This is a genomic window from Labrys methylaminiphilus subsp. lupini (assembly GCF_051161885.1).
In the GTDB taxonomy this organism is placed as follows: Bacteria; Pseudomonadota; Alphaproteobacteria; order Rhizobiales; family Labraceae; genus Labrys.
In genome coordinates, this window is the sequence record NZ_JBMDIH010000001.1 from 4465170 (window position 1) to 4520792 (window position 55623).

Consider the following 55623-nt stretch of genomic DNA (forward strand, 5'->3'; position numbering starts at 1 on the left):
GAGCACCCCCAAGGACGACACCATTGCCATCCGCATCGCCAAGGTGCTGGCGGATCGCATCATCTCCGGGGTGATCGAGCCGGACGCCCGGCTGCGCCAGGACCATGTCGCCGAAGAGTTCGCCACCAGCCACGTGCCGGTGCGCGAGGCTTTCAGGCGCCTGGAGGCACAGGGCCTGGCGGTGAGCGAGCCACGGCGCGGCGTGCGTGTCGCCGCCTTCAACCTGGAAGAGGTGAAGGAGGTCGCGCAAATGCGTGCGGCTCTGGAAGTGCTGGCCCTGCGCCAGGCCGCACCGCACCTCACCGCCACCATCCTCGACGAGGCCGAGGAAGCAACCAAGGCTGGCGACCGGTCGCCCGACGTGCGGTCCTGGGAGGAGGCCAATCGCCGCTTCCACCGGCTCATCCTCGCGCCCTGCCGCATGCCGCGCCTGCTGGCGGCGATCGACGACCTCCATGCCGCCAGCGCCCGTTTCCTGTTCGCGGCCTGGCGCTCGGAGTGGGAAACCCCGACCGACCAGGATCACCGCGCCATCCTCTCGGCGCTGCGGGCGGGCAAGGTCGACGATGCCGCCGGCACCCTGACCCGGCATGTGCAGCGGGTCGGCCTGAAGCCGGTCCGGTCGGCCTCCGGTGCCACGCGGGAAGCCTTCGCCATCATCGGCTGAGCCCCCCGGGTGCGCGGGCATCTCGCCCGCTCTTCTCATCCGGCAGGTACAGCGGTTCCAAGGGCGGGCAAGATGCCCGCGCACCCGGATATTGCCAATCGTCCCATTTTGTGACCTCTATAGATCATCGAATTCAAGATTATCTATAATTTCTAGCGGAGCCCCCATGTCGCACAGCGCCACACCCTCCCTTATCCCGGCTTTCAGCCCTCTCGACATCTCCAGGCGCTCCCTCGGTTGGCAGGCGGCAGCCGTGGTCGCAGGCACGGCCGTACTGGCCCTGGCATCCCATATCCAGGTGCCCATGTTCCCAGTGCCGATGACCATGCAGACGCTGGCCGTCACCCTGATCGGTGCGCTCTATGGCTGGCGGCTCGGCGCCATCACGGTTCTGGCCTGGCTGGCTGAGGCCTGGATGGGCATGCCGGTCACCGCGACGGGAAGCATCGGCGCCTTGCTGTTCGTCGGTCCGACGGCTGGCTATCTGATCTCCTTCCCGCTCGTCGCTGCTCTCTGTGGCTTGCTGGCCGAGCGCGGCTGGAATGGCAACCGCCCGGTTCTCGCCTTCGTCAACATGACCTTGGGCAATGCCCTCTGCCTGGCGATCGGCGGTGCCTGGCTTGGCGCCCAGATCGGCGTGGAAAAGGCCCTCCTGCTCGGCGTGGTGCCCTTCCTGCTCGGCGGCCTCCTGAAGTCGGTCATCGGCGCCGTCACCCTGATGGCCCTGGTTCGCGGCAAGGCCGGCGCTGCCCGGTGACGGTGCGGCTTCGTGCCCACCATCTCCTCTGCATGCTGACCTATGTCGGCAAAGGCTATAGCCCCGGCTTCGTCGCCAATTACGACGCCATCGCAGTGCGATTGAGCCAGGGTGAAGACATCGTGATCGTGGCGGGGCCTGATGATATCTGCGCCCCGCTGCTGCAACAGGCCGATTCGCATTGCCACGAGCCGCGGATCGACCAGCGCGACGAACTCGCCATCCGCGACGTCGGCGCCCTGATGCGCCTGCCTATCCGCACCGGCACCCGCATCGCCCTGACTCCGACCTTGCTGGCACGCTTCCGTGGTGCCTTCGCCGCCAATCTGACGCGTTCAGCTTGTGTGGGCTGCGAATGGTCGGGCCTGTGCAGCGCCGTGGCTCGCGACCGCTACCAGGAGTCCCGCGTGAGGCGGGATTGAGGTAAGAGGGAAGCGCCAGCCGACCACCTCACACCGCAGCTCTGTCCGCCATGCGCATTCTCGATATCCGCGAACGCAGCGTTCCGATCTCCCGCTACGCCGGCCCGGCCCGGCAGGGCGCGCTGACGACCAGCGTTGTCGCCATCATCACGGATGTGGTGAAAGCCGGCCGGCCGATCGTCGGCTATGGCTATGCCTCGGTCGGCCGCTATGCCCAGAGCGGGTTGATCCGCGAACGCTTCGCCCCGCGGCTACTGCAGGCTCAGGCGGAAACCCTGATCGGCGATGACGGCAATCTCGATCCTTTCAAGGCCTGGCAGGCGATGATGACGGGCGAGAAACCCGGCGGGCATGGCGAGCGCTGCGTCGCGATCGGTGCCCTCGACATGGCGCTGTGGGACATCGCCGCCAAGGCGGCTGAACTGCCGCTTCATGCCCATCTCACCGGCCGTTTCGGCGCCGTTTCCACCGAAACGAACAAAGTCCGCGTCTATGCGAGCGGTGGCTATCGCCATCCCCGGGACGACCTCTCTTTGCTGGCCGACGAGATGCGCCGCTTCGCCGATCTCGGCTTTTTCAATGCCAAGATGAAGATCGGCAGCGCCGGCCTCGACCAGGATCTTCGCCGCATCGAGGTGGCCGTCGCCGCGCTGGGAGCACCCGGCCGCCTCGCCGTCGATGCCATGAACGCCTATGACCGTTCGGCCGGCCTGGAGGCAGCCACGAAGCTTTCGCCCCTTGGCCTGTGGTGGTTCGAGGACATCTGCGACCCGCTCGACTTCGAAACCCAATCCGCTTTGGCATCGGCCTATACGCCGCCGATCGGCGCGGGCGAGGCCCTGTTTTCGGCGGCGGAGGCCAGGCTCCTCGCCCGCCATGGCGGCCTGCGGCCGGATCGGGACGTGCTGCTGTTCGACCCCGTGCATTGCTACGGCCTGCCCGGCTATCTCCAGATCGTCGAGGCCGTGACCTTGGAAGGCTGGGCGAGACAGGCCTTCTGGCCGCATGGTGGGCACCTGTTCGGCCTTCATCTCGCTGCGGCCCTGGGCCTCGGCGGCGCCGAGGTCACCCCCTTCGCCTTCCAGCCCTTCTGCGGCCTTGCCGACGACAGTGTGATTGCCGATGGCTATGTAACACTGCCACAGGCCGAGGGCATCGGTTTCGAGACGAATACGGCGCTGAAGACGCTGTTCAGGGAGCTTGCAGGATAGGGCGCGCCTGGAGCGCTGACATCTTGTCCGCCTCTTTCTTGAAGCGTAGTGGTTCCAAGAGCGGGCTGGAAGTCCGCGCTCCAAGTCGTGCCCCCAGGGATTGACGTAGCCCCGAGCAACTGCCACTTGAGCCGGCATGATCCCCAAATCCCCTGAACCCGGCTTCGGCGTTTACGTGCATTGGCCGTTCTGCCTGGCCAAATGCCCGTATTGCGACTTCAACAGCCATGTCCGCCAGGGCGGCGTCGACCAGACCGGCTATGTCGGGGCCTATCTCCGCGAGATCGCCCATATGGCCGACATCGCGCCGGGGCGACAGGTCCAATCGATCTTCTTCGGCGGCGGCACGCCCTCGCTGATGGAGCCGAAGACGGTCGGGGCCATTCTCGATGCCATCGGCGGCGCCTGGACCATCGCGCCCGATGCCGAGATCTCGCTGGAAGCCAATCCGACCAGCGTCGACGCCACGCGCTTCGCCGGCTACCGCGCCGCCGGGGTCAACCGCGTCTCGCTCGGCGTGCAGGCCATGAACGATGCCGATCTCAAGCGCCTGGGCCGCATGCATTCGGTGGCCGAAGCCATGGCTGCCGTCGAGATCGCCGCCAAATCCTTCGAGCGCTATTCCTTCGATCTGATCTATGCCCGCCCGGACCAGCGGCCTGGGGATTGGCAGGCCGAGCTCGACGAGGCCATCGACCGGGCCGCCGAGCACCTCTCGCTCTACCAGCTCACCATCGAGCCGGACACCATGTATGAACGCCTGGTCGCCGCCGGCAAGCTTATCCCGATGCCGGACGAGGATGCGCGCGTGCTGTTCGACATCACCCGCGAAACCTGCGAGCGACGCGGCCTTCCGGCCTACGAAATCTCCAACCACGCCCGCCCCGGCGCCGAATGCCGGCATAATCTGGTCTATTGGCGCTATGGCGAATATGCCGGCATCGGCCCGGGTGCCCATGGACGCCTCATCGATGCCAATGGCATGCGCCGCGCCCTTTCGACCGAACGCAGCCCCGAGAAATGGCTCGCGGCGGTCCGCACGAACGGCCATGGCCTCGTCGACGATCAGGCCCTGACGGCGGACCAGCAGGGCGACGAAATGCTGCTGATGGGCCTGCGCCTCGCCGAGGGCATCGATCTTGCCCGCCTCGCCCGGTTGCGCGGCCGGCCCATGGCGGAGGCTACGTTGGCCGGCCTGCAGCAAAACGGCATGATCGAGCGCCGGGAAGACCGGGTTCGCGTTACCCGCGCGGGCTTTCCGCTGCTCGATGCGGTGGTGGCGGAGTTGGCAGCCTGAGCGCCAGATGTCGCAGGATCGCCTGCACCGCGGCGCCGGCATCGCCGTCGCGGTCGTGCCCGCCGGGCCGCGCGATGCGCTCGGCTCCCGCAAGTTGGGGCAAGGTGCAGGCGCTGCGTTCTTCCCGGCCATAGAGACAGACCACCTTGCGAACGGGAAGGCCGCGCAGCATTGGCGCGACCGGCGTATCGTCCGCCGCCGGCAAGTTCAGCATTTCCAGGAGCGAGATGCGGAAATTGGCCTCGGCCAAAAGGCTTATCAAGGCAATCAGCCTGGTTTCCCGTTGCGTTTTCGCCGAAAGCAACGGCCAGGCGAAAGGCAGCGCGTCGGCACCGAAGGAATAGCCAGCTAGGACGATGCGGCCGGCATGCCAACGCCGGCGATAGACGGTGAGGACACGCTCGATATCCCGTGCCAGCTCGACAGGCGAGCGTTTGGTGAAGAAATAACGGCGCGCATCGAGCCCGACGACACCAACGCCGGCCCGGGCGAGGCGGCGAGTCAGGCTTCGTTCCAGCCTTCCCCAACCGGTATCACCCGACAGGAAGAGTACGACCGCGCCGTGTCCGGCCGGCGGCGCCGAGATCTCGAGCGGCAGGTCCACGAGTCGGCTATCGGTTGCGGAGGCTTGGGCGGCAGCGATTTGTGCTGAGCCGAACAGCATCATGGCGGTTGCCAGCCCCGCGGCAACGGCACGCCAGCCCGATCGCCCGCGCAAACGGCTACCCAACCTGCCAGGGTTCGACCAATCCCTGGCGCAGGGTCTCGCTATAGGCCCCCTTGTCGATGGTGCCGACAATCTCCTTGTCGAAGGTGATTTCGACATCGAAGCGATGGCGGGCCGAGAGCTGGCGCAAATGCTCGATCAGCGCGATGGCGCCGGCAAAATCGGCTTTTTCGCCGGCGATGGTCTCTCCGGCAAGGCTGGCGCGCACCGGCAGCTCCACCGCGCAGCCCGTGTCCGGATCGGTCTCGCTAACCTTGTGCTTGAAGGCATCAGGCGCCTCGATCGGCCACTCCACGCCATCGGCGAACTCCTCGATCTCATCGATGATATCATCCATGGCATCCTCGCCGCTGATGCCGAGGAGATGGAAGGTCAAGGTGTGGATCTTGCGGGCAGCGCTCATCAGGCTCTCGTTTTAGCGGATCACTGCTGACAGGAAGATGTCAGCAGACAGGCTTTATCAAGAGCTACAGCGAAGATTGGAAAGGAACAAGCCATGGCTCTCAAAGGCAGCTGCCATTGCGGCGGCACGACATTCGAGTTGAGCGAGGCGCCGCAGGAGGTGACACGCTGCACCTGCAGCTTCTGTTCCAAGCGCGGCTCGCTCTGGGCCTATTACAAGCCCGAGCAGTTCCGGCTGACCTCGCCGCCCGAACAGGTCGCGACCTATCGTTGGGGGTCGAAGACCATCCAGCATCACTTTTGCGCAACCTGCGGCTGCGGCACCTATACGCAGACGCCGGACTGGTCGACCGGCGAGCCCGATTTCGACAATCCCAAGATCAGCATCAACGCCAGGCTCTTCGACGATTTCGACCTGGAGGCCGTGCCCGTCACCGTCATCGACGGCCGGAACCTGTGGTAGCCACGCCGGCGGTCAATCCTTCCGGTCGGCACGAAGCGGCTGCCACATCGATACGGAGCGAGGTTCCGCCAGCAATTCGGGCAGAGCCTTGTGCCAGGCCTGCCGATAGGGCCGGTTGAGCTGCACGTCGAGCACCTCCTGATGATCGACCCAGGTTTCGTGAAGCAGGAAACGGCAGGGATCGGCGGGATCGCCATGGAGCGTGGCGTTCACGAAGGTCGCTTCATGACGCATCGTGTCCAACAATGTGTTCAGCATGCCGAGGAAGCGCTCGCGCTGCCCGGGGTTGACGACAAAGCCGATCAGATAGGTCACGCTCATTTGACTGTCCTCCTGCGGCATTCCCGCCGCCAACGCCACCGAGGATAGTGAGCGGGTCGAGGAAGGCGATTACCTTGGGCGTAATCGCGTGCCACCTCGGCTCCCGGCACAATGGCGGCCTCTCAACCCGGAGGAACCGCCATGACCGCACCTTTCGTCGAGATCGCCGATGGCCACCGTCTTTTCGTTCGCGACTGGGGCCAGGGCGCTCCCGTGCTACTGCTTGCCGGCTGGGCAATGGATTCCGGCATCTGGGCGCAAACCATGATCGGGCTCAACGCCCAGGGACTGCGCACCATCGCCTATGATCGGCGCGGCCATGGTCACTCGAGCGATCCGGGCACCGTCGATTTCGACGCGCTAGCGGACGACCTCGACGCCGTGATCACTCAGCTCGGCCTCAGCGACCTCACCGTGGTCGCCCATTCCTGCGCCGTCGGCGAAGTGCTGCGCTATATCAGCCGCCACGGGGCAGGGCGGATCGGGCGCATCGTCCTGGTCGGGGCCCAGGGCCCCTGCCTCGTCGCCGGACCGGGCAACGATCAGGGGCGGCCGAGGGAAGCCATCGAGGCCCTGATGGAACAGCTTGCCGACAACCTGCCGGCCTGGCTCGAGGCCAATATCGAACCTTTCGCACCCGGGGCCAGCAAGCACACCCTGGACGGGCTTGTAGACATGGTGCTGGGCGGTTCGCGGCGCATCCTGATCGATCTGCAGCGCGCGATCGTGGAGACCGATTTGCGCCCCGAAGCCACCGCCCTCAGGGTGCCTGTCACGCTGATCCATGGCGACCGCGACGTCTCGGCACCGCTGGAAAGCACCGGCAAGCGCTTCGCCGCCCTGATCCCGGAAGCCGAGCTGCTGGTCTATGAAGGCATAGCCCACGGCGTGATGGTGACCCATGCCGCCAAGCTGGCGAGGGACATTGCCCGGATAGCCATCCGGCAGGCGGCCGCGGCAGCCTGACCTCGGTCGGGTTTGTTTCCAGGCCTATTTCCTGGGCTGCAGGCAATTCACTGGCAGGGCCGGATTACCGAACCAGATCTCGAAGGTGTTGGGGCGCGAATCCCGCGCCCCACTCCAGCTCGTCGACAGATCCTTGGTGGTGAGCTGCAGGCCGACGGAAGCGAAGAGTTCGGCGAGGCTTTCGGCGCGCTTGCGGTCGGATGCCTTGAAGTAGCGCAGTTCATGCGCTTCGCCCGACCATTTGGCTGATAGCACCGACGGGAATGTGATGGCCGCCTTGTCGCCGTCCTTCATCTCGTCGAGCAGGATATTGGCACAGGGGCGCTGCATGTCGTTGAGCGCGTGCACGAAGATGCGGCTCGGCAACCTTGCCGTCGCCTCCTCATAGGCCGACTTCACCGAGGTGTTGACGAGCGAGGCCTTCTGCACCGCGTTCTCCAGCAGGGGCAGCAAATCGCGGTCCGAAGACGAATTGGCATAATCGAGCTGCGCGGTGATGAACTCCACCGGCACCTTGTCGTTCTTGAGGAGATATTCGAACATGGCGACGCCATATTTGCGCTTCTCCGGCGCGGCATCGGTCATCAGGTCGATCATGGTGCGCAGATCGGCGAGATTCTGCTGCCACCGCGTGTAGTACCAGCCGATCCCGGCCACGGTGAGCGGGATCAGCGCCGTCGACAAAAGCTGCGGCAGGACTTCACGCCAGGGGCGAGGCAGTGACATAGGGGAACTCCGGGCAGAGTTCCCTGCTTAGCGCCGAATCACCATGCCAGCCATGCCCGGCACGGCCAGGCGCACGTCTCCCCACAGGATCCGCACGCCCGGTACCGAATGCCGGTCGCGAACGGCTTCAGACCACGCTGAGGCGGACGTCGAGATTCTTGCGGGTCGCCTCAGAATAGGGGCAAACGATGTGGGCCTTGGCGACGAGATCCTCGGCACGGGCATGGTCGATACCCGGCAGCGCGACGGCAAGAGCGACATCGAGGCCGAAGCCGGCACCATCGTCACGCGGTCCGATACCGACCGTGGCGGTGACGCTGGCATCCTCGGGAAGGGTAACCTTTTCCTTGCCGGCCACGAAACGCAGCGCGCCCATGAAGCAGGCGGCGTAGCCGGTGGCGAACAACTGTTCCGGATTGGTGCCGGGGCCACCGGCGCCGCCGAGTTCCTTGGGCAGATCCAGCTTGACCGAAAAATGGCCATCCACGGTACCGGAGCGACCGCCGTCGCGGCCATTGTGATCGGAACGGGCTGCGGTGGTGTAGAGAACCTTCATGACGAACTCCCTTCGGGTTGAATACACGCTCTATATCGCACACATTTATATCGTGCGCGATATTTATTTTGACAGGAGGAGCATTTTTTCGGAAAGGCGATTTTTGGCGGGAAAGTCTGCGAAAATGATTCTGCATCCCTGTCGTGTGCGATATGATTCGCGGCTGAAGCTCGCCGGCTAGGCTTGTGCAGCCGGCACCGAACGTTGCGCCAAAGGAGGCACCGATGGAATCGTCTTCCAACGAGTTCACGCCGCTGCTCTTGCAGAACCAGCTCTGCTTCGCGCTCTACGCCGCCAACAATGCCTTTGGCCGTTCCTACAAGCCTCTGCTTGATCCGCTCGGCCTGACCTATCCGCAATATCTGGTCATGCTCTGCCTGTGGGAGCGGGACGGACTCAAGGTCGGCGAGATCGGCGCCCGGCTCTTCCTGGAAACCAATACGTTGACCCCCTTGCTCAAGCGCCTGGAGGCAGCGGGGCTGCTGAAACGCCGGCGCGACAGCCATGACGAGCGCCAGGTTCGCATCTCCCTCACCGCCGAAGGCAAGGCCCTGCGCGAGAAGGCCCGCGTCGTGCCGTCCCAGATCACCACGAACACCGGTCTCGAAGCCGGCCAGGCGGGCGCCCTCAAGGACTGGCTGGAATGGCTGCGGGAAGCCCTGGACCTGCATCAGAAACAGGCAAGCGATGCGGCATAGCGGCAGCTTGGCCCTTATACGCAAGCGATACTAAATTCGTCATTGTGACCGTAGCGAAGCAATCCAGTCCGACCGGCATGCGAGAGTATGGATTGCTTCGCTGCGCTCGCAATGACGTGACATGAACCGATCTCTTCGGGACAGGTCGTCAGCCTTCGCCGCCGGCCTTGCGCCACACCAGGATCGCCGCGGCGAGGTCCTTCAACGCACTGCCGATCGACTTGAACAGCGTCGCTCGACGCACGGCCACAGACCCCACTCCCTGGCGGCCTCCCTGGGTTACCGTAACTACGCAAGGTACTGAAGCCGGATCTGCAGAAAGACCGCGAGTTGTAGGGTAAAAGTTAGAACCACGAAGCACGACACTGGAAGTCTAAAGAAATATTCGCTAGCTTCCTTCAAGTGGAAAGATCTTCCTCTTGCAGAATGAGGGACAGGTGCAGAAATTAATTCTGGCCTGCGTGGCAGGCGTCCTGGTGGTTGCGGTGGGAGGCTATTTTGCTTTCCAAACTTACAGACATACCTTTTCCGTCACCGTGAGTTGCCTGCAAGACAAAGACATCATGAGGAAAATCGATGGCTGCACTCAAATCATAGATGCCGCAGAAAGCTCTAAACGAAGCTTCATTACAATACAAAGCCTCAGCTTGCCTGCCGCTTATCTCAATCGTGGCTATGCTTATATAAAAATTTCAAAACATGATGAGGCTCGAAAAGATCTCAATAAAGCAATCGAGCTGCAACCGACACTTGCAATGGCCTACAACAATCTCGGCTGGCTCGACATGGTCGCAGGAAATCTGGAAAGTGCGAACAAAAATCTAAAACAGGCAATAAATATAGATAAAACATTGGGTTTTGCATGGAACAACCTCTGCGACTTGCAGGAATCAATCGGGAATCACACTGAAGCAGTGAGGATTTGTTCTCATGCAATCGAATTGAGTCCTAAGCACACGGACAATTTCATCTACCGCAGCGATGCCTATCTTTCTCTCGCTGAAAGCACCCAGACGACACAGAACGACTCTGCGCAGCGACAGAATTACAAGAACGCTCTATCCGATATCGACGTTGCCATAAGCCTTTCTCCGGCGGAGGCTCATGGGCATAATGAACGGTGCCGCGTCCTCATCGCGAAGCTGGACTATGCCGGAGCCATTGCCAGCTGTGAAACGGCCATAAAACTCAAGCCAGACTTTGCTGCTCCTTATGCCAATCGCGGTTTGGCAAGCCTGCGCCAAGGCGATGCCTCGCTCGCGCTGGCGGATTTCGACAAGGCCATCCAGCTCGATCCGAAACTGCTGCAGGTCTACGGTTTGCGCGCGGAGGCTTTTGAAATGGCCGGTGACGTCGACAAAGCCCTGAAAGCGTCACAAGACACGATCGCACAATTCCCCGATGAGGCATCTGCGTTCTCGGATAGAGCGATCATCAACTTTACGATTGGCAATTTTCATGCTGCGGCCGAGGATTTCTCAACAGCCTTGAACCGTAACGACTTCGTTTACAGTAAGCTTTGGCGTTATCTATCCCTGGCGAGGGCAGGAGAGGACGGAATGAGCAAGCTCACGCAAGATGCCGATAGCGTGAAGGACAAGAGCTGGCCTTATCCTGTTCTCGAGTTCTATCTCGGCCGACGCGATTCGAACGCCATGATGGCGGCGGCTGAGAACGATAACCAACGTTGCGAAGCAACATTCTATCAGGGTGAATGGCTGGTGCTTCAACACAATGTGGGTGATGCAACCGCCCTCCTGAAGAAGACCATAGACACCTGCCCTAAGACGTTCGTCGAATACAGGCTCGCGCAAGCCGAGTTGAAGCGTTTGGCACGATAAGGGGGCTTGCGGCGGAAGCTCGTTCGAGGCCGGCGGTCTCTCGCCGTCAGCGCTCGGCCTTCTTCCACACCAGGATCGCCGCGGCGAGGTCCTCCAACGCACTGCCGATCGACTTGAACAGCGTCACCGCCTCGCTCGAATCACGGCCGGGATGCCTCCCCCGGGTGAGGTCGGCCAGATCGGCCCGGATATCATCCTGACTGATCGTGCCGGCCTTGAGGGCCAGAGCGATGTCGCCGCCCTCGATCAGGGCACCCGGCGTGTCGACGAACAGATCGCTGGCACGTACGGCCTCGTCATCGGCCTCGCGCATCTGCAGATTGAAAGCGCCGACCAAGTCCAGATGCATGCCCGGCCGCAGCCAGGCTCCCTTGACCAAGGGCAGGTTGGACAGCGTGGCGCAGGAAATCACGTCGGCTGTGCGCACCGCGCGCTCGAGATCCGGCTCGTATCGAGCCGTAATCCCCTGCTGGCCCAGTTCCTCCACCAGCTTTTCGGCGCGTTCCGCCCGATGGTTCCAGATCGCCACATCGCTGATCGGTCGCTGGCTGGCATGGGCGCGGATGAGGAAGGGTGCCAGCGCGCCAGCGCCCACCATGGCAAGGCGGTTCGCATCAGGCCGGGCCAGATAGGAGGCGGCGAGCCCCGAAGCGGCGGCCGTGCGCCAATGGGTCAGCCGGGTGCCATCGATCGCCGCCAGGGGCGCCCCGGTTTCGCCCGACATCAAGACATAGGTGCCGAGCACGGCCGGCAGGCCGCGGGCGCCATTGGCCGGGAACACATTCACCAGTTTGGTACCGAGGAAGGCGCCCGGCCCCGGTGCATCGCCGGTCCAGGACGGCATGATCAGGGCAGTGGCCGCAGCGGCGCCGTGGCCGATTTCAAGATGCTGGCGTGGCGGCGTGACGAAATCGGCCGCAAAGGCCGAGCGCAATGCCTCGATCAGATCGGGAAAGGTCAGAAGGCCATCGATCTCATCGGCGGTGATGACGCGCATGGCTGTTTCGTCCGAGGCAACAAGAAGGTTTTGGCCGTATGGCCCGGAGCGGGAAGTATAACCGATCCGGTTGCAGGAAACAGATCGGCCTACAGCATCGTTTTTGCCGAAAACCGGTGCCCACTTTTCGGCACGATGTTCCGATCAGGGCGAAACGATCACACCGGGAGCGTCAGAACGGCACGCTCGAAGGCAGGACGGCATGGCTGTCGCGTGCTTCGGGTACGGGGCCAGCCTGGCTACGCAGGCGGTCGAGCTCATTGCGATTGCGCTCCACCTCGACCTGGGCGACCCGCGCGGCGCGGCGGAAACGGCTCTGCTTCAGCCAGACGGTGATCCCGCCGATCAACATGCCGACAAGCAGGACCCCGAACAGGATCAGGAACATCGGCAGATGCAATGTGGTCGCTTCGGCGCCCGGCGCTGTGGGATCGTAGGACAAAGCTACGCCTTCGGCGATCCATTGCTTGTTCGCGATGGCAAAGGCCGCCATCACGATCAGGGCCAGAATCAGGATGAAATAATAGAATATGCGCTTCATGACCTGCCCCGCTCCGGCACGATAACTGTGTCAGGCCGTCGACTTGTTCAGTCGCAGCCGCATGTCCTTGCCGGTCTTGAAGAAAGGCACGAATTTCTCGTCCACGGGCACATGCGCGCCGGTACGCGGATTGCGGCCGATGCGAGCGGGACGGGCCTTCACCGAAAAAGCCCCGAAGCCGCGCAGCTCGACCCGGTCGCCCTTGGCCATCGCATTGACGATCTCGTCGAGGATGGCATTGACGATGTTTTCGATGTCGCGCTGATAGAGGTGCGGATTGGCTTCCGCAATCTTCAGAACCAATTCGGATTTGATCATTTTCGTTCCCGTGAGTCGCCGGTCTTGTGAAATTTCGTTCGCTCGACGCGAATCGCGTCCAAGCTCCCTTACAGCATGATACGGATCGAGCCCAAGCGTACGCCCGCTCCAGGTCTTGTTGATGCTCTACAATGCCTTGTTTGACACGTTACTATGGTCCCGACAGACCGTGAGACACGAATGCCTCAAGGGTGCCAAACCGAAACAAGCCCGTCAAGCGCAGCCGGCGGCGTATCTGGTGCCGTCCGGATGGCATCGCCCAGGCTGGTGATGCCGAGGCTGTCGGCAAGCCAGGCCAGTCCCGTGCGCGCAAAGGGGAAGGAGGAGGTGGTGGAAGGCTTGTCCCAGTCTTCGACCGGCAGCGCCTTCATGCGCGGCTTGTCCTTGCTCAGCCAGGCGATCGCGGTGGTCTCGTCGCCCATCTCGTCGATGAGCTTGAGATCGAGTGCCTGCTTGCCGGTGAAGACGCGCCCGTCGGCGACGGCGGCAAGGCCGGCATCATCAAATTTGCGCCGATCCTTCACCAGGTCCTTGAACCAGCCATAGGTGTCGTTGACGATGGAGGCGAGTGCTGCCCGCGCCTCCGGGCTGGTCGGCGTGAACCCGTCCGGCGACGCCTTCAACGGGGAGGATTTCACCGCTTCGACGCTGACACCGAGGGTATCGAGCAGCTTGGAGACATTGGGATATTGCACCAGTACGCCGATCGAGCCGACCAGAGAGGACCGCCGGGCCACGATGTGATCTGTGCCGACGGCGGCCATATAGGCGGCGGACGCCCCGAGCCCGTCGATGAAGGCGATCGTCGGCTTGCTGGCCGAGAGCTTGCGCAGGCCGTCATAGAGCGCCTCGCCGCCGGAGGTCGTACCGCCGGGGGAGTTGATCCGCACGATCACCGCCTCGGCCTGGGACGCCGCAATCTGATCGAACAGCTTCAGATTGGCGGTCTGGTCCCCCACGAAGCCGTCGAGCTTGATGCGGGCGATATGCGGGCTGCGATGCTGCAGGGCGCCGGTGCCGACAATGGCGAGATAGGCCACCACCAAGGCGACAGCCAGAAACAGGAAGGCCAGCACGCGCCAGACGGAAAGCTTGCGGCGCAGAACGCGCCTGTCGACCAGGAGATCGGTCTCTAGGGACATGGGGGAATACCCTTGGGGAAATTGGCGCGAAACCTAGCCGAGCGACGAGGCCGCGGCAAGGCGGGCGATATGGGGGCGGTCTTCGGACCCGCCTGGAATCGCAGCGCTCGTTGGAGAGGCAGGGGTGTCCGAAGACCCGCCCCCAAAACCAGTCACACCAGCATGACGAATTTGAGATCCGGCCGCGTCGTCGGATTGAGGGTGATCTGCTGGAATTCGAGCGCGCCGCGCGCGGGATGATTGAAACGCCGCAGCCCGCCTTCGCGGCCGATCACGCTATGGATCGGCCAGGCCTGCGCGAAGAAGGGGCTCCGCGTCACAAGCCCGCCGACGAGTGCCTGCATCGCCTCCTCCTCGATGTGATGGCCGTAATCGATGCGGAACTCGGCGATCACCCGACGAGCCCGTCCCTCCCAGTCCTCGATCAGCTCCCGCGCGGCCGGGCTGAGGAAAATATAGGCGAGGAGGTTGCGGTCATTGTCGCCGTCGAGCCAGCCGCTGAAGAGTTCCGCCGCCTGGGCATTCCAGCCCAGTGCGTTCCAGAGGTGGTCGAGCAGATAGGCCGGGCCGGCGATGGTATCGAGGGCGGTGAGCAGGGCCGGCGGTGCTGCCGGCTCGGATTCGGTGCTGGCCTGCGGATCGCGCTTGCCGGCGAGATCGAACAGATAGGCGCGCTCGGCCTGCGAAAAGTTCAGGACATTGGCAAGCCGCCCCAGCGCATGGGCGGACAGGGATATGTCCCGCCCCTGCTCCAGCCAGGTGTACCAGGTGGTCGAAAGGCCGGCGAGCTGGGCCACTTCCTCGCGGCGCAGGCCCGGCGTTCGCCGCCGCGCCCCGCCCTGCAGGCCGAAAAGATCGGGCGTGAGCCGCGCCCGCTGAGACCGCAGGAATTCGCCGAGCTGCTGGCGGCGCGCCTGATCCGACTCCGCTGTCATGGCAACTTTCATACCAGGATAAAAAAGGATCTGGTACCAGTGTAAATCAGAAACTAGAGACGTTCCAGTCTGCTCTCGGGGGAGTGGGCGAGCCTCAATACAGGCACCGCCCGCCCTGTATCAGGCGATCGAATCACAAACGCTTCAGCCGCGTGTTCAGCCTTATGGAGTAAGAACCATGGCCCGATCGGCCACCCTGGAAAACCTGGTCACCAGCCAATTCGGCTCCCAGGCAGCCGCCTACGTCGCCAGCTCCGTCCATGCCAAGGGCGAGGATCTCGCTCTGGTGGCCGAAGCGATCGCGGCACGGCATCCCTCTCACGTGCTGGATCTGGGCTGCGGCGGCGGGCATGTCAGCTTTGCGGCCGCGCCGGTCGCGGCTCAGGTGGTCGCCTACGATCTCTCGTCGGAAATGCTGGCGGCCGTCGCCGAGGAAGCCGCCAGGCGCGGCCTTGCCAATATCGCCACCCGCCAGGGCTCGGTCGAGCAGTTGCCCTTTGCCGAAGCCAGCTTCGACATGGTGCTCAGCCGTTATTCGGCCCATCACTGGGGCGACGTGGCCGCAGCCTTGCAGGAAGCCTTCCGTGTCCTGCGCCCAGGCGGCACGCTGGTGATCGCCGATGCCATCGCCCCGGCGCGGGCCGTCTGTGACACCTTCCTGCAGGCCTTCGAGATGCTGCGCGACCCCTCGCATGTCCGCGATTATTCGATCCGCGAATGGCAGGCCATGCTCGCCGCCGCCGGCTTCACCTTGGGTACGACGACGCCGGGGCGACAGCCGCTCGAATTTACCTCCTGGATCACGCGCATGCGTACGCCGCCGGTCTTCGTCGAGGCCATCCGTGCCCTGCAGGCTGCGATGTCGGAGGAGGTGCGCCAGCACTTCGCAGTCGAGGCCGACGGGTCCTTCGTCCTCGACAATGCGGTCTTCGTGGCGCAGCGCTAGGTTTTCCGCCCTGTCAGCCGGCGCTCGCCCGTTCCTGCGGTATCGGCCTCATCGCCGATACCGCAGGTCTTTATTGAAACACCGTCGTATCAAAACCCACCTCCCCCTTTCCCATGCGAATCTGTAAGCTGGGAAGCTGGAAGGCCGAACACATCTGCGGCCTGACGGAGGGGATGCCATGGCCCTGCTGACCGGCGGCTGCGCATGCGGGGCGATCCGCTACGAAGCGCAGGCAGTGCCCTTCGATGCCGGCTGGTGCCATTGCCGCATCTGCCAGCGCATTTCGGGAGCGCCCGCCCAGCCCTGGGCGCTCTTTGCCGTCGAGACCTTTGGCTATGTGAAGGGCGAGCCGCGCGTCTATCACTCTTCCAGTTTCGGGGAGCGCCGCTTCTGCGGCGACTGCGGCGCCTCGATCGAATTCCGGCTGCGCGAGTCTGCGTCCGAGATCAGCATCAATATCGGCACGCTCGACGACCCCTCGCTGGTGCCGCCCCGCAAGCATATCTGGACCCGCAGCCAGGTTTCCTGGTTCGCGACGGCCGATGACCTGCCGACATTCTTGGAATATGAGCCGGAAAAGGACGGCTAGGAGCCGTTAGTTGGCTGCTGCGCCATTGCCGCGCCCCCCTCTCCTGTGATATTGCGGCGCAAAATCCGACAGACGATCCCCTTTTTGGCGCGGCCCGATGCCATCGGCTCAAGCATTTTTGCGATTTGGTGGAACGTCGGGAATCGCACAATCGCTCTCGCCAATCCATCGGATTGGCTTGGAAACAACGAGTTGGGGCAGAAGAGCGTTTCCGTCTGAACGCACTTCGCCTTAGCCAGGAACCCGGTTTAACCTATGCAACTTCGCAATATCGCCATCATCGCCCACGTCGACCATGGCAAGACCACGCTGGTCGACCAGCTGCTGCGGCAGTCCGGCGCCTTCCGCGACAATCAGCGCGTGGCCGAGCGCGTGATGGACTCGAACGATCTCGAGAAGGAGCGCGGCATCACCATCCTGGCCAAGGCTACCTCGGTGGTGTGGAAGGATACCCGCGTCAACATCGTCGACACCCCCGGCCACGCCGATTTCGGCGGCGAGGTCGAGCGCATCCTCAACATGGTCGATGGCGCCATCGTGCTGGTCGACGCCGCCGAAGGGCCGATGCCGCAGACCAAGTTCGTGGTGGCCAAGGCCCTCAAGATCGGCCTCAAGCCGATCGTCGCCATCAACAAGGTCGACAAGCCCGACGCCCGCACCACCGAGGTGATCAACGAGGTGTTCGACCTCTTCGCCGCCCTCGACGCCACCGATGAGCAGCTCGACTTCCCGATCCTCTACGGTTCGGGCAAGCAGGGCTGGATGGGGACCTCCCCCGAGGCTTCGCATGACGACGGCATGGCACCGCTGTTCGACCTCGTGCTCAAGCATGTCGCGCAGCCCACCGTCGAGCCCGGTCCCTTCCGCATGCTCGCCACCATCCTGGAAGCCAACCCCTATCTCGGCCGCGTCCTCACTGGCCGCATCTCCTCGGGCACGCTGAAGCCGAACATGGCGATCAAGGCGCTTTCGCATGACGGCAAGGTGATCGAGCAGGGCCGCGTCTCCAAGGTGCTTGCCTTCCGCGGCATCGAACGCCAGCCGGTCGAGGAAGCCGAGGCGGGCGACATCGTCGCCATCGCCGGCCTGACCCAGGGCACCGTCGCCGACACCTTCTGCGCGCTCGAAGTCACCGACCCGATCATCGCCCAGCCGATCGACCCGCCGACCGTGTCGATGACCTTCACCGTCAACGATTCCCCGCTCGCCGGCACCGAGGGCGACAAGGTGACCAGCCGCGTCATCCGCGACCGCCTGCTCAAGGAAGCTGAGGGCAATGTCGCGCTGAAGATCGAGGAATCGGTCGACAAGGACTCGTTCATCGTCTCCGGCCGCGGCGAACTCCAGCTCGCCATCCTGATCGAGGTGATGCGCCGCGAGGGCTTCGAACTCGGCGTCTCCCGCCCGCGCGTGGTCTTCCAGAAGGACGAGACCACCGGCGAAGTCCTGGAGCCGATCGAAGAAGTGGTGATCGACGTCGACGAGGAATTCTCCGGCGCCGTGGTGCAGAAGATGTCGGAGCGCAAGGCCGACATGATCGAAATGCGCCCCTCCGGCGGCAACCGCCAGCGCCTGGTCTTCCACGCCCCGACCCGGGGCCTGATCGGCTATCAGAACGAGTTGCTCACCGACACCCGCGGCACCGCCGTGCTGAACCGCCTGTTCCATGCCTATGCCCCCTTCAAGGGCGAGGTGGCCGGCCGCCGCAACGGCGTGCTGATCTCCACCGACGCCGGCGAGGCCGTGGCCTATGCGCTGTGGAACCTGGAAGACCGCGGCCCGATGATGATCGAGCCCGGCTGGAAGGTCTATCAGGGCATGATCGTGGGCGAGCATAATCGCGAGAACGATCTGGAAGTGAACGTGCTCAAGGGCAAGAAGCTCACCAACGTCCGGGCCTCCGGCAAGGACGAAGCCGTGCGCCTGACGCCACCGATCCGGATGACGCTGGAAAAGTCGATCGCCTGGATCCAGGACGACGAACTCCTGGAGGTCACGCCGAAGTCGATCCGCCTGCGCAAGGCCATCCTCGATCCCAACGAGCGCAAGAAAGCCGATCGCGCCCGCGACGCGGCTGCGTAAGAGCCGCCAAACGATCTCTGAAGAGGGCCGGTCTCAGCACCGGCCTTCTTGTTTTTGAAGACGGTGCGGCGTGGCAGCCGGCTGGGACCGCGGACGCTTCCTGCAGAAAAAACCGCCGACCCTAGGGCCGGCGGTGCAATGAGGTCTCTCGCGGATCAAGTTCGTGCCGCGTCAACGGCATGGGGTGAAAGCTCACAGGTCCTTTTGTCGAGATTGTGGCCTCTCACGCAACATATCCCCGCTATTCACAGCCTCACGCCACCGGGGTCCAGATTACCTGGTCGATGCGGCTTGCGCCCGTCGCCAGCATGGCAAGCCGGTCGAAGCCAAGGGCAATGCCGCTGGCCTCAGGCATGATGGCAAGCGCAGCGAGGAAATCCTCGTCGATCGGATAGCGCTCGCCATAGATACGCTCTTTCTCGTCCATCTCCGCCTGGAAGCGGCGGCGCTGCTCCTCGGCATCGGTCAGCTCGCCGAAGGCATTGGCGAGCTCGACGCCGCAGGCATAGAGCTCGAAGCGCTCGGCCACGCGCGGATCATCGGCGGTGCGGCGGGCCAGCGCCGCCTCCACGCTTGGATATTCGTGGAGGATGGTGGCGCGTCCCAGGCCGAGATAGGGCTCGATCTTCTGCACCAGCACGCCGGAATAGATGTCGGACCAGGTATCATCGGCGGCAACCCGCAGGCCGGCCCGAACAGTGGCGTCGGCCAAAGCGTCACGGTCGCTGCTGCCGTCCTTGTCGAGCGTCGCCAGGAGATCGATGCCGGCAAAGCGCTCGAAGGCCTCGGCGACGCTGAGCTTCTCGGGTTCGGCGAAGGGGTCCGTCTCCACGCCGCGATAGCTGAAGCGCTTGAGGCCGCCCGTTTCGGCGGCAAGGGCCAGCAGCCTGGCGCAATCGTCCATCAGCTTCCGATAGGGTTCGCCGCTGCGATACCATTCCAGCATGGTGAATTCGGGCGAATGGGTGCCGGTCCGCTCGCGGTTGCGGAAGACCTTGGCGAAGGTGAACAGGCGCTCCTCCCCCGCCGCCAGCAGCTTCTTGCAGGCGAATTCCGGCGAGGTGTGCAGATAAAGCCGGCGTACCGAAAGATCGGCATCGATCAGATCGGTGGCGAAGGCATGCAGATGCGCCTCGTTGCCGGGGGAGACCTGCAGGATTGAAGTGTCGACCTCGGTGAAGTCCTCCGCCGTGAAGAAACCGCGCAGCGCCGTCATCAGCCGGTTACGCCCGATCAGGAAGGACCGGCGATCCTGATGGGCCGATGGCTGCCACCAGGGGGTAGGATCGGAATACATGGCGGATCCTTTGAGATGAATTGCCTCGCCCCTACGCCAGCCGCGGCAAAACCGCAATCCGGGTTATGATGGCGGCTCAAACCTGATTCGAGCATGATATCGCTGTTTCGACGCAATCCGACGCCCCAACCCGAGCAGATCACCGTCAGGATCGGGGCGACAACCTATCCGGTTGCAGTCAGGCGGCTGGTTTCGGCGCGCCGCTACACGCTCCGGGTGCGTACGGCGCAGCGCGACATCGTGCTCTCCATGCCGGCGCGTGGCAGCCTGATCACCGCCAAGGCCTTCGCCGACAAGCATGCCGGCTGGATCGCCCTGAAGCTGGCCAAGCTCGCCCAGGATGTCAGCTTCGCCGACGGCGCCATGGTGCCCATCCGCGACGTGCCGCACCGCATCGAGCATCGCGAGGGCCGTGGTACCGCAAAGATCGAGGCAGGCACGCCGCCCCTCCTCGTCGTGCATGGCGATATCAAGCATTTGCCGCGCCGCCTCACCGACTGGCTGAAGAAACAGGCTCTGCGCGAGGTGCAGGCGGCCGTCGAGCGCCATACCGCGGCGCTCGGCGTCAAGCACGGCCCGATCAGCGTCAAGGACACCACCAGCCGTTGGGGTTCCTGCTCCTCGACCGGGGCGTTGGCCTTCTCCTGGCGCCTGATCCTGGCGCCGCCCTTCGTGCTCGACTATCTCGCTGCGCACGAGGTTTCGCATCTGAAGGAAATGAACCACTCGCCCCGCTTCTGGCGCCTGTGCCACCAGCTCTGTCCCCGTACCGAGGAAGCCCGGGCCTGGCTGAAGTCGCATGGTGCCGGGCTGCACCGCTACGGGTGAGCGGAGATGCCGGAGAAAGCGGAGGACGCCCAAAGAAACCGCTCGAACTTGCGCCGGCTCGTGCATGAGCAGGATCGCGTCTTCAAGCGAGATGGGACCAACAGACTGCCAATTGTCGCCATCGAAGATTTCTTTACAGCAGGAATCACACGTCACGCCGTCCCCAGTCGGGCCATTCTCACCTTCGGCATAGAGGCCTTTCGCGATCGCCTCATGGATGTCCGCGGTCGTGATGACGTGGCAGACGTTGCCATCCAGATCTGGGGATTTGGCGAAGAAGAAGACTGGCCGACTCTCGGCTATATTTTCATTGCAACGTCTCAGCCGCGTTCCACCGTGACAACCTGGTTGGAGGGCATCCAACCCGATGCGATCCTCAGGGCCGGCGGAGTGGATAAGCCTTTCGTCCGAGCGCAAATCATTCGCGCAGAGGCCATTCGGACCAGGCCCGGATATGAGGTCCATGCGCTGTTCTATGAAAGGGACAGCGAAGAAGACGTTTAGGTGCCGCCTGTCTCTCACCGGCTCTATGGCAAATAGAACACCCGCTTCAGCGGCACCTGCACCGGGGAACTGTCCGGATTGGTGGCCATGATGTCGCCCATGAACGCCCACCAGCGCTTCATCACCGCCTCGTCGGGCAATCGGTCGAGCTTGTGGTCGTCGCTGCGGGTGAGGATGGCGAAGAGATGATGGTCCTCCGGGTCAAGCCAGATCGTGTAGTCAGAGATGCCGACCTGCCTCAGTAGCATCACCAGCTCGGGAAAGATCTCGTCATGGCGCTTTTCATATTCGGCGGCCTGGCCGGGGTTCAGGTTCATGCGAAAAGCGATGCGGTCCGGCATGGAGCGTTTCCTTGCGACGTTTGCTTGCGACGTTTCCTTGGGGTGTTCTCTCGAAGGCAATTCCGGTTATGCCGGAGATCCGCGATCAGCGCTTGTCGGGCCGGCTAGCGGCGTCCCGAGCGGCCATCTCGCCGCCGATCACCTCCTGCGCCTGGCTGGAGGTGTCACGTACATGTTCGAGATGCCGGCGATAGGCAGCCACCGCCGCCGCGGCATCGCGGGCCATCACGGCCTCGGCGATCTCGACATGCTGGGCTACGCTGATCTCGATCACACCGGGCAGGGCGCTGGCGACGCGGCGCACGTCGAGCCCGACATCGTAGAGCCCTTCCGCCATCGCAGCGAGCAGGCGGCTGTGGCCGCCGCCATAGAGGGCCCGGTGCAACTCGATGTCGAGCAGGCGGAAGGCAACCGGATCCTCGTGGAAGGCGCGGCCGTCGACGGCCAATTCGAGGATGCGTGCCCGCGTCTCCTCATCAGCCCGTTCGGCGCAGAGACGCACCAGTTCGAGTTCGACCACCACCCGCGCCTCGAAATGCTCGCGCACGTCGTAGTCGGCGAAGGAGAGCATGGTCGAGAACGGCGCCACCAGGCGGCTCGGCGACAGGTCGGTGACGCTATAGCGTCCGCCCTGGCGGCTTTCGAGCACGCCCATCAGGGTCAGCGCCTTGAGTGCTTCTCGCAAGGGCGGGCGCGAAATGCCGAAGGCAATGCCCATCTGCTGCTCGGTCGGCAGGCGGTCGCCGGATCGAAGATTGCCCGACTTGATCATGCCCATGATGCGGGTGGCGACCTGCTCGGCGATCGGACGCCGCTCCAGCGCGCCGCCGCCGAATGGTTCGGAGACGGCCTCGCCGGCATCCAGGGCCGCCAGATCGCTGAAATCGGGGTCTTTGATCAGCTTGCTCACAGGACTGCCTTACTGCCTCACAGGCCCTGAGCAAAGCGCGTTTTGACGAAAACGCACTTTTGCTCCGGCTCTTCGTTTCCACGCGTCTTTGCGATTCTTGGTGAGTCCGTCAAATCGCAAAACGCTACAGGCGGTAGAAGGAATTCGCGTTATCCCGGTAGAACTTGCGCAGATCGACTTCAGAAAAACCCGCCGTGGCACGATCGAGCGTCTCGACCCAGCGCGTCATGCTGGTGGCCTGCAGGCAGATCGGCCAGTCCATGGCAAAGAGGGTGCGGTCGATGCCGAAGCTCTCGAAGGTGGCGTCGATGTAAGGCCTGAGGTCCGTATCGGTCCAGGTCGTGAGGTCAGCCTCCACCGGCAGGTCGGAGAGCTTGATGAAAAGGTTGGGGCAGCGCGCCAATTCCTTCACGTCGTCGCGAAACTGCGCGATGGCGCCTTCCTTGACGCCGGGTTTGCCGCAATGATCCAGGATCATCGGCACATGCGGGATGCGCTTCACGAAGTCCCGCACGATGTCCATCTGGTGGTGATGGACGTTGATCTCGAAATGGTAGCCGAATTTTTCGAGGAGATTGACGCCTTCGACGAAGTTGTCCGACAGGGTCAGGGCACGCGGATCGGCGTCGAACTCGACAATGCGGCGGATGCCTCGCACCATGGGGTGCTTGTCCTTCATCTCAGCCAGGATCGGCTCTGCCCGCCGGCCCCATTCCAGCGGCGCCATCGGCACGATCGCCCTGAGGCCGGGATCGCGCCGGGCCTCCTCCTCGACGAAGCGGATCTCGTCGAGATATTGGCCGCCGCCTTCCCAGAAATCGGCATAGCATTCAAGGAAGACCATGGCCTCGACTTCGACCGAGCCGAGATCGCGCCTGTAGTCCTCGACATGGTAGTTCCTGGAAAACAGCGGGCTGCCTTCGAAAGCCGAATATTTCAGCTTCGTATGATCCCAGACGTGAAGATGCGTGTCGATGATGGGAAAATCGGGCATGGCATCCTCAACGTGAGCGCGAAGTCGCATCCGGCATTTCTGCATCGATGCCGGCCTTGGCCAAACACAGCTTACTTAAGGAAGAAACACCCCGATTTGTCATAGCCGGGCTTGACCCGGCCATCCGGAAGCCCGCTCCCGTAACGGGCTTGGAGCTGGATTGCCGGATCAAGCCCGGCAATGACAAAGGTCGTGGAAACTCGAAGGCGCTTAAGTAAACCGCATTGGGTCTTACAGCCATTCTCCGTCAGTCAGTAAAAACTTGTCAAACTAATTTTTGTCTGACAACTTATTCGCAAACACGGCCGAACCGGCCGAAACCGCAAAACCAGAAATGCCCGGGAGAGCCTGCATGCCCAAGGAGTTCGAGCGCCGCCGCGTCGGCCAGACGGCGATGACCGTTCCAACCTTCGGCTATGGCGCGGCACATCTCGGCGAGCTCTACAGCCTAGTGACCGAAGCCGATGCCATCGCCACCATCGACGCCGCCTGGGATGCGGGCGTGCGCCTGTTCGATACCGCGCCCTGGTATGGCCTCGGTCTCTCCGAACATCGCCTCGGCTACGGCCTCAGGCATCGGCCGCGCCAGGAATACCAACTGATCACCAAGGTCGGGCGCATCCTAGAACGCCCCTTCGATCCCACCACCTTCAAATCGGAGATGTGGCTCGGCGGCCTGCCTTTCCAGCACCGCTACGACTACAGCTATGATGGCATCATGCGCTCCTACGAGCAGTCGATGATGCGGCTGGGCCTCAACACCATCGACGCCCTGGTCATCCACGACCTCGACGCCGCCTATCAGGGCCCCGATTTCGGCTATCGCAAGAAGGACCTGGTCTATTCCGGCATCAAGGCGCTGGAGGAATTGAAGAAGCGCGGCGAGATCAAGGCTATCGGCATGGGCATCAACACCGCCGACGCCCTGGAAACCGTAGCTCCGCTGGTCGATCTCGACTTCGTGCTGGTGGCGATGCCCTACACCCTGATCGACCAGGGCTGCCTGCATACCGGCATGGCCGAATGCGTGAAGCGCAAGGTCAGCGTCGTCATCGGCTCCCCCTTCGCCTCGGGTATCCTGGTCACCGGTTCCGGCGGCAGCGCCAACTACAACTACAGCAAGGCGCCAGAGGCCGTGCAGGCCAAGGTGCGTGGCATCGAGGCGGTCTGCAAGGCCCTTGGCGTCGCCCTGCCGGCGGCGGCGCTGCAATTCGTGCTGGCCCACCCTGCCGTTGTCTCGGAAATCCCGGGCGCCGTGAAGCCGAGCGAGATGGTGGAGAACGTCGCCTCGCATCACGCCCCGATCCCTCCCGGCTTCTGGTCGGACCTCAAGACGGAAGGCCTGATCGACAAGGACGCGCCCACGCCATGAACCATGCGGGCAAACCTGCAATGGAGCTGCCGATCCTGATCTCGGCCCGCGGCATCTCCAAGCAGTTTGCCGGCGTGGAAGTATTGCGCGACGTCGACCTCGACCTCCGTGCCGGCGAAATCCACGCCTTGCTCGGCGAGAACGGGGCGGGCAAATCGACCTTCGCCAAGATCATCGCCGGCGTCCATCGGCCCAGCCGCGGTTCGCTCACCCTGAACGGGACGCCCGTCGAGGTGTCGACGCCCCTGATCGCCCAGAAGCTCGGCATCACCCTGATCCATCAGGAGCCGATCTCCTTTCCCGATCTCTCCGTCGCCGAAAATCTCGTGCTCGGCCGCCATCAAGGCCCGGCACTCGGGCGGGTGCGCTGGAGCGAACTCCGGCGCGAAGCGGAGGGCCTGATGGCCCGGCTCGGCATCGCCATCGATGTCGCCAAGCCGATGCGCGGTCTTTCCATCGCCGACCAGCAGATGGTGGAGATCGCCCGCGCTCTCGCCAGCGACAGCCGCCTGATTATCATGGACGAGCCCACAGCCCCGCTGACGCCCAGGGAGGTCGAAACCCTGTTCGGCATCGCCCGCCAGCTCCGGCAGGAAGGCCGCACCATCATCTTCATCAGCCACCGGCTCGAGGAAGTGCGGGCGCTGTGCGACCGCGTCACCATCTTCCGGGACGGCAGCAAGATCGCCACCGAAGAGACCGCCAAGCTCTCCGACGCCGACATCATCCGCCTGATGATCGGCCGGGAGGTGAAGGGCTACATTCCCCAGCACAAGTCCGAGATCGGGGCGGTTGCATTGGCAGTGCGGGGCCTGAGCCTGCCCGGCAAGTTCGAGGATATCAGCTTCGAGGTGCGCAAGGGCGAGATCGTTGGCCTCGGCGGCCTGGTCGGTGCCGGCCGCACCGATGTCGCCCGCGCGCTGTTCGGCGTGGTTCCCGCCGCCAGCGGCAGCATCGCGGTTGACGGGAAGACCGTCACCATCCGCGAGCCGGCGGATGCGGTGGCCCATGGCCTCGCCTTCGTGCCGGAGGACCGGGCGGTCGCCGGCATCTTTCGCACCCTGCCGGTCGAGCAGAACATCACCGCGGCCGTGCCGGGCAGGATCGCTCCGGGCGGCGTGATCCGTCGCGCCCTCGAGCGTTCGATCGCCCGGGAACAGGTGCGCCGATTGCGCATACGCCTCGCCAGCCAGCGCCAGCCCATCGGCGAGCTTTCGGGCGGCAACCAGCAAAAGGCCATCCTGGCGCGCTGGCTGCTCACCGATCCGCACGTTCTCATCCTCGACGAACCGACGCGCGGCATCGATATCGGCGTCAAGGCAGAGTTCTACGAGATGATCGGCGAGTTGGCCGCCTCGGGCCGGGCCGTGCTGCTGATTTCTTCCGAACTGCCGGAACTCCTGGCGCTCAGTGACCGCGTGCTGGTGATGTCGGAGGGACGCCTTACCGCCAATCTCCCCCGCAGCGAGGCCACCGAGGAGAGCGTGATGCAGGCCGCCGTGCCGCGCCGCAAGTCGAGCCGGGATGGACTAGCCGCCGCATGAACATCGCTGAACTCTTCCGCCGCCGCGAAGCCGGCATCGTGGTGATGATCGCGCTCTTTGCCCTCATCGTCGGGTTGATCCAGCCGCGCTTCCTCTCCACCGAAACGCTACGCATCGTGCTGCTGGCCGTGCCCCTGATCATGGTGGCGGCGATGGGCGAGATGATGGTGCTGGTCGCCCGCCATGTCGACCTCTCCATCGGCTCGATCCTCGGCTTTTCCGCCATCGTCGCCGGCATGCTCTGGCGTGACCATCCAGACCTGCCTGTCCTGGTCGGCGTCATCGCCGCAATCGCCGTCGGCGCCCTGCTCGGCCTGGTCAACGGGCTGGTGGTGACGACCTTCAAGCTGCCGTCCATCATCGTGACGCTCGGCACGCTCAGCCTTTATCGCGGCCTGATCTTCTTCATCTCCGACGCCCGCCAGGTCGATCCGCAATATATTCCGCGAGGCCTGATCGAGCTCAGCCAGACGTCGCCGGTCTTCGGCATCCCCTGGATCATCCTGATCGCCTTTGCCGTGGCGATCGCAACCTATCTCTTCCTCGGCTATTCCAGGCTCGGGCGCCAGATCTATGCCATCGGCTCCAATCCGGTGGCGGCGCCGCTGCGCGGCATCCGCGCCGCGCCGATCACCGTGCTGGTCTTCGTGCTGTCCGGGGCGCTCGCCGGGCTCGCAGGCGTGATGTACGCCTCGCGCTTCGGCTATGTGAACCCCGGCATCACCGGCGTCGGCTTCGAATTCACGGTGATCGCGCCCGTGGTCATCGGCGGGGTATCGATCAATGGCGGCTCGGGCTCGGTCGCCGGCACCGTGCTCGGCGTGCTCCTGCTGGGCGCCGTCAGCGTGGCCCTGCCGATCCTCGGCGTGTCCGGCTTCTGGCAGCAGGCGATCTACGGCGCAGTGATCCTCGCCGCTTTGGTGATCGACCGCAGCGTCCGGCAGGGCGGCCTCAAGGGCCTCTTGGCGAGGGATGCGGCATGAACGATATCGACATCAGCCTCGACCGCGCGCCTTTCGGGGCAACGGTGCAGAATGTGGCGCAATTAGCCCTCTCCAGCGTAGCTGGGGAGGGGGGCCGAGCGCAGCGAGGTCGGGTGGGGTGTGGCGGGCGGTGCGCGGCAGAATTCCAGATTGCACGACCGTCGTGCCAGCCTTCTAAGAACATAGTGTTGCCCGCCACACCCCATCCGTCACGACTTCGTCGTGACACCTTCCCCACTTCGTGGAGAAGGCTGGTAGCGCCACACCCTGCTCGCCCGATCGAGATAGGCACCCTGATCGGATCCTGGGGAGCAGAGCCTCTGTGTCTCGGCCGGCAAAGGAGGCTCCCATGAGCCAGACCCCCGCCACTGCCGTCTCCCCGCAGGACGCCGCCAAGCCGCTGCCGCTCTGGCGTACGGTGCTGGTGCGGCCTGAGACCATGACCCTGGTGCTGTTGGCTGGCGCTATCGTTATCGCCTGCCTGCTCTCGCCCTTCTTCGCCTCGCTGACCTTCATCCTGGAAAGCGCCACCTACTACGCCGAATTCTCCATCATCGCCCTGGTGCTGACCCTGGTGATCATCGCCGGCGAAATCGACCTGTCTCCCGCCTCCACCATGGCCCTCACGGCCTGCCTGTTCGGCACCGCGTACCAGGCCGGCCTGCCGATCGGCTGGGCCATGGCGGCGAGCCTCGCTGCCGGCCTCGGCATGGGCGCCTTCAACGGCTTCATGGTGCTGTGGTTGCGCCTGCCCTCGCTGATGGTCACCATCGGCACGCTGATCATGTATCGCGGCCTCGCCCAGGTGCTGGCCGGCGACAGATCCATCGGCAAGTTCCCGGCCTGGTTCGTCGGCATCGACTATCGCACCCTCTTCGGCGTGCCCGTGCCGGTGCTGATCTTTGCCGCGGCCTCGCTGGTGCTGGCCTTCGTGCTCGGCGCCACCATTCTGGGCCGGCAGATCTACCAGATCGGCACCAGCGAGATCGCCGCGCGCCATGCCGGCATCAAGGTCAGGCGCATCAAGTTCGCCCTGTTCCTGGCGATGGGCCTCACCAGCGCACTCTGCGGCCTGCTGGCGGCCTCGCGGCTGGCCTCGGTGCGCTACGATCTCGCCACCGGCGGCGAGCTGCAGATGGTGCTGATCGTCATGCTCGGCGGCACCTACATCTTCGGCGGGCGCGGCACCATCGCCGGCACCTTCATCGCCTCCTGGCTCCTGGTGATCATCGCCACAGGCATGACGGTCGCCAACATCCCCGTGACCTACCAGCTCACGGGGATGGGCCTCCTTCTCATCATCTCCATCATCGCGACCAACACGATCTACGCCCGCAACCAGAGATAGCCGGGAGAAACCGGCCTGCGATCATCATCAGGAGGGAACCATGCTGAGGAAAACGCTTCTACTCGGGCTGTCGCTCGGGCTCGCTTTGACCGCCGCCGTCAATGCGCAGGCGGCTGACAAGGTCTCGATCGTCTATATTCCCAAGAACACCGGCAATCCCTATTTCGATTCACTGGTGAAGGGCTTCCAGGACGGTTGCGCCAAGGTCGGCTGCGATTTCGACATGCAGGCCCCGGCGACCGCCGAAGCCACCTCGCAGATCCCCTTCATCACCGCGCAGACCCAGCGCGGCGTCGGTGTGATCGCCATCTCCCCCAACAGCCCTGATGCCCTCAACCAGGTGCTCGACCGCGCCCGCTCGCGCGGCATCCTGGTGCTGGCTGTTAATGGCGACCTCGTCGGCAATCTCGACCATCGCGATGCCGGCATCCTGCCCGTCGACTTCACCAAGACCGGGCCGAGCCAGGTCGAGCTCCTCGGTTCGCAGATCAATTATGAAGGCGAGATCGCCATCCTCTCCGCCACCACCGACGCACCCGACCAGAACACCTGGATCGCGGCGATGAAGGAGAGCCTCGCCAGCAATCCCAAATATGCCAAGATGAAGCTGGTCACCGTGGCCTATGGCGACGACGATCCGCAGAAATCCACCACGGAGATGGAAGCGCTGATCCAGAAATACCCCAACCTCAAGGGCGTGATCTCGCCAACCACCGTAGGCGTCGCCGCGGCGGCGCAGGTGCTGCAGACCCAGGGCAAGGCCAAGCAGATCACGCTCACCGGCCTCGGCACGCCCAACCAGATGCGGCCCTTCATCAAGGACGGCACGCTCAAGGCCTTCCAGCTCTGGAGCCCCTACAATGAAGGCCTGCTTACCTCCTATTTCGCCGTGGGCGTCAAGAATGGCACCATCAAGAACGAGCCCGGCACCAAATTCGAGGTTCCCGGTCTCGGGCAGATCACCATCGGGGCCGATCACATCATCAACACCCAGGCCGAGCTGACGACCTTCGACGCCGGCAACATCGACCAGTTCAACTTCTGATTCCGACCCGGCGCGGGAACTCGCCCGCGCCGGCCTTCCCTCACCTCAGTTTCCCCGGACGTTTCCATGAACAGCTACGATTTTGCAGGACAGGCCGCCATCGTCACCGGAGGTGGCCAGGGCATCGGGCTGACGGTCGCCGAACGCATTCTGGCCAGCGGCGGCCACGTTTCGATCTGGGATCGGGATGCTTCCCTCCTGCAGGCCCTGGAGGCCAAATATGGCCGGGACGGCAAGGTCCAGGCCCTCAACGTCGATATCGGCGACCTCACCTCGGTGGAGGCCGGCGTCAAGCAGACCCTGGCGCGTTTCGGCCAGATCGACGTGCTCATCAACAATGCTGCGATCGTCGGTCCCAACGCCAACACCTGGGAATACCCGCCTGAGGCCTTCGCCGAGGTGGTGCATGTCGGGCTGGTCGGCACCTTCCACGTCTGCCATGCCGTGGTGCCGCACATGATCGCCCGCAATTACGGGCGCATCGTCAATCTGAGCTCGGTCGCCGGCAAGGAAGGCAATCCCGGCGCACCGGCCTATTCCGCCACCAAGGCCGGGGTGCTGGCCCTGACCAAGTCGCTGGGCAAGGAACTCGCCAAATACGACATTGCCGTCAATGCGGTAACGCCCGCCGTGGCCAAGACGACGATGGCGATGAGCCAGGATCCCGAATTCCTGAAGATGATCCTCTCCAAGATTCCGCGCGGACGCATGCTGGAGCTCGCCGAGGCGGCCGCGATGATCTGCTGGCTGGCCACCAAGGAGAATTCCTTCACCACGGGCGCGGTGTTCGATCTCTCGGGCGGCCGGGCAACCTATTGAGGCCGCTTCGAGCGATCACCACTCGAAGGCGTCGGTCGTCTCGCGCTTGCCCACCACCATCGCGTCGGCGACCAGATGGAAGGGAGCGGCATCCACCGCGCTCTCGCCACGATCGAGCAGGTCGGCGAAGCGGGCGTAGATGCCCTCATATTCGGCCATCGGCTCCGTCACGACCAGCGTTCCGTTCACGGCAAGCTTCGAACCGCCATCGCTGAGAGTGAGCCTGGTGCCGTCCTCCACGACGATCTCGATCGTCCAGGTCTGGTCTCCGGTCTGGCGCCAGTCGAACTCGGCCGTCAACGCCGCGCCGGGCTGGCCGGCATCGGAGGCGAAGGTAAGGTTGGCCGCGATCGGCGTATCGCGATTGGCGGGATAGGTCAGCGTCGCGGCCGTGACGAAGAAGGGCTCCGGCGCAATCTCGGTGAGGATCGACAGGGCGTTGATGCCGGGATCGAACACGCCAAAGCCGCCGGGCTGCCAGATCCATTCCTGCCCTGGATGCCAGCGGCGCACGTCCTCCTTCCAGGTGATGGCGAGGGATGCGATCTTCCGGTCGGCAAGATGTCTCTTCGCTTCCGCGACGCCGGCATTGTATTGCGAGTGCCAGGTGGCGAACAGCACGCAGCGCCGGGCAGCGGCCTGGCGCACGAGATCGGCCAGTTCGCTCACGGTCGGGGCGGGCGGCTTTTCCAGGAGCACGTTCATGCCGGCATTCAGCGCCTCCAGCGCCACCTGGTGGCGCACGGAAGGCGGGGTGCAGATCGCCACCGCGTCGAGATCCGGCAGGGCGGCATAGAGTTCGGCCGGCGCGCGGAAGGTCGGCACGCCGGGCTGCTCGATGCCGCGCTGGCTGACCAGGCCCGCCAACCGGAAGGCCGGGTTCTTGGCGATGACCGGCAGATGTTGGTCGACCGCGATCTTGCCGACGCCGATGATGGCGATGGAATGCTGGCTCATGCTATCTGCCTCTATTTGTCAGTCAATTAGAGGCGTGCGTAGCAGCAAACGGGAAGCGCGGGAAGAGACTCCCGCGCCTGACGTTACATCTTCTCCGGCACTTCAATGCCGAGCAGCCACAGTTCCTTCTCCAGCACGGCGCGCGCGAGGCCGCACAAAGCCAGGCGCGAGGCACGCTCGGCCTCGGTGTTGTCCTTGAGAACGGGACAGGCATCGTAAAAGCGGCTGAAAGCCTGGGCGACCGTGAACACGTGGTCGGCGATCTCGTTGGGCGCGTTGTTCCGGGTGGCAGACGCAACCACCTCCGGCAACCGGGTGCATTCGAGCACCAGATTGCGCTCGGCCTGCGCCTCGACCGCAATCGGACCGACTTCGAAGCCCTTGAGCCGGGCCTCCGCCTGGATCGAGCCGGTACGTACGCAGGCATACTGCACATAGGGACCGGTCTTGCCCTCCAGGGCGGTCATCCGCTCGATGTCGAAAACGTAGCCGGAGAGGCGATACGACGACAAATCCGCATATTTAACCGCGCCGATGCCGACCTGCCGAGCCAGCGTGTCGAGGTCCAACGCGGAATCGACCGAGCGCCTTGCGATCACCTCGTCGAGGCGCTGACGCGCCTTTTCGATCGCATCGGCGAGCAGATCCTTGAGCTGGGCAACGCCGCCGTCGCGGGTCTTGTAGGGCTTGCCGTCCGCACCATTCACCGTACCGAAGCCGGCATGGATCAATTCCACGCCCGGCGCGATCCCGGCCAGTTCGGCTGCGCGGAAGACCTGCCGGAAATGCAGCTCCTGGCGCTGATCGACGACATAGATGATGCGGCTGGGATCCTGATCCTGAACCCTGGCCACGATGGTGGCGAGATCGGTGGTGGCATAGAGCGCCGCGCCATCCTTCTTCTGCAGCAGCAGCGGCGGCATCGGCTTGTTGTCGCCGGGAATGGCGACGTCGACGATCAGGGCGCCGTCATTCTCGACGGCCACACCCTTGGCCCGCATGTCGGCGATCATGTCCGGAATCAGCGGTTGCACATCGCTTTCACCCAGGAAAAGGTCGAAATGTGTATCGAGCAGATCGATGTCTTCGCGCTGAGCCGTCAGCGAGATGTCGCGCAGCTTCTGCCAGATCGCGGTGGCATCGGGATCGCCGGCCTGCAAAGCGGCCGTGGCGGCGCGGGCGAGCTCCATGCGGGCGGGATCAGCCTTGCAGGCAGCGGCAGCCTCCGGATAAAGGCGCTGCAGATCGTCCATTGTCAGATCCGGCGTCTCGCCCGGGCCGAGGTCGGGCCAGCGCAGGCGAATCTCCGAAATCAGCTGGCCCATTTGCAGGCCCCAGTCGCCAAGATGGATATCGGAAATCGCGTCCAGCCCCTGGGCCGCATTGATACGCCTCAGGCTCTCACCGATTGCCAGCGCCCTGATATGACCGACATGCAGCGCCTTGGCGACGTTGGGGCCGCCATAGTCGAGCACTACGGTGTCCGCCGGAAGCTGGACGATGCCGAGATCGGGCGAGGCGGCCTGGGCGGCGGCGCATTCGGACAGGAAGGCATCGGACAGGCGCAGATTGAGGAAGCCGGGGCCGGCTACCGACACTTCCTTGAAGGCCGGCAGGTCCCTCAGCTTTTCGGCCACCTGCTCTGCCAGTTCGCGTGGATTGCGCTTGAGGCTCTTAGCCAGCGGCATGGCGCCGTTGCACTGCAGGTCGGCAAGCTCAGGCAGCGTGGAGCGGGCGGCACGGGCTGTTTCGGTCGGCAATCCACAGGCTGAAAAGGCATTCGCCAACATCTCGTCGACGAGGCGGTTCAAAGAGGCAGACATGCGGACGCTTCCTATCAATTCGGTCAGCGTTCGCAGTAAGCACCTTGCGGCGCAGAGGCAAGTGTCGGGCACACATCGGGGCTGGATTTTGCGATTTCAGCCGCTCGAAAGGGCGTATTTTCAAGGATTGGGTCTGGAAAATGCAAAGGCGACGCAAGCCACCGCAATTCGGGCCGGAACGCACCCTGCGCCCCGGCCATTCGGAGGGACAAGCCCACCTTCGGCGATCGGGCTCAAGCGATCCTCTTGAGCGGCACTTCGGCTTCCACCGCTTCTTCCCCGAGATGGGTCAGGTCCGGGATCTCACGCAGATTGTCCGGTGCGGCCAGAGGGTCGATCAAATCCTCGACGCAGGGCGGCGTCGGCACAAGCGTGAACTCCGCCGTATTCTCCTGCAGGACGAGCTGGCGCGCCAAGTCCCAATGGAACAATTCGCGCCCCTCCGGCTGTCCGTCCAAAACCCACAATTCATGGGCCTTGTCGCGGATCTTTTGTTCTATCTCATTGCTCATCGATGTCTCTCCCGGTCTGGGTTATGGCAAGGAACGCCCATGGCCTAGAGCATGCACGCCTTCATGAGGCTCGACATGGATCTGCCACGATCGGCCGCTTCCGGTCCCCGCGGACGACCTTGAACGCATGTCATCCGGGTGCCCGGAACAAGCCAGGCATGACAATCATCGCGCTGTGGTACCTAACCTCAACCCGCCATGATCCCCGCGGTTCCCCACTGCGATCAATTTCCTTCCCCCTTGGCGGAGTAATCTTCGGAAGGCGGGCGCACGACCATGCTTAAGATAGAGTGAGGACGCCGGATTACAACCAAAATCGACATCTCAAAGCGCTTTGAATGACCCCATCTGTCAAGCTTCACGCCCTTGGGCACGGCAGTATCGGGCCGTGGCGACGGGCGCCAAGGACGCCGGACCGTTCGAAGACCGGCTGTGCATCGAGCCGGAACCTTCCACCATGCGGGGCGTTCTCCCAAGCAAAACGTTGTGGGCGTCCATGTATGCCCAGGTTGAAAAATATTGACCCATTGTGGGCGTCGCACCCGGTAAAGCATGTCCTCCCCGGATCAATATTTTTAGAACTTGGTATTAGGATGCGGACTGGAGCCCGCCTATGGCAGGGCCGTCATCGAGGTGGGTGTACAATGGAGTTTCGACGCCATCTCGTCCTCAACCTCGACGATCATGAAGCGGATCGGCGCACCAAGACCGAGGCTCTCGGCCGAGCGAGCGAAATCGAGGTGATCGAGGCAGGCTCGGGCTTCGATGCTCTCGTCCTGGTCCGCGAGCGACGGCCGACCCTGGTGCTTCTCGAAGAGAGGCTGCCGGACATCAGCGGCTATGATCTCTGCCGCATCATCAAGCGGGATTATCCCGAAACCCTGGTGCTGCAAACCTCGGCCTCCTTCGTTTCGGGTGATCATCGCATGCGGGCGCTGGAAGCTGGCGCCGATTCCTGCCTCGCCCAACCCTGGGAGCCGGTCGAGCTCGTCGCTTCCGTCCGCGCCTTGCTGCGCATCCGCTCGGCCGAAACGGCCCTGCGCGAGAGCGAGGCCAATTTCCGCACCCTGGCAGACAACATCCCGATCCTGTGCTGGATGGCCGCCGCGCATGGCGGCATCTACTGGTACAATCAGCGCTGGTATGACTATACGGGATCCTCGTTCGAGCAGATGCAGGGATGGGGCTGGCGGTCGGTGCATGACCGCGCGAAGCTGCCTGATATCATCGGCGGCTGGCGGGAGTCGCTCGAACAAGGCAGCGCATTCGAGATGGTCTTCCCGCTCCGCGGCAGGGATGGCGTCTTCCGACCCTTCCTCACCCGCGTCGCCCCCGTCAAGGACGATACCGGCCGCATCCTGCGCTGGTTCGGCACCAACACCGACATTTCCAGGCAGAGACAGGCAGAGGCCGAGCTTCGCGAACTCAACGAGACGCTGGAGCAGCGCGTCCAGGCCGCGATAGCCGCCCGGGCGACGGCTGAGAACAGCCTGCATCAGTTGCAGAAGGTCGAGGCCCTGGGGCAACTCACCGGCGGCATCGCCCATGATTTCAACAATATGCTGGCCGTGGTCATCGGCGGCCTTACCTTGCTCAAGCGCAAGCTGGAACGCGGCCAGACCAATGTGGGGCGCTATATCGACGGCGCGCTCGACGGCGCCGAGCGTGCCGCTGCGCTGACCAGGCGCCTGCTCGCCTTCTCCCGTCAGCAGCCGCTGACGGTGGAAGCGGTGTCGCCCAACGCCATGATCGCCGACATGACCGATCTGTTGTCGCGCACGCTCGGCGAGCATATCCACATCACCACCATCCTGGCCCCGGACGGCTGGGCGGTGGAGACCGACAGGAGTCAGCTGGAGAACGCCCTGCTCAACATGTCGGTGAATGCCCGCGACGCCATGCCCGACGGGGGCGAACTCAGCATCGAGACCAGCAATGTCATGCTGGGCCGCAGCCAGGCCGAGGAATTCGGCATCGCATCCGGCCCCTATCTCAGTGTGGCTGTGATGGATACGGGTATCGGCATGTCGGATGAAGTGGCCGCTCGCGCCTTCGACCCCTTCTTCACCACCAAGGGCGTGGGCAAGGGCACCGGCATGGGCCTCAGCCAGGTCTTCGGCTTCGTGCGCCAGACCGGCGGTCACGTTACCATCGCATCCATGCCGGAACAGGGCACCACCATCCGGCTCTATTTGCCGCGGTCGGAGGCTGCCGAGGCCCAGCGCCCCCTATGGGACGGACTTCCCGCCACCTTCCATGGCCATCCCGGTGAGATTGTGCTGGTGGTGGAAGATGAGGAAAGGGTGCGCTCCATGGCGGTGGAAGCCCTGAGTGGGCTCGGCTACACCATTCTCGAAGCCGCATCCCCGAGCGAGGCGCTCGGTTTCGTCGCAGCCGGCCGCCAGATCACCTTGCTGTTCACCGACATCGTTATGCCCGGGATGAATGGCGGCGAGCTCGCCAGCCGCGCCCGCGCCCATTCCCCGGACATCAAGGTGCTGTTCACCACCGGCTATGCACCCGACGACAATGGCCGGGTCGACATTCCCGGCCTCGACACGAGGCCGCTCTACAAACCCTATTCGATCGACCAGCTCTCGCGCCGCATCCGGGCGGCGATCGACGGATGAGGCGGATTTTCAGCAAGAACGGTCCCAATAAACGGAATGGGGGAGGAACCCGCGTTCCTCCCCCATTCCGTCCTACTTGCTATGAAACCGGCTCAGTCCCGGGGCGGGAACCGCCTGTTGCGCCGCGCGACGACCCTGACGCGGGCTGGCTGGCGCATCGACGCTACCGCGAGGGTGCAAAGCCCCGTGGCCAGTAAGGTCGAAAGAACCGCAAGCAGAGTGTTCATCATGTTCTATACCCCTGATACTCGGCCGAACGTCCGATCATGCTTGATTGTTAACGCGCCAGGGGGCGCAAAGTTCAGTTACAATTTCCTAACAATCCAGCCGGGACCGGACATAAGGCGGCACCTAGCCTGAGCAGCACCGGCGGGAGAACATCGCCAAACCGACGGCCGCCTGCCGGTACCCTCCTGGAAAACATAGGCACTATACGACCGTTGGCAAGAGTTATTCCGCTGCGGAAGCGTCGATTGAAGGCGCTGCGCCGGTAAATAATTTCAGAGCGCCCGGTCTCCCATCTGCTTCTCCTCGTCGCCTGCGATGGCCAGTTCCCAGGCGCCCAGATCGCGCGTGGCGACGTCCTTCGTCTCGGCCGCGTCGAGCTGCTGCACGAGGCCCAGCAGGATGCGCGAGGACTGTGGTGGTTCGACCGGCCTGTCGGCGGAAAACCCGAAACCGAACCGCCCCCCAATGAGATCCTCGATATCGAGGGTAAGGACGAGTGCCGAGCCGGCATGCAGGATCGTGGAGGCATAATCGACCACGAGTAAGCCGAGGGGGATCGCCCGATCCACCGGCAGCGTCGTCTCGGTGCGGCCACGTAAAGTCACGTCTTGTCCGGGGTGACACAGCAACCTGCCGATCACCAGCGTGACGTCGCGAAGAAAGGGCTCGATCGCAACCGGATGCATCTCGCCCTCGGACAGGGCTCCCCGGTAGGCGGCCGACAGCACGTGAACCCGGCATTCGGCTTCGCTCAGGGCCATGCGGGCATCGCCGGCATAGGCGTTCTTGGAAAGGCCGATATAGCTCTGCATCACCTGGAGATTGTTCTTCACCCGGTGATGCAATTCTCGGGTGAGGGCGTGATTGGCCGCAAGCGTCGTCTGCAGGCGATTCTCGCGGGCTTCCTGCTCCTCCACCATGTCGTTGAAGGCGACGACCACATTGCGAATGTCCGATGGCATCTGGGCGCTGAGCGGTACGCGCCCCCAGCCGGAATGCCGCCGGGCTCGGGACGCGGCCTCGATGCCCTTGAGCCATTGCACCAGATGCCGCTTCATCACCCGGGCAAAGACCACCAGCAGCAAGAGCAGGGCGGCGAGGGGCGCCAGCAGCAGGAAAAGGAATTGCGAACGCGCCGCCCGCAGATGAATGTCGCGGAAGCTGGCGACGATGTAGAGATCGGGTGCCGCCGCCGGCATGGCATAATAGACCCGCGTCTGGCCGGCTCCGCTGACGGCGACCCAGCGCTGACGGGTGACGGGAAAGGTGCCCTTGCCCGGCAGCCAGCCATTGTCGCCGGCTGAGCGCCCCCGAGCGAACACGATATCCTCATGCGCGGTGATCAGGGCAGCGACGAAATCGCGATCGCCCTCGCCGAGATTGAAGACACGATCGAGGGCCTGCGGGGCGATCACCAGCAGCGCCTGCCAGCCCGGCGCATCCGGCTTGCCTTCGCGCCTGGCATAGACGACGAGCCGGCGCTCGCCCGCGAGCACAATCGAATCGTAACGGCTGGTCACCGACGAAAGCACGGCGCGGGGCTGGATCACCGGCTTGGCGGCCTGCGCCGCCAGTTCGGCGGCGAGAGCGGCCTGGTCCAGGCCGGATATGTCGGAAAACAGGCAGGTCGGGCCGCCGTCACCCTGGATCAGCAGGGCCTGGTAGCCGTCGAGCTGCCCCACATTGGCCTTGCCGACCGCCTCGCAGGAGGCGCCCGTCGTAACCTCGGCGGCCGAGATCATCAGTCCCCGGAGCACGCCGACATACCAGATGCCCATGCGGACGACGAAATTGCCGACGGTCTGCGCCTGGGACGTCTCGATCGTCTTGACGTTGTCGCGATAGGTCACCACCGCTATGATGCTGGTGATGGCGCCGACCGGTATGGCGACCAACAGGAAGAAGGTCAGAAGCTTGGCCTGGACGGTATCGAAGGCCAAGACCTTATTAAAGGTATGGCGAAAGCGGGCCGTCACGAGGGAGGCTCGCGTCCACCGACCCGCAGGGCGGCCAGCATCTTGGCATCCGGGCCCGTATCGTCCGCATCATTGGTCGAGAGCATCTCGGCCAGCCGCGATCTCGCCCGGTTGACTCGGCTCTTGATGGTACCGAGGGCCACGCCGCAGATCTCCGCCGCCTCCTCATAGGAGATGCCCGAGGCACCCACCATGATCAGGGCCTCACGCTGCTCCTCGGGCAGCTTGGCGAGGGCCGCCGTGAAATCGGCGATCGCCAGATGCCCTTCCTGGTCGGCGTGAACGGCTAGACGTTCGGCATAGATCCCATCGCTGTCCTGCACCTCGCGCGAACGCTTGCGGTAGAGCGAGTAGTAGATGTTGCGCAGAATCGTGAACAACCAGGCCCGCATATTGGTGCCTGGCTCGAACTTGTCGGCATTGGCCCAGGCCTTCAGCAGCGTATCCTGCACCAGATCGTCCGCCAGGGTGATCGAGCCCGACAGGGACGCGGCAAAGGCACGCAAACTGGGAATATGTGCGACGAGCCCGTCCTTGAAGCTATCGCCGCTCATCGTCCTTGCCCTCCCCGGCCTTCTTCTCCTGCTCTTCGAGCTCGGCCAGGAGTGTCAAAAACCTGTCAGGCACGGGGGCCCGGACGATCGATTCGTAATGGGCCTGGAGGGAGCGAGCGACATAGTCGCGGATCTGTGGATCGAGCTTGCCGTCACCCGGGGGGCTCTGATCGGGCAGATCCTCGTCTGGCTTCTTATTCCTCGACATCACTACTCCCGTGAAACGGCACCGGCACCACCATCGCTCCCAAGCAGGTTCCTCACGGATCGCCATGGGTCCGATGGAGGAGAACCTGCAAGATACCAAACATTTGCAGAATTTCCCGGCGAGGCCCAACCACGGGCTTCGCCGGGAAATTCGACTGAGCAGGCGAGAAGGCCTGTCTTGGGTGAAGAGATCATGCAATGCCAATCGGCGAAACGCATCCCCCTTCGGATACGTTCCATCCTGTCGAAGAAATAAATTCATTGTCAGGAACTATTCGTCTGTGGTGCTCTTCCGGGCCGCATGAGCGACCGATCAAAGCGTTTTGCGATGGGACGGAATCACCTAGAATCGCAAAGACGCGTCGAAACAAAGAGTTAGAGCAAACACAATGTCGATCGCAGCCGAGATCGCGCCGCAACTGCCTTATCTGAGGCGTTTTTCCCGGGCTCTGAGCGGCAGCCAGGCCAGCGGCGACGCCTATGTGGTCGAGACGCTGGAGGCCTTGGTTGCCGACCCAGCGTCCTTTCCGCGCGCCCTGCCGCCGCGCATCGCGCTCTATCAGGTGTTCCTGAGATTGTGGTCCTCCCTGTCCCTGAACATGGAGCCGGCCAAGCAGGTCGAGGGCATCTCGCCGGAACAGCGCCTTGAGCGCCTGGCACCGCGCTCGCGCCAGGCGTTCCTGCTGACCACGATGGAAGGCTTTGCCTCGGAAGAGGCCGCCACCATCATGCGCATCGACGAAAAGGAAGTCATCGCCCTGGTGGCCGAGGCCACCGAGGACGTCGCCCGCCAGATTGCCACCGAGATCCTGATCATCGAAGACGAGCCGATCATTGCGCTCGATCTGCAATCGATCGTGGAGGAACTCGGACATCGTGTCGTCGGCATCGCACGCACCCATGCCCAGGCGCTCGCCCGGGTGAGGGAGCATCCGCCAGGCCTGATCCTCGCCGACATCCAGCTCGCCGACGGCAGTTCCGGCCTGAAGGCCGTGAACGAGATTTTGGCGAGCGTGGAACTGCCGGTGATCTTCATCACCGCCTATCCTGAAAGGCTGCTGACCGGCCAGCAGCCTGAACCGGCCTTCCTGATCACCAAACCCTTCCGGCCTGAAATCGTGAAGGCCACCATTAGCCAGGCGCTGTTCTTCGACAAGCGGGCCAGTCTGCGCCCAGCCTGAAGACCACGACAGCACTGATGCGTGCCGTCCAGGCGAATCTCGTCCTGAGAGCCCGATAAGCGCCGTCTCCACGGCAGGCACAGGAAACGGGTGGCTGGCACTCGCGCCATCGGCTTTTGTCCCGGCAGCCCTTTCTTGCCGAGGATTGTCATGAGGACGCTCCACCCCGACCGCCTGCCGCCGGCCTTCCGGCGCATCGGCTGGTCGAATCTTCTTGCCCAGCTCTCCGAACAGATCGCCCTCGCCGCCGCTCCCCTGGCGGCCGTGATCCTGTTTGCCGCCGGCCCCGCCGAGACGGGCTGGCTGCAGACCGCACAGACCCTGCCTTTTCTCCTGCTCTCCATCCCGGCCGGTCTGGTCGCCGATCGCGCTTCGCGGCGAGGACTGATGGTGGCATCGGAAGCGCTGCGGGCGCTCTCCCTCGCGCTCACCATCCTGCTGCTCGACCTCGGCCAGATGAATCTGCTCTTGCTGGCCTTGCTCGGCTGCGCCGGTGCCATCGGCACCGTGTGCTACAGCGTGGCTGCGCCGGCTCTGATCCCTACGCTGGTGCCACGCGCCCAGCTTGCCGACGCCAATCGCTGGCTGGAATTGGCGCGCAGTGCCGCCTATGCCGGCGGCCCGGCCCTGGGCGGCGCCCTCGTCGGCTGGATCGGCGCACCGGTCGCCTATGTCCTCTCCACCATCCTCTCGATCTGGGCGGTGGTCCTACTTGCCGGCCTGCCGAAGGAAGACATGGCGGCTCATACCGGCCGCAGGCTCCTGCACGATTTGAAGGAGGGCGCCGTCTTCGTCACCAGCCACGACCTGCTCAGGCCCATCCTCCTCACCGCCGTCTTCTTCAACATCGGCTGGTTCTGCATCCAGGCCATCTATGTCGCCTATGCCGTGCAAGTCCTCGGAATGACGGCCTTTGAAGTCGGCATCACCCTCGGCATCTACGGCGCAGGCATGATTGCCGGTGCCAGCGCCGCACCGATGCTGGCGCGGCGCGTCTCGTTCGGCACCATGATCGTGCTCGGGCCGCTTGGCGGCTTCTGCGCCGCGCTCCTCATGCTAGGGACCGTATGGTTCCCCTCCCCGATCATAGCCGGATTCAGCTATTTCCTGTTCGGTGCCGGACCGATCCTGTGGACGATCACCACCACCACCCTCCGGCAGGCGGTTACACCCAACGCCATGCTCGGACGCGTCTCGGCGCTGGTCATGACCGCAACCTTCGGCGCGAGGCCAGTCGGAGCGGCGGCGGGCGCCTTCATCGCCTCTCACGCCGGCGCGGCGGCCTGCCTGGGTGCGGCGGCTATCGGCTTCCTGGTGCAGCTCCTGGTGATCCTGCTTTCCCGCGTGCCGAGACTGCGAGCCCTGCCCGACATGGCCTGAGCGGGCGGTTCAGCCTGCCCGATCCGCCAGACCGCGCACCTTGTTGACGAAGTCGTCGGGATTGAAGGGTTTGCTGACGAGAAGGCAGTCGAAATAGAGCCGGCGGCGCTCCGGCAAGCCAAAGCCGGAGACGAACATGATTTCCAGCGTGGGCCAGCGCTCCCTGGCCTTCAAGGCGAGGTCATAGCCACTCATCGGCCCGGGCATGCGGACATCGGTGATCAGCACCCGGGCATCCCCGTTCGAGGCCAGGATGTCGAGCGCCGCCTCGGCGCGCGCCGCCTGCAAAACCCTGAAGCCGGCATCTTCGAGCAGATCGGCCGTGATCAGCCTGACATCCTTGTCATCGTCGACCAGCACCACTGTTACCGGAGGGGAGCTAGCGATATCGTCACGTCCTGGTGCGGCACCGGGGCTGCCATGCGCCGGCTTGCGTGGGCCGGCACGGTGTTCCGGTGCGTTGTGCATTGCCGGTTCGGCGAAGGCTTGCTGTTTCACGACTCTTGTCCCCTCAGGCTCCGTCAGGACGTCCTGCGATGGGTTGGCATCGCAAAGGCGTGTTGAAACAACGGGTTGGAACAAGGCCGCGTCGTCGCTTCAATATGCTGCTCTGGGGAACGAACGCCCGAAGCTCGCCTTTGTTCCGGCTCAGCCTGCGGGCAGCATCGACCGGACCTTGGCCTCGAATTCACCGGTCTCGAAGGGCTTGACGATGACGTCCTGCCCTTCATCCATTTCGAGATCCTGGCGCTCGGCAGCCTCGTAACCGGTGAGGAAGAGCACCTTCAGGGCCGGCGTGGCCTGGCGTGCCAGCCGAGCCAGATCCCAGCCATTCATGCCCGGCAGCCCGATATCCGTAATCAGCAGATCGATGCTATCAGCGCTCTTCAGAAGGGAAATGGCCGAATCGGCATCCTTGGCCTCGAGCGTGGCGAAGCCGAGATCGTTCAGGATATCGACGACGAGCAACTGAATGACTGCCTCGTCTTCGACGACGAGAATGGTTCTCTTGTCGTGGTCGGCCATGCTTCGGATCTCGAACTCAAATCGGGATTGCTGCCGGAAAACCGCTTCCGGAACGGAGAATCACTAGCTGCTGAAATGGGCGCTTCGGGCACTCACGGCACTATAGCCTATCCGACGGGGAAAACAGGGCCGGTTCAATCGACCCGCTCGAACAGAACCAGGGAACGACTGGCGAGCGCATAGGTCTGGCCGACGGCGATGTTCGTTTCAGGTAGATCCGGATCATCGGTGGCGATCAGGCGTTTCCACGCCGAACCGTCATAGCAGGGCGGCAAGGTGAAGTTCAGCGTCTCGTGATGGGCATTGAGCAGGACAAGCAGTGTGGCGTCCGCTCCACGCTTGCGGATGCCGCTGGCCTGGGCCCGGCCGTCCAGCAACAGGCCGAAGCAGGAGGGTTCGTCGGCATCGTCCCAGCGCGCCCTCGTCATTTCCTCGCCGCTGTGATGGATCCAGGTCGCCTCGCGCACGTCGATCGCCTCGTTGATGCGCTCGCCGATCAGAAAACGCGATCGCCGCAGGATCGGATATTTGCGCCGGAGAACCGTCAGCCTGCGGACGAAATCGGTGAGCGCCTTGCCCTCTTGCGCTGCCTGCCAATCAAGCCAGCTGATCTCGTTGTCCTGGCAATAGGCATTGTTGTTGCCCTGCTGGCTGCGCCCGAACTCGTCGCCGGCCACGATCATCGGCGTCCCCTGCGAGAGCAGCAGCAGCGCCAGGAAATTGCGCATCTGGCGTTCGCGCAGATCCTTGACGGCTATGTCGTCGCTTGGCCCTTCGGCGCCGCAATTCCAGGAGCGGTTGTTGGAGCTGCCGTCCCGATTGTCCTCGCCATTGGCTTCGTTATGGCGGTCATTATAGGAAACCAGGTCGCGCAGCGTGAAACCGTCATGGGCGGTGACGAAGTTGACGGAGGCCCAAGACTTGCGGCCACGATGGTCGAACTTGTCCGGTGAGCCGCACAGGCGGGGCGCCAGGGCTGCAGGCCGGGCCTCGCCCCGCCAGAAGTCACGCACGGTATCGCGATAGACATCGTTCCACTCGGCCCAGCCGGGTGTGAAGCCGCCGACCTGATAGCCACCGAGCCCGACGTCCCAGGGCTCGGCGATCAGCTTGACGTTCTCCAGCACGGGATCCTGGCTGACCGCCTTGAGGAAGCCGCTGTCGGGATTGAAGCCGTCGACATCGCGGGCCAGCACGGTACCGAGGTCGAAGCGGAAGCCGTCGACATGCATCTCGTTCACCCAGTAGCGCAGGCTGTCCGTCACCATCTGGATCACGCGCGGATGGCTGACATTGAGGGTGTTTCCGGTGCCGGTGTCGTTGATGTAGTAGCGCGGCTCGTTGGGCATCAGCCGATAATAGGAGGCGTTGTCGATGCCCTTGAACGACAGGGTCGGGCCGAGTTCGTTGCCCTCCGCCGTGTGGTTGTAGACGACGTCGAGGATGACCTCGAGGCCTGCATCGTGGCAGCGCGCCACCATTTGCTTGAATTCGGCCAGCACGCCCGGGGGATCGGCGGCATAGCGCGGATCGGGTGCGAAGAAGCCGATGGAATTATAGCCCCAGTAGTTCCGGAGGCCGCGCTGGAGCAACTGGTCGTCGTCGACGAAGGTATGCACCGGCAGGAGTTCGACCGTGGTGACGCCAAGCGAGCGGATATGCTCGAGGGACTGGATCGAGGCGAGGCCCGCATAAGTGCCCTGCAAGGCCGGCGCGATCCCGGGATGGCGCTTGGTGAACCCCTTTACATGGGTCTCGTAGATGATGGTCTGGTCCCAGGGCACAAGCGAGCGATTGCCCGGCCAGTCGAAGCGCGCATCGACCACCATGCAACGTGGCATGAAGGGGGCGCTGTCGCGCGTGTCGAAGCTGAGATCGCCCTCGCCGAGCGTATAGCCGAACAAGGCCGGATCCCATTTCAGCGCGCCGACATGGGCGCGTGCATAGGGATCGAGCAGGAGCTTGTTGGGATTGAAGCGGTGACCGGCCTTCGGCTCGTAAGGGCCGTGCACACGATAGCCATAGAGCGTGCCGGGGCTGACATCGGGCAGATACCCATGCCAGATCTCGTCGGTGAACTCAGGCAGTTCGATGCGTTCGAGTTCCTGCTCGCCGCTCGAGTCGAACAGGCAGACCTCGACCTTGCTGGCATGCGCCGAAAACAGCGCAAAATTGGTACCGGCCCCGTCCCAGATCGCGCCGCGCGGATGGGGATGTCCCTCACGCACCCTCGTGCCGAAGAACTGGGTCATACCGTCGTCTCCCGTTCGGTCGTCCTGCGAGCCACCCGCGCATCGAGCAGCGGGAGATGCAACGCATCACCGTCACACATTGCACTGCAACATGGGCAGATGCAAGCATTTGCACCCCATCGCGAAACGGCAGACAGGCAATGCTATTTGGATAAGACTTCTTTCGTTTAAGATATTTTTTCGCAACCGCATGTACATGAAAGTACGCAATGTCCTTACTTTAAAACCGAGTGATATTGCTCTGATGTTATTGTCACATATATTCAATTTTAAATACCAGAATACCTAACTTTACGTTTTGACACCAGACTATGAGACCACCCCACTCCCCGGGCATCGTCGCAGATCCGGTTTCACATGAAACGCATAAGGTCTGGGAAAGCGCCGCGGCCGTCGCGACGCTGGATTCGTGACGGCCCTGGCGCTCTTCGATCGGCTTCAGCGGAAAGCCCGCAGATCGAGCGCGGCAACGCCCGCGGCCAGGCCAATGCCGGTCTGGGCCTGGGCCGAAAATGGCTGCAGGGTGATCGAACGCCCCGATCCACCGACGAGCGCATTGGCCCCGCCGCCGACCCCGAGCGTCGCCGATGCACCGACACCGCCATAATTGCCGGCAAGCGCACCACGCGTGCGGCCCTGACCGGGTGCGAACACGCCCCAGACCAACACGCCACGCTGGGTGCGGCCGATGTCGAGGCCGAATTTTCGGATCGTGCCGTAATAACGTTCCGAATAGCCCCGATTGGATTTGAAGACGCAGCTCATTTCCTTGGAGGACGTCACGATCAACCCGAGCCCGCCGGCGACATTGCAGCGCAAGACGCCGAGCCGGACACTGGAGGCGGCGGAAGCCGTACCCCCACAGGCGAGTGCAATCGCCAAAGCTGTACCAGCCACGACAGTGGAACCACGCATGGAACATCCTTTCGTCGATGATTGCCGAAGCATTCACGGATGCTAACCATCCGTGTCATGGATGGTTCCGCGATGGTCCTGCGTGCGATTGCGGCATCACACATCCGGATCGACCGGAACTCTGATGCCGCCAACCACGTTGGACGTTACGCTGCTGATCGGGCTCGGGCATTCCAATGCCTCGATGCGGCAGCCTCGGACCACCAGCAGGGCCTTGCATGCAAGATCAGACAACACCTATTCCAGTGAACACACCCACCGCCCAGACGGACATCAAAGGCGAACTGGAGGAGGCACGCCTTCCTCTTGATCCCCGAACCATCATCCAGGCCTGCCTGCTGGTCCTGGCGAGCCTGGCGATCGCCTATGTCGCTGCCGACATCATCCTGCCGCTGGTGCTTGCTTTCGTGCTGAAACTGCTGTTTCAACCAGTCATGCGCCAGCTCGAGCGGCTCCGCCTGCCGCGCAGCATCGCGGCCCTCCTGATGATCTTCGTCTTCTTCGGCCTGTTCGTAGGGCTGGGGGCCGCCGTCGCGGGGCCGGCCACCGAATGGGCAACCCGCCTGCCGGAAGCCCTGCCGCGACTGCAGGAGCGCCTGTCCGTCCTCAGTCGACCGATCCAGACCTTCCAGAGCTTCATGCAGCAGATCGGCGCCGGTGGGGGCGCCAATGTCGACATTCTCGGTGCGGCCTTCCGGGGCACGCAGCATTTCGCCAGCGGTTTCTTCGAAACGATCCTGATCCTGTACTTCCTGCTGGTATCGGGGGACACCTTCCTGCGCAGGATGGTCGAAATCCTGCCCCGCTTCAGCGACAAGCGGCAGGTCGTCACGCTGTCGCAGCAGATCGAGGAAAACATCTCGATCTATCTGGCCACGATCACCGTGATGAACGGATTGGTGGGGCTGGCCACCGGCCTGACCATGTGGGCCACCGGGCTCGGCGATCCGATCCTGTGGGGAGTCGTCGCCTTCGCCCTCAATTTCGTGCCGATCATAGGGCCCTTCTTCGGGGTCGCCCTGTTCGCCTTTGCCGGCCTGCTGCAGTTCGACACGATGCTGGCGGCCTTCCTGCCGGCCGGGCTCTATCTGGTGATCCATCTGATCGAGGGCGAGATCGTCACGCCGATGCTGCTGGCCAGGCGCTTCACGCTTAACCCGGTGCTGATCATTCTCGCCTTGATCTTCTGGTTCTGGCTGTGGGGCGCGCCGGGCGCCATCCTGGCGGTTCCGATGCTCGCCATCCTCAAGATCATCTGCGACGGGGTCGGCCCCCTCAACAATATCGGCCGCTTCCTGGAAGCCTGAAGCTGTCTCGCGAAGCGAGGTTGAAGGAAGTGCGGTGACCATGGCTCACCGCTCACGGTGGCGCCGCCCCTTCCCCTTGCCGCCGCTCAGCCGGGCAGCATGTCCTTCAGCCTGAGGCGGGCGATCTCGCCGATCTGCTTGAGGGCCTCCGCGAATTCCTGGGCCCGGTCATGCTGCAGGCGCCGCTCGAAGGCGGCGATGATCTCAGCCTTCGAGCGGCCCTTGATCGCCATGATGAACAGGAAGCCGAACCGGGCCTTGTAGGCGTCGTTGAGCTCGGTGAACCGCTTGAGTTCCTCCGGCGTGAGGCGGTCGAGGCCGGCAGAGGCCTGTTCGGCGGAGGATTCGGCGGTCAGCATCTTGGCCTGGGCGAGTTTTCCGGCCAGATCGGGATGCGCCATGATCAAGGCGAGCTTGGCCTCGTCGGAAGCTGCGTTCAGCACCTTCGTCATGGCCGCATGCAGGCCTTCGGCCGTGTCCTCGGCCGGCGTCAGCCCCTTGTCATAGACGCCCTCAGCCACCCAGGGCGAGTGCTCGAACACGCCGCCGAAACGCTCGACGAACAGAGCCCGGTTGATGCGTGTCGGCACATAGCCGCCTTCCGGCGGGTGCTGGCGGATCCAATGGCGTGCGATGTCGAGGCGGGTGGCGAACCAGACATCGGCATGGCCGCGGGCATAATCGAGGAAGCGGGCGAGCGCGGCGGCGCGGCCGGGCCGGCCGACCAGGCGGCAATGCAGGCCGATCGACATCATCGCCGGCTGCTCGCCGCCTTCGGCATAGAGCGTGTCGAAGCTGTCCTTGAGATAGGCGAAGAACTGATCGCCGCTGTTGAAGCCCTGGGGCGTGGCGAAGCGCATGTCATTGGCATCGAGCGTATAAGGCACGATCAGTTGGGGACCGCGGGGCCCCTCGACCCAATAGGGCAGTTCGTCGGCATAGGAATCGGCCGAGTAAAGGAAGCCACCTTCCTCCATGGTCAGTTCCAGCGTCCGGGCCGAGGTGCGGCCCTGATAGAAGCCGAGCGGCCTGGAGCCGGTGAGTTCGGCATGGATGCGGATGGCTTCCTCGATATGCTCGCGCTCGCCTTCCTTGGTGTAGTCGCGATAATCGATCCATTTCAGGCCATGGCTGGCGATTTCCCAGCCGGCCTCGGCCATGGCGGCCACGGCCCCGGGATTGCGCTGCATGGCGGTGGCGATACCGAAGACGGTGACAGGGATCCGGCGCTCGGTAAACATCCGGTGCAGGCGCCAGAAACCAACGCGCGAGCCGTATTCGTAGATGGATTCCATGTTCATGTGGCGCTGGCCCTGCCAAGGCTGGGCGCCGACGATCTCGGACAGGAAGGCTTCCGAGGCCGCATCGCCATGCAGGATGCAGTTCTCGCCGCCTTCCTCGTAATTCACCACGAATTGCAGGCAGACCCGCGCCTTGCCGGGCCAGGCCGCCTGCGGCGGCTTGCCGGCATAGCCGATGAGATCGCGATCATAGGGCGCTTGTGACGTCTCGCTCATCGCTCACGAACCCCGATAGGTGGAATAGCTGAAGGGCGAGCAGACCAGCGGCACGTGATAGTGTCCGTCCTTGTCGGCCAGCGTTACGCGCAGGGGCACGACATCGAGAAATTCGCCGGCACCGATGGCACTGAGACCACGAAAATAAGCGCCGATATGGAAAACCAGTTCATAGACGCCGGGCACAAAGGCATCGCCCACCATCAGGGGCTGATCGGTGCGGCCGTCCTGGTTCGTCGTCGTCGTGGTCACGGTGACGCGCCCGCCCGATGCATCCAGACGCTGGAGTTCGATGGTCACGCCCTGCGCGGGCTTGCCCCGGCTGACGTCGAGCACATGCGTGGAGAGCCTTCCCATGTCGTCCTCACCCAATCCTGTCCCTGAGCGGCTTGGAGCACGCCCTTGCGATCCACCCGGATCGTGAAATGTTTTTGCTTCCGGAAATCTGGCACGGCCATTAACGGCGCACCCCAGACGATAACGAATTTGCGGCCCGGCATTTCCAAATATTTTGTGAAGATGTTTCGGTAAAGAATACTCTTCTGCTGCAGGCCATCCTCAGGCTTGATGGAGCGTGTCAGGCTTCATTCTCCTGCAAGGATGACAGGCCTGACGGCAGGGGACCCAGTCGGGCGAGTTCGGTCGCGAGATAGCGTCGGCCCCGCTCGACCAACAGGTCGGCAAAAGCCTTCACCTTGAGCGGTACGAGATTTCGCGTCGGATAGAGCACGGCCAGCGTGGCAGGCGGTGGCGGATTGGCGGTCAGAACGGGAACAAGACGACCTTGGGCAAGCGCATCGGCAATTTCGTAGACCGGCTTGAGCACGATGCCGCGCCCGTCGAGCGCCCAGGCGGTGAGCACATCGCCGTCATCGGCATCGAGCGAGCCCTTGATCGGAACGCTGATCTCATCCCCGTCCTGGCTGAGAGACCAGCGGAACTCGCGCGAACCGGGAAAGCGCAGCAGCAGGCATTGGTGGCGCGCCAGATCGGCTGGCGTCATCGGCATGCCGGTGCGTTCGATATACGTGGGGGAGGCACACAGGACACGCTCGGCGTCGGCGATCTTGCGCATGATCATCGAACTGTCCGCATAGGTGACGAATTGCAGCGCGAGGTCGCAGGATTCGGCGATGATGTCGAGGCGGCGCTCGGACAGGCGCAACTGCACGTCGATCTGCGGGTGGGCATCGCGATAGGCCGCTGCGGTCGGGCCGACAAGGCGCCGGCCGAGGCCGAGCGGCGCGGCGACCCGGATCGAACCGAGCGGCATGGCACCGAGCTCGCCAATATTGGCCTCGGCCATTTCGATGGTGTGCAGGGCGTCGATGACGTGGTCGTAGAAGATCCGGCCTTGTTCGGTCAGGCCCATATTGCGGGTGGTGCGATTGAACAGCCGGCAGCCGAGGTGGTTTTCCAGCGCCTGGATGCGCTGGCTGATCACATTGGCGGAAACGCGCATGCGGCGGCCGGCTTCGGAGAAGCTGCCGGCTTCGACGGCACGGGCGAAGGAACGGAAATTTTCAAGCATGGCGGGCGGTTCCGTAAGGCAGACCGTCGGCTGTGGTTTCGACCAGCTTCGACGGGATGAAACGAAGGTGACTGGGAGCAATCGTCATCGGTTGACCGGCACACCCGGAGCGCCGGCCAAAACCTCGCTTCTGCTTGATCATGCTTCACCTCGTTCTGCTTGCGGCCAATATCTTTGGCCTGGATCGACTATCCACCTTCGAACCCATTCGACGATCTGAATGAGGGTCGAAGGTCATCAAACTGGCGAGATTCTTGCCTGTCAGCTCCACAGGGCGGCATTTGTTGCCGTGACTGTCGGGAACAATCATGCAGCCCGTAAGCCCGTAGTAAAGGACGGCTTTGCGGACTACGACGGAAATGGGAGGAAATAATCAATGCTGATGACCCTGTACGAATGGGGCAGTCTGATGTTGCGTTGGGCACATGTCATCACCGGAATCGCCTGGATCGGCTCCTCGTTCTACTTCATGCATCTGGACGCGAGCATGCGTCCCACCCCGAAGATCCCCGCGGGGCAGGGCGGCGAAGCCTGGGAAGTCCATGGCGGCGGCTTCTATCAGGTGCAGAAATATCTGGTGGCGCCGGACTTCCTGCCCGAGCACCTCACCTGGCACAAATGGCAGTCCTATTCGACCTGGTTGACCGGCTTTTGCCTGTTGCTGTGGGTCTATTACGCCCAGTCGAGCCTGCTCCTGATCGATCCCAGCGTCCGGGTGCTGTCGCCGGCCGTGGCCCTGGTGGTCGGCATTGGCGGTCTGGCCGCCGGCTGGCTGGTCTATGACTTCCTGTGCAAATCCCCGATCGGCAAGAACGAGACGCTGCTGGCCGGCATCGGCCTGGTCTTCGTGGTGTTCATGGCCTGGTTCTTCCAGCAGATGTTCTCGGCCCGCGGCGCCTTCATCCACACTGGCGCGCTGATGGCGACGATGATGTCGGCCAATGTGTTCTTCATCATCATCCCCAACCAGCACAAGGTGATCGCCGCGCTCAAGGCCGGGCAGGTGCCCGATCCGGCGCTCGGCAAGGCAGCCAAGCAGCGCTCCGCGCACAACAACTATCTGACGCTGCCCGTGCTGTTCCTGATGCTGTCCAACCACTATCCGCTGACCTATTCCAGTCCCTTCGCCTTCCTGGTTGTCGGCCTGATCCTGGTCGCCGGCGCGCTGATCCGGGTGTTCTACAACGAACGCCATGCCGGACGCGGCGACAAGTGGTGGACCTGGGCGCTTGCGGCCATCCTGATCTTCGGCGCCATCTGGATCAGCGCCTTCCGCTCGCCGGCCTTCCGCGATGCCTTCGACCTCGGCGCCATCGAGGCGCCGGCGGCAACCGAAACCGTCCTCGCCGCCACCGTTCCGGCGGCGGTGCACGACATCATCGCCAGCCGCTGCTCCATGTGCCATGCCGAGACGCCGGTCTATCAGGGCATCAACATGCCGCCCAAGGGCGTGCTCCTCGACTCGCCTACCAACATCGCCCGCAACGAGCATGAAGTGTTCGTGCAGTCGGTGATGACGCATGCGATGCCGCCGAACAACGTCACCGAGATGACCCCGGAAGAACGCCGTGTGGTGCGCGACTGGGTGCTCAGGCGTGAGAAGGCCGCGGCGCAAGCCAAGCCAGCCGTTCAGCTCGCCGGCCGCTGAGGCCGGGCCGGCACCAATCCCTCCTCCCTTCCCAGAACCATCGTGCAAGGCCCCGTTCGCGGGGCCTTTTTTGCGTGACGGGCCAGGCAGGTCCTGTCGGCATGCCGCTCCGCTGTTGCGTGAGGAGGCGGGCCATTGACGCCAGGGCGAACAAGCATCACGCCCGACATTGCAAGTGGCCTGCCATCTCTCCTTGCCGAGCGATGGTATCGCGCGCGATAAAATTGCCGGACTCAATAAGAAGGGAGACGACGTCCTGCCTCGGCTGCGTGCTGCCGCATGCAGGCATCGCGACCAGAACAACCGATCACAACGTCCCGGCGAGGCTGCATCGAACGGTCTCCGCATGCAACGAGATCGCGTCACCGTCGCGCCAGCGCTCGGCGGATATCGCATTGCCCACCCTCCCCATCCGTCCGTTTGGCGACCGTGTGCAAACACCGATGTGCAGCCCGACATGATGCCACCCGTCCCGGTCCCGCCGGCAGAAGCGACGGGCACGGCCGGGCGCGACGGACGGTCGAGACAGGGATCGCGGGCGCTCGAAAAGGGCCTCTCAAAACAAAGGGCCTCCCCCTTGCGGGGAAGGCCCTTCGGCAAATCGGGTCCAACGAGTGAAGGCAGGCGTGCAGGCACGGTGACCTTTCCCTCGCCTGCGCTGAATCAGGAAAGCAGATCTGCCAGCGCCGCGGCCACGACCTCGGTCGCCTTGTAGAGGTCGGGCAAATAGAGCCGCTCATCGGCGCGATGGGCGTTGGCCTCTTCGATGGTGCGGGGACCTGCACCGTAGAGCACGATCGGAATGCCCTTGGCGGCATAGTGGCGGGCATCGGTATAGAGCGGCACGCCATTGGTGGTGACAGGCACACCCATCACGCGGCTTGCCTCGCGGGTCAGCGCTTCGGAGAGCTGTTCTGAGCCCGGCAGCGGCGTCAGCGGCTCGGCCAGCAGGATGCGGCGGACCTCGACGCGTGCGGCAGGGCTCGCCTGGACCGCGCCTTCGATCACCTTGCGCAATTCAGCCTCGACGTCCCCACCCTTTTCTTCCGGCACCATGCGCCGGTCGAGGCGGAAGGTCACCCGGTCGGGCACGACATTGGTGTTGATGCCGCCATGGATGAGGCCGATGGTGAGCTGCGGGGCGCCGATGCCTGGCACCGCCGAAACACGCTGGGCCAGCGAGGCGCGCCACGTATAGAGGGCGCCGAGGATATTGGTGGCGGCTTCGAGCGCGTCCACGCCTGTCCAGGGCTTGGCGGCGTGGGCCGAGCGCCCGTTCACCTCGACTTCGAGATGCAGGCAGCCATTATGGGCGTTGACGACGGCGTAGGAGAAGCCGGCCCCGAGCGCCAGATCCGGCTTGGTCAGGCCTTCCGACAGCAGCCAGCCGGGACCGATCTCGCCGCCGGCTTCCTCGTCATAGGTGAGATGGAGTTCGATGGTGCCCTTGAGCTCGCGGCCGACCTTTTCCAGAGCGAGCAGGGCGAAGGCATAGGTGGCGAAGTCGGACTTCGACACGGCGACGCCGCGGCCGACCATCCAGCCATCGACGATCTCGGCGCCATAGGGGTCGCGCGTCCAGCCCTCGCCGGGCGGCACCACGTCGCCATGGGCGTTGAGGGCGATGACGGGCCCGTCCCCGAAGCGCTTGCGCACGATCAGATTGGTGGCCGAGATCATGCCGTGCTGGCGCACCAGCGCCTTGGGCACGACATGGCGCTCGACGGTGAAACCGAGGCCCTCGAGCAGGCGCGCGGCCTTCTCGGCATGGGCGGCGCAATCACCGGCCGGATTGTCGGACGGGGTTCGCACGAGTTCGGCGAGGAATTCGGTCTGCCGCTCACGCTCGCTTTCCAGATAGGTGCGGATAGTGTCCTTGATGCTCATTATGGTCTCGTTCAGATGGGGTGGATGGGCCAATCCCAGATCGGCCTCGAAGGTTCGGTTGCTTTGCCCTCCCCTGGAGGGGGGGCGGCCTGAAAGGCCGGGGTGGGGTGAAAATACGCAGGTCTTCATCAGTGGAAGGTCGGTTTCTTGTGAAGAAGTCACCCCACCCCGACGCTGCGCGTCGACCCTCCCCCTCCAGGGGAGGGTAAAGAGTTAGGAGGCGGGCAGGCGCTTGAGGAAGTCGATCAGCACCTCCAGGGCAGCGCCGACGTCCTCGGTGAAGATGGCTTCGGCCGGGTTGTGGCTGACACCACCTTTGCAGCGCAGGAACAGCATGGCGATCGGGCACAGGCTGATCATGGCGAGGCCGTCATGGCCAGCGCCGCTCGATAGCCGCAGGGGCTTGAGGCCGGTCGCGGCCACCGCCGCCTCGAAGGTCTCGATCAGGCCGTCATCACAACGGGCCGCGGGCTCGTCATAGGTCTTCTGGATGGCGAAGGCGACGCCGCGACGGGCCGCGATCGCCTCGAACCGGGCCGTCAGCTCGGTGACGGCGGCGTTGCGGATGTTGTCGTCGGGGCTGCGGATATCGACCGAAAAATGCGCACTGCCGGGGATGACGTTGACCGCGCCGGGGCGGAATTCGCAGGCGCCGACCGTAGCAACGAGATCACCCGAGGTGGTGGTGATCAATTCGGTCGCCAGGATCATCTCGGCCGCGGCCGCGCCGGCATCGAGGCGCAGCCCCATCGGCACAGTGCCGGCATGGCCGGCCTTGCCGGTGAGTTCGACCTTGAAGCGGCTGGCGCCGTTGATGGCGGTGACGACGCCGACGGGCAGATCCTCCGCCTCCAGCACCGGCCCCTGTTCGATATGGACCTCGACATAGCCCAGCGTGCGGCGGGGATCGCGGCCGAGGCGGGACACGGCGTCGGGATCGCAGCCGAAATCGATCAGGGCCTGGCGTAGACTGGTGCCGGCCTTGTCGGTGGCGTCGAGATTGCCTGATAGAAAGGTGCCGGCGAGCGAGCGCGATCCCGTCAGCGTCACCGGGAAGCGCACCCCCTCCTCGTCGCCGAAGGCGACGACGTCGATGGCGAAGGGCAGCTTCTCGCCGGCGCGATGCAGCGCCGCCACCGCCTCGATGGCGACGATCACGCCCAGATTGCCGTCATAGCGCCCCGCATTGCGCACGGTATCGATGTGGGAACCCAGGATGAGCACGGGCGCATCGGGCGTGGCGCCGGGATAGTGGCCGATCAGCGTCGCGGCCGCATCGAGCTCCGTCGACATGCCGGCCTCTTCCATCCAGCCCTTCACCAGCGCGATGGCCGCGGCATGCTCAGGCGTGAGATAAAGCCGGGTCAGAGCTCCCTCGTCGGCGGAGCAGATTGCCAACTCATCGAGCCGGGCCATGGCACGGACACCACTGGGGATGGCTGATGTTGCGAGGGCTAATCTCATCACAGCTTCATTCCTTCGGGCAGTATCAGCACAGCCCTG

The 55623-nt window shown here is 63.9% G+C and carries 57 protein-coding genes (2 of these 57 running past the window's edge); 25 read left to right on the top strand and 32 right to left on the bottom strand.

Translation table 11 applies throughout. The annotated features are described in order from the left end of the window. The 5 genes from ACN6KF_RS21010 to hemW form a co-directional block, all read left to right on the top strand. Positions 1 to 667, top strand: the 3' portion of a protein-coding gene (locus tag ACN6KF_RS21010) for a GntR family transcriptional regulator (protein ID WP_434958712.1). 2 nt of this gene lie to the left of the window's left edge; only the last 667 of its 669 coding nucleotides appear in the window; the start codon is cut by the window's left edge — 1 of its three bases falls inside, at position 1; its stop codon occupies positions 665 to 667. Positions 668 to 833: 166 nt separating this feature from the next. Continuing rightward, positions 834 to 1424, top strand: coding sequence for a biotin transporter BioY (locus tag ACN6KF_RS21015; RefSeq protein ID WP_434958713.1), 591 nt, complete (start codon positions 834 to 836; stop codon positions 1422 to 1424). Continuing rightward, positions 1421 to 1846: a DUF1284 domain-containing protein gene (locus tag ACN6KF_RS21020; protein WP_434958714.1), complete on the top strand. Its 426-nt coding sequence runs from the start codon at positions 1421 to 1423 to the stop codon at positions 1844 to 1846. Before ACN6KF_RS21015 ends, ACN6KF_RS21020 begins: the two co-directional genes overlap by 4 nt. Before the next feature lie 50 nt (positions 1847 to 1896). Further along, positions 1897 to 3057 carry an enolase C-terminal domain-like protein gene (locus ACN6KF_RS21025; RefSeq protein WP_434958715.1) on the top strand — a complete coding sequence of 387 codons (1161 nt, stop codon included), beginning with the start codon at positions 1897 to 1899 and terminating at the stop codon, positions 3055 to 3057. A gap of 136 nt (positions 3058 to 3193) precedes the next feature. Beyond that, the gene (hemW, locus tag ACN6KF_RS21030) at positions 3194 to 4354 is read left to right on the top strand and encodes a radical SAM family heme chaperone HemW (protein WP_434958716.1); all 1161 of its coding nucleotides are present in this window, start codon (positions 3194 to 3196) and stop codon (positions 4352 to 4354) included. Here hemW and ACN6KF_RS21035 read toward each other — a convergent pair. Then, on the bottom strand, positions 4299 to 5072 hold the full coding sequence (locus tag ACN6KF_RS21035) for an AcvB/VirJ family lysyl-phosphatidylglycerol hydrolase (RefSeq protein ID WP_434958717.1): 774 nt from the start codon (positions 5070 to 5072) through the stop codon (positions 4299 to 4301). The genes hemW and ACN6KF_RS21035 overlap by 56 nt on opposite strands. Before the next feature lie 4 nt (positions 5073 to 5076). Continuing rightward, the gene (locus ACN6KF_RS21040; protein ID WP_434958718.1) at positions 5077 to 5484 is read right to left on the bottom strand and encodes a hypothetical protein; all 408 of its coding nucleotides are present in this window, start codon (positions 5482 to 5484) and stop codon (positions 5077 to 5079) included. Between the two features lie 93 nt (positions 5485 to 5577). Between ACN6KF_RS21040 and ACN6KF_RS21045 the strand changes: the two genes are divergently transcribed. Continuing rightward, complete coding sequence (locus ACN6KF_RS21045; RefSeq protein WP_434958719.1) at positions 5578 to 5946, top strand: GFA family protein; 369 nt, start codon at positions 5578 to 5580, stop codon at positions 5944 to 5946. A gap of 12 nt (positions 5947 to 5958) precedes the next feature. Here ACN6KF_RS21045 and ACN6KF_RS21050 read toward each other — a convergent pair whose 3' ends face one another. Continuing rightward, positions 5959 to 6267 carry a putative quinol monooxygenase gene (locus ACN6KF_RS21050; RefSeq protein ID WP_434958720.1) on the bottom strand — a complete coding sequence of 103 codons (309 nt, stop codon included), beginning with the start codon at positions 6265 to 6267 and terminating at the stop codon, positions 5959 to 5961. A gap of 141 nt (positions 6268 to 6408) precedes the next feature. Between ACN6KF_RS21050 and ACN6KF_RS21055 the strand changes: the two genes are divergently transcribed. After that, entirely contained in the window at positions 6409 to 7233 is an 825-nt protein-coding gene (locus tag ACN6KF_RS21055) for an alpha/beta fold hydrolase (protein WP_434958721.1), read from the top strand. Between the two features lie 24 nt (positions 7234 to 7257). Here the strand turns inward: ACN6KF_RS21055 and ACN6KF_RS21060 are convergent, their stop codons facing one another. Further along, positions 7258 to 7959, bottom strand: coding sequence for a hypothetical protein (locus tag ACN6KF_RS21060; RefSeq protein ID WP_434958722.1), 702 nt, complete (start codon positions 7957 to 7959; stop codon positions 7258 to 7260). Positions 7960 to 8086: 127 nt separating this feature from the next. Further along, the gene (locus ACN6KF_RS21065; protein WP_434958723.1) at positions 8087 to 8515 is read right to left on the bottom strand and encodes an organic hydroperoxide resistance protein; all 429 of its coding nucleotides are present in this window, start codon (positions 8513 to 8515) and stop codon (positions 8087 to 8089) included. 224 nt (positions 8516 to 8739) lie between these two features. Between ACN6KF_RS21065 and ACN6KF_RS21070 the strand changes: the two genes are divergently transcribed. Both ACN6KF_RS21070 and ACN6KF_RS21075 read left to right on the top strand, forming a co-directional pair. After that, on the top strand, positions 8740 to 9213 hold the full coding sequence (locus ACN6KF_RS21070) for a MarR family winged helix-turn-helix transcriptional regulator (RefSeq protein WP_434958724.1): 474 nt from the start codon (positions 8740 to 8742) through the stop codon (positions 9211 to 9213). A 437-nt stretch (positions 9214 to 9650) separates the two neighbouring features. Further along, entirely contained in the window at positions 9651 to 11054 is a 1404-nt protein-coding gene (locus ACN6KF_RS21075; protein WP_434958725.1) for a tetratricopeptide repeat protein, read from the top strand. A gap of 46 nt (positions 11055 to 11100) precedes the next feature. Here ACN6KF_RS21075 and lhpI read toward each other — a convergent pair whose 3' ends face one another. The 5 genes from lhpI to ACN6KF_RS21100 all read right to left on the bottom strand — a co-directional run bounded on the left by lhpI (position 11101) and on the right by ACN6KF_RS21100 (position 14987). Next, positions 11101 to 12051: a bifunctional Delta(1)-pyrroline-2-carboxylate/Delta(1)-piperideine-2-carboxylate reductase gene (lhpI, locus tag ACN6KF_RS21080; protein WP_434958726.1), complete on the bottom strand. Its 951-nt coding sequence runs from the start codon at positions 12049 to 12051 to the stop codon at positions 11101 to 11103. A 172-nt stretch (positions 12052 to 12223) separates the two neighbouring features. Beyond that, positions 12224 to 12592, bottom strand: a complete 369-nt coding sequence (locus ACN6KF_RS21085) for a LapA family protein (protein ID WP_434958727.1) — start codon at positions 12590 to 12592, stop codon at positions 12224 to 12226. 30 nt (positions 12593 to 12622) lie between these two features. Beyond that, positions 12623 to 12910: an integration host factor subunit beta gene (ihfB, locus tag ACN6KF_RS21090; RefSeq protein ID WP_434958728.1), complete on the bottom strand. Its 288-nt coding sequence runs from the start codon at positions 12908 to 12910 to the stop codon at positions 12623 to 12625. 185 nt (positions 12911 to 13095) lie between these two features. After that, complete coding sequence (gene sppA / locus ACN6KF_RS21095) at positions 13096 to 14052, bottom strand: signal peptide peptidase SppA (protein ID WP_434958729.1); 957 nt, start codon at positions 14050 to 14052, stop codon at positions 13096 to 13098. Between the two features lie 152 nt (positions 14053 to 14204). Further along, the gene (locus ACN6KF_RS21100; RefSeq protein ID WP_434958730.1) at positions 14205 to 14987 is read right to left on the bottom strand and encodes a helix-turn-helix transcriptional regulator; all 783 of its coding nucleotides are present in this window, start codon (positions 14985 to 14987) and stop codon (positions 14205 to 14207) included. A 178-nt stretch (positions 14988 to 15165) separates the two neighbouring features. Between ACN6KF_RS21100 and ACN6KF_RS21105 the strand changes: the two genes are divergently transcribed. From ACN6KF_RS21105 to typA, 3 genes are all read left to right on the top strand, one after another. Continuing rightward, positions 15166 to 15933: a class I SAM-dependent methyltransferase gene (locus tag ACN6KF_RS21105; RefSeq protein ID WP_434958731.1), complete on the top strand. Its 768-nt coding sequence runs from the start codon at positions 15166 to 15168 to the stop codon at positions 15931 to 15933. A gap of 178 nt (positions 15934 to 16111) precedes the next feature. Next, on the top strand, positions 16112 to 16522 hold the full coding sequence (locus ACN6KF_RS21110; RefSeq protein ID WP_434958732.1) for a GFA family protein: 411 nt from the start codon (positions 16112 to 16114) through the stop codon (positions 16520 to 16522). Positions 16523 to 16777: 255 nt separating this feature from the next. Further along, positions 16778 to 18604 (top strand): translational GTPase TypA, encoded by a 1827-nt coding sequence (gene typA, locus ACN6KF_RS21115; RefSeq protein WP_434958733.1) that lies wholly within the window; start codon positions 16778 to 16780, stop codon positions 18602 to 18604. A 253-nt stretch (positions 18605 to 18857) separates the two neighbouring features. Here the strand turns inward: typA and epmA are convergent, their stop codons facing one another. Then, a complete protein-coding gene (gene epmA / locus ACN6KF_RS21120; RefSeq protein ID WP_434958734.1) occupies positions 18858 to 19901 on the bottom strand; it encodes an EF-P lysine aminoacylase EpmA in 1044 nt (347 codons plus the stop codon). A 93-nt stretch (positions 19902 to 19994) separates the two neighbouring features. Here epmA and ACN6KF_RS21125 point away from each other — a divergent pair, with 93 nt between their 5' ends. Together ACN6KF_RS21125 and ACN6KF_RS21130 are read left to right on the top strand one after the other, a co-directional pair. Then, positions 19995 to 20729 (top strand): M48 family metallopeptidase, encoded by a 735-nt coding sequence (locus ACN6KF_RS21125; protein WP_434958735.1) that lies wholly within the window; start codon positions 19995 to 19997, stop codon positions 20727 to 20729. A gap of 6 nt (positions 20730 to 20735) precedes the next feature. Then, the gene (locus ACN6KF_RS21130; protein WP_434958736.1) at positions 20736 to 21233 is read left to right on the top strand and encodes a hypothetical protein; all 498 of its coding nucleotides are present in this window, start codon (positions 20736 to 20738) and stop codon (positions 21231 to 21233) included. Positions 21234 to 21256: 23 nt separating this feature from the next. Here ACN6KF_RS21130 and rhaM read toward each other — a convergent pair whose 3' ends face one another. The 3 genes from rhaM to ACN6KF_RS21145 form a co-directional block, all read right to left on the bottom strand. After that, on the bottom strand, positions 21257 to 21574 hold the full coding sequence (gene rhaM, locus ACN6KF_RS21135; RefSeq protein WP_434958737.1) for an L-rhamnose mutarotase: 318 nt from the start codon (positions 21572 to 21574) through the stop codon (positions 21257 to 21259). A gap of 85 nt (positions 21575 to 21659) precedes the next feature. Continuing rightward, positions 21660 to 22484: a FadR/GntR family transcriptional regulator gene (locus ACN6KF_RS21140; RefSeq protein WP_434958738.1), complete on the bottom strand. Its 825-nt coding sequence runs from the start codon at positions 22482 to 22484 to the stop codon at positions 21660 to 21662. A 124-nt stretch (positions 22485 to 22608) separates the two neighbouring features. Beyond that, entirely contained in the window at positions 22609 to 23478 is an 870-nt protein-coding gene (locus tag ACN6KF_RS21145) for an amidohydrolase family protein (RefSeq protein ID WP_434958739.1), read from the bottom strand. A 352-nt stretch (positions 23479 to 23830) separates the two neighbouring features. On the opposite strand from ACN6KF_RS21145, the gene ACN6KF_RS21150 reads away from it, so the two are divergent. From ACN6KF_RS21150 to ACN6KF_RS21175, 6 genes are all read left to right on the top strand, one after another. Next, entirely contained in the window at positions 23831 to 24850 is a 1020-nt protein-coding gene (locus tag ACN6KF_RS21150; protein WP_434958740.1) for an aldo/keto reductase, read from the top strand. A 20-nt stretch (positions 24851 to 24870) separates the two neighbouring features. Next, a complete protein-coding gene (locus ACN6KF_RS21155) occupies positions 24871 to 26394 on the top strand; it encodes a sugar ABC transporter ATP-binding protein (protein ID WP_434958741.1) in 1524 nt (507 codons plus the stop codon). Beyond that, a complete protein-coding gene (locus tag ACN6KF_RS21160; protein ID WP_434958742.1) occupies positions 26391 to 27377 on the top strand; it encodes an ABC transporter permease in 987 nt (328 codons plus the stop codon). Before ACN6KF_RS21155 ends, ACN6KF_RS21160 begins: the two co-directional genes overlap by 4 nt. Before the next feature lie 349 nt (positions 27378 to 27726). Further along, positions 27727 to 28725, top strand: a complete 999-nt coding sequence (locus ACN6KF_RS21165; protein WP_434958743.1) for an ABC transporter permease — start codon at positions 27727 to 27729, stop codon at positions 28723 to 28725. A gap of 40 nt (positions 28726 to 28765) precedes the next feature. Further along, the gene (locus ACN6KF_RS21170; RefSeq protein WP_434958744.1) at positions 28766 to 29770 is read left to right on the top strand and encodes a substrate-binding domain-containing protein; all 1005 of its coding nucleotides are present in this window, start codon (positions 28766 to 28768) and stop codon (positions 29768 to 29770) included. A gap of 66 nt (positions 29771 to 29836) precedes the next feature. Beyond that, positions 29837 to 30589, top strand: a complete 753-nt coding sequence (locus tag ACN6KF_RS21175; protein WP_434958745.1) for an SDR family NAD(P)-dependent oxidoreductase — start codon at positions 29837 to 29839, stop codon at positions 30587 to 30589. A 15-nt stretch (positions 30590 to 30604) separates the two neighbouring features. Here ACN6KF_RS21175 and ACN6KF_RS21180 read toward each other — a convergent pair whose 3' ends face one another. The 3 genes from ACN6KF_RS21180 to ACN6KF_RS21190 all read right to left on the bottom strand — a co-directional run bounded on the left by ACN6KF_RS21180 (position 30605) and on the right by ACN6KF_RS21190 (position 33881). Next, a complete protein-coding gene (locus ACN6KF_RS21180; RefSeq protein ID WP_434958746.1) occupies positions 30605 to 31546 on the bottom strand; it encodes a Gfo/Idh/MocA family protein in 942 nt (313 codons plus the stop codon). Between the two features lie 83 nt (positions 31547 to 31629). Further along, the gene (gene argS / locus ACN6KF_RS21185; protein ID WP_434958747.1) at positions 31630 to 33369 is read right to left on the bottom strand and encodes an arginine--tRNA ligase; all 1740 of its coding nucleotides are present in this window, start codon (positions 33367 to 33369) and stop codon (positions 31630 to 31632) included. A 233-nt stretch (positions 33370 to 33602) separates the two neighbouring features. After that, entirely contained in the window at positions 33603 to 33881 is a 279-nt protein-coding gene (locus ACN6KF_RS21190) for a DUF2934 domain-containing protein (protein ID WP_434958748.1), read from the bottom strand. A gap of 644 nt (positions 33882 to 34525) precedes the next feature. On the opposite strand from ACN6KF_RS21190, the gene ACN6KF_RS21195 reads away from it, so the two are divergent. Next, positions 34526 to 36511, top strand: coding sequence for a response regulator (locus ACN6KF_RS21195; RefSeq protein WP_434958749.1), 1986 nt, complete (start codon positions 34526 to 34528; stop codon positions 36509 to 36511). A 500-nt stretch (positions 36512 to 37011) separates the two neighbouring features. On the opposite strand, the gene ACN6KF_RS21200 is transcribed toward ACN6KF_RS21195, so the two are convergent. The 3 genes from ACN6KF_RS21200 to ACN6KF_RS21210 are packed head-to-tail and all read right to left on the bottom strand — an operon-like array spanning position 37012 to position 39477. Further along, complete coding sequence (locus tag ACN6KF_RS21200; protein ID WP_434958750.1) at positions 37012 to 38679, bottom strand: histidine kinase dimerization/phosphoacceptor domain -containing protein; 1668 nt, start codon at positions 38677 to 38679, stop codon at positions 37012 to 37014. Between the two features lie 32 nt (positions 38680 to 38711). Beyond that, positions 38712 to 39269, bottom strand: a complete 558-nt coding sequence (locus tag ACN6KF_RS21205) for a sigma-70 family RNA polymerase sigma factor (RefSeq protein ID WP_434958751.1) — start codon at positions 39267 to 39269, stop codon at positions 38712 to 38714. Beyond that, on the bottom strand, positions 39256 to 39477 hold the full coding sequence (locus tag ACN6KF_RS21210) for a NepR family anti-sigma factor (protein ID WP_434958752.1): 222 nt from the start codon (positions 39475 to 39477) through the stop codon (positions 39256 to 39258). The genes ACN6KF_RS21205 and ACN6KF_RS21210 overlap by 14 nt, the downstream gene beginning before the upstream one ends. A gap of 388 nt (positions 39478 to 39865) precedes the next feature. On the opposite strand from ACN6KF_RS21210, the gene ACN6KF_RS21215 reads away from it, so the two are divergent. Further along, positions 39866 to 40657 (top strand): response regulator, encoded by a 792-nt coding sequence (locus ACN6KF_RS21215; RefSeq protein ID WP_434958753.1) that lies wholly within the window; start codon positions 39866 to 39868, stop codon positions 40655 to 40657. Positions 40658 to 40807: 150 nt separating this feature from the next. Next, positions 40808 to 42037: an MFS transporter gene (locus ACN6KF_RS21220; RefSeq protein WP_434958754.1), complete on the top strand. Its 1230-nt coding sequence runs from the start codon at positions 40808 to 40810 to the stop codon at positions 42035 to 42037. Between the two features lie 9 nt (positions 42038 to 42046). On the opposite strand, the gene ACN6KF_RS21225 is transcribed toward ACN6KF_RS21220, so the two are convergent. The 5 genes from ACN6KF_RS21225 to ACN6KF_RS21245 all read right to left on the bottom strand — a co-directional run bounded on the left by ACN6KF_RS21225 (position 42047) and on the right by ACN6KF_RS21245 (position 46464). Then, entirely contained in the window at positions 42047 to 42535 is a 489-nt protein-coding gene (locus ACN6KF_RS21225) for a response regulator (protein WP_434958755.1), read from the bottom strand. A 150-nt stretch (positions 42536 to 42685) separates the two neighbouring features. Beyond that, complete coding sequence (locus ACN6KF_RS21230; RefSeq protein ID WP_434958756.1) at positions 42686 to 43063, bottom strand: response regulator; 378 nt, start codon at positions 43061 to 43063, stop codon at positions 42686 to 42688. 134 nt (positions 43064 to 43197) lie between these two features. Continuing rightward, complete coding sequence (gene glgX, locus ACN6KF_RS21235; protein ID WP_434958757.1) at positions 43198 to 45315, bottom strand: glycogen debranching protein GlgX; 2118 nt, start codon at positions 45313 to 45315, stop codon at positions 43198 to 43200. Positions 45316 to 45753: 438 nt separating this feature from the next. After that, complete coding sequence (locus ACN6KF_RS21240; RefSeq protein ID WP_434958758.1) at positions 45754 to 46230, bottom strand: DUF992 domain-containing protein; 477 nt, start codon at positions 46228 to 46230, stop codon at positions 45754 to 45756. A gap of 96 nt (positions 46231 to 46326) precedes the next feature. Continuing rightward, positions 46327 to 46464, bottom strand: coding sequence for a hypothetical protein (locus ACN6KF_RS21245; RefSeq protein ID WP_434958759.1), 138 nt, complete (start codon positions 46462 to 46464; stop codon positions 46327 to 46329). An 11-nt stretch (positions 46465 to 46475) separates the two neighbouring features. Between ACN6KF_RS21245 and ACN6KF_RS21250 the strand changes: the two genes are divergently transcribed. Continuing rightward, positions 46476 to 47537 (top strand): AI-2E family transporter, encoded by a 1062-nt coding sequence (locus ACN6KF_RS21250; RefSeq protein WP_434958760.1) that lies wholly within the window; start codon positions 46476 to 46478, stop codon positions 47535 to 47537. Between the two features lie 86 nt (positions 47538 to 47623). On the opposite strand, the gene puuE is transcribed toward ACN6KF_RS21250, so the two are convergent. From puuE to ACN6KF_RS21270, 4 genes are all read right to left on the bottom strand, one after another. Further along, positions 47624 to 49054, bottom strand: coding sequence for an allantoinase PuuE (gene puuE / locus ACN6KF_RS21255; RefSeq protein ID WP_434958761.1), 1431 nt, complete (start codon positions 49052 to 49054; stop codon positions 47624 to 47626). A 3-nt stretch (positions 49055 to 49057) separates the two neighbouring features. After that, positions 49058 to 49411 (bottom strand): hydroxyisourate hydrolase, encoded by a 354-nt coding sequence (gene uraH, locus ACN6KF_RS21260; RefSeq protein ID WP_434958762.1) that lies wholly within the window; start codon positions 49409 to 49411, stop codon positions 49058 to 49060. A 220-nt stretch (positions 49412 to 49631) separates the two neighbouring features. Continuing rightward, positions 49632 to 50585: a LysR family transcriptional regulator gene (locus ACN6KF_RS21265; protein WP_434958763.1), complete on the bottom strand. Its 954-nt coding sequence runs from the start codon at positions 50583 to 50585 to the stop codon at positions 49632 to 49634. Further along, positions 50578 to 50727: a hypothetical protein gene (locus ACN6KF_RS21270; protein ID WP_434958764.1), complete on the bottom strand. Its 150-nt coding sequence runs from the start codon at positions 50725 to 50727 to the stop codon at positions 50578 to 50580. The genes ACN6KF_RS21265 and ACN6KF_RS21270 overlap by 8 nt, the downstream gene beginning before the upstream one ends. A gap of 234 nt (positions 50728 to 50961) precedes the next feature. Here ACN6KF_RS21270 and ACN6KF_RS21275 point away from each other — a divergent pair, with 234 nt between their 5' ends. After that, positions 50962 to 52233: a urate hydroxylase PuuD gene (locus ACN6KF_RS21275; RefSeq protein WP_434958765.1), complete on the top strand. Its 1272-nt coding sequence runs from the start codon at positions 50962 to 50964 to the stop codon at positions 52231 to 52233. Between the two features lie 663 nt (positions 52234 to 52896). Here ACN6KF_RS21275 and ACN6KF_RS21280 read toward each other — a convergent pair. From ACN6KF_RS21280 to ACN6KF_RS21290, 3 genes are all read right to left on the bottom strand, one after another. Beyond that, positions 52897 to 54120: a M20/M25/M40 family metallo-hydrolase gene (locus ACN6KF_RS21280; protein ID WP_434958766.1), complete on the bottom strand. Its 1224-nt coding sequence runs from the start codon at positions 54118 to 54120 to the stop codon at positions 52897 to 52899. Between the two features lie 213 nt (positions 54121 to 54333). Continuing rightward, on the bottom strand, positions 54334 to 55584 hold the full coding sequence (locus ACN6KF_RS21285; protein ID WP_434958767.1) for an allantoate amidohydrolase: 1251 nt from the start codon (positions 55582 to 55584) through the stop codon (positions 54334 to 54336). After that, positions 55584 to 55623: the 3' portion of a glycerate kinase type-2 family protein gene (locus ACN6KF_RS21290; RefSeq protein ID WP_434958768.1), read on the bottom strand. Its footprint extends 1235 nt past the window's final position; 40 of the gene's 1275 nt are visible here — the last part of the coding sequence; the start codon falls outside the window, past its right edge; it ends in the stop codon at positions 55584 to 55586. Before ACN6KF_RS21290 ends, ACN6KF_RS21285 begins: the two co-directional genes overlap by 1 nt.

Bases quoted from the DNA above. Each gene is read 5' to 3' on its own strand.
- ACN6KF_RS21015 (WP_434958713.1), top strand. From the start codon at position 834: ATGTCGCACAGCGCCACACCCTCCCTTATCCCGGCTTTCAGCCCTCTC.
- ACN6KF_RS21025 (WP_434958715.1), top strand. From the start codon at position 1,897: ATGCGCATTCTCGATATCCGCGAACGCAGCGTTCCGATCTCCCGCTAC.
- hemW (WP_434958716.1), top strand. From the start codon at position 3,194: ATGATCCCCAAATCCCCTGAACCCGGCTTCGGCGTTTACGTGCATTGG.
- ACN6KF_RS21040 (WP_434958718.1), bottom strand. From the start codon at position 5,484: ATGAGCGCTGCCCGCAAGATCCACACCTTGACCTTCCATCTCCTCGGC.
- ACN6KF_RS21045 (WP_434958719.1), top strand. From the start codon at position 5,578: ATGGCTCTCAAAGGCAGCTGCCATTGCGGCGGCACGACATTCGAGTTG.
- ACN6KF_RS21050 (WP_434958720.1), bottom strand. From the start codon at position 6,267: ATGAGCGTGACCTATCTGATCGGCTTTGTCGTCAACCCCGGGCAGCGC.
- ACN6KF_RS21055 (WP_434958721.1), top strand. From the start codon at position 6,409: ATGACCGCACCTTTCGTCGAGATCGCCGATGGCCACCGTCTTTTCGTT.
- ACN6KF_RS21060 (WP_434958722.1), bottom strand. From the start codon at position 7,959: ATGTCACTGCCTCGCCCCTGGCGTGAAGTCCTGCCGCAGCTTTTGTCG.
- ACN6KF_RS21065 (WP_434958723.1), bottom strand. From the start codon at position 8,515: ATGAAGGTTCTCTACACCACCGCAGCCCGTTCCGATCACAATGGCCGC.
- ACN6KF_RS21070 (WP_434958724.1), top strand. From the start codon at position 8,740: ATGGAATCGTCTTCCAACGAGTTCACGCCGCTGCTCTTGCAGAACCAG.
- lhpI (WP_434958726.1), bottom strand. From the start codon at position 12,051: ATGCGCGTCATCACCGCCGATGAGATCGATGGCCTTCTGACCTTTCCC.
- ACN6KF_RS21085 (WP_434958727.1), bottom strand. From the start codon at position 12,592: ATGAAGCGCATATTCTATTATTTCATCCTGATTCTGGCCCTGATCGTG.
- ihfB (WP_434958728.1), bottom strand. From the start codon at position 12,910: ATGATCAAATCCGAATTGGTTCTGAAGATTGCGGAAGCCAATCCGCAC.
- sppA (WP_434958729.1), bottom strand. From the start codon at position 14,052: ATGTCCCTAGAGACCGATCTCCTGGTCGACAGGCGCGTTCTGCGCCGC.
- ACN6KF_RS21100 (WP_434958730.1), bottom strand. From the start codon at position 14,987: ATGACAGCGGAGTCGGATCAGGCGCGCCGCCAGCAGCTCGGCGAATTC.
- ACN6KF_RS21105 (WP_434958731.1), top strand. From the start codon at position 15,166: ATGGCCCGATCGGCCACCCTGGAAAACCTGGTCACCAGCCAATTCGGC.
- ACN6KF_RS21110 (WP_434958732.1), top strand. From the start codon at position 16,112: ATGGCCCTGCTGACCGGCGGCTGCGCATGCGGGGCGATCCGCTACGAA.
- typA (WP_434958733.1), top strand. From the start codon at position 16,778: ATGCAACTTCGCAATATCGCCATCATCGCCCACGTCGACCATGGCAAG.
- epmA (WP_434958734.1), bottom strand. From the start codon at position 19,901: ATGTATTCCGATCCTACCCCCTGGTGGCAGCCATCGGCCCATCAGGAT.
- ACN6KF_RS21125 (WP_434958735.1), top strand. From the start codon at position 19,995: ATGATATCGCTGTTTCGACGCAATCCGACGCCCCAACCCGAGCAGATC.
- ACN6KF_RS21130 (WP_434958736.1), top strand. From the start codon at position 20,736: ATGCCGGAGAAAGCGGAGGACGCCCAAAGAAACCGCTCGAACTTGCGC.
- rhaM (WP_434958737.1), bottom strand. From the start codon at position 21,574: ATGCCGGACCGCATCGCTTTTCGCATGAACCTGAACCCCGGCCAGGCC.
- ACN6KF_RS21145 (WP_434958739.1), bottom strand. From the start codon at position 23,478: ATGCCCGATTTTCCCATCATCGACACGCATCTTCACGTCTGGGATCAT.
- ACN6KF_RS21150 (WP_434958740.1), top strand. From the start codon at position 23,831: ATGCCCAAGGAGTTCGAGCGCCGCCGCGTCGGCCAGACGGCGATGACC.
- ACN6KF_RS21155 (WP_434958741.1), top strand. From the start codon at position 24,871: ATGGAGCTGCCGATCCTGATCTCGGCCCGCGGCATCTCCAAGCAGTTT.
- ACN6KF_RS21160 (WP_434958742.1), top strand. From the start codon at position 26,391: ATGAACATCGCTGAACTCTTCCGCCGCCGCGAAGCCGGCATCGTGGTG.
- ACN6KF_RS21165 (WP_434958743.1), top strand. From the start codon at position 27,727: ATGAGCCAGACCCCCGCCACTGCCGTCTCCCCGCAGGACGCCGCCAAG.
- ACN6KF_RS21170 (WP_434958744.1), top strand. From the start codon at position 28,766: ATGCTGAGGAAAACGCTTCTACTCGGGCTGTCGCTCGGGCTCGCTTTG.
- ACN6KF_RS21175 (WP_434958745.1), top strand. From the start codon at position 29,837: ATGAACAGCTACGATTTTGCAGGACAGGCCGCCATCGTCACCGGAGGT.
- ACN6KF_RS21180 (WP_434958746.1), bottom strand. From the start codon at position 31,546: ATGAGCCAGCATTCCATCGCCATCATCGGCGTCGGCAAGATCGCGGTC.
- argS (WP_434958747.1), bottom strand. From the start codon at position 33,369: ATGTCTGCCTCTTTGAACCGCCTCGTCGACGAGATGTTGGCGAATGCC.
- ACN6KF_RS21190 (WP_434958748.1), bottom strand. From the start codon at position 33,881: ATGAGCAATGAGATAGAACAAAAGATCCGCGACAAGGCCCATGAATTG.
- ACN6KF_RS21195 (WP_434958749.1), top strand. From the start codon at position 34,526: ATGGAGTTTCGACGCCATCTCGTCCTCAACCTCGACGATCATGAAGCG.
- ACN6KF_RS21205 (WP_434958751.1), bottom strand. From the start codon at position 39,269: ATGAGCGGCGATAGCTTCAAGGACGGGCTCGTCGCACATATTCCCAGT.
- ACN6KF_RS21210 (WP_434958752.1), bottom strand. From the start codon at position 39,477: ATGTCGAGGAATAAGAAGCCAGACGAGGATCTGCCCGATCAGAGCCCC.
- ACN6KF_RS21215 (WP_434958753.1), top strand. From the start codon at position 39,866: ATGTCGATCGCAGCCGAGATCGCGCCGCAACTGCCTTATCTGAGGCGT.
- ACN6KF_RS21220 (WP_434958754.1), top strand. From the start codon at position 40,808: ATGAGGACGCTCCACCCCGACCGCCTGCCGCCGGCCTTCCGGCGCATC.
- ACN6KF_RS21230 (WP_434958756.1), bottom strand. From the start codon at position 43,063: ATGGCCGACCACGACAAGAGAACCATTCTCGTCGTCGAAGACGAGGCA.
- glgX (WP_434958757.1), bottom strand. From the start codon at position 45,315: ATGACCCAGTTCTTCGGCACGAGGGTGCGTGAGGGACATCCCCATCCG.
- ACN6KF_RS21240 (WP_434958758.1), bottom strand. From the start codon at position 46,230: ATGCGTGGTTCCACTGTCGTGGCTGGTACAGCTTTGGCGATTGCACTC.
- puuE (WP_434958761.1), bottom strand. From the start codon at position 49,054: ATGAGCGAGACGTCACAAGCGCCCTATGATCGCGATCTCATCGGCTAT.
- uraH (WP_434958762.1), bottom strand. From the start codon at position 49,411: ATGGGAAGGCTCTCCACGCATGTGCTCGACGTCAGCCGGGGCAAGCCC.
- ACN6KF_RS21265 (WP_434958763.1), bottom strand. From the start codon at position 50,585: ATGCTTGAAAATTTCCGTTCCTTCGCCCGTGCCGTCGAAGCCGGCAGC.
- ACN6KF_RS21270 (WP_434958764.1), bottom strand. From the start codon at position 50,727: ATGATCAAGCAGAAGCGAGGTTTTGGCCGGCGCTCCGGGTGTGCCGGT.
- ACN6KF_RS21275 (WP_434958765.1), top strand. From the start codon at position 50,962: ATGCTGATGACCCTGTACGAATGGGGCAGTCTGATGTTGCGTTGGGCA.
- ACN6KF_RS21280 (WP_434958766.1), bottom strand. From the start codon at position 54,120: ATGAGCATCAAGGACACTATCCGCACCTATCTGGAAAGCGAGCGTGAG.
- ACN6KF_RS21285 (WP_434958767.1), bottom strand. From the start codon at position 55,584: ATGAGATTAGCCCTCGCAACATCAGCCATCCCCAGTGGTGTCCGTGCC.